Consider the following 54836-nt stretch of genomic DNA (forward strand, 5'->3'; position numbering starts at 1 on the left):
TCCGGCTGAAGGGAACGGTCTTGAAAACCGTCAGGCGTGTAAAAGCGTGCGTGGGTTCGAATCCCACATCCTCCTTTTATATTAACGCGGGATGGAGCAGCTCGGTAGCTCGTCGGGCTCATAACCCGAAGGTCGTAGGTTCAAATCCTGCTCCCGCAATATTGGCTCGGTAGCTCAGTTGGTAGAGCAATGGATTGAAGCTCCATGTGTCGGCGGTTCGATTCCGTCTCGCGCCATATTTTATTTATAACTTGGAAGGGTAGCGAAGAGGCTAAACGCGGCGGACTGTAAATCCGCTCCTTCGGGTTCGGGGGTTCGAATCCCTCCCCTTCCATTGCTTTAGTTACGGGCATAGTTTAAAGGTAGAACTAAGGTCTCCAAAACCTTCAGTGTGGGTTCAATTCCTACTGCCCGTGTTAATAAAATTATGGCGGGTGTGGTGAAGTGGTTAACACACCAGATTGTGGCTCTGGCATGCGTGGGTTCGATCCCCATCACTCGCCTATTTTATATTATTGGGGTATAGCCAAGCGGTAAGGCAAGGGACTTTGACTCCCTCATGCGTTGGTTCGAATCCAGCTACCCCAGTTACTATTTGCCGGCGTGGCGGAATTGGCAGACGCGCTGGACTCAAAATCCAGTGTCCGCAAGGACGTGCCGGTTCGACCCCGGCCGCCGGTATAGTAATAAAGACAAGGTTTTCGAGCCTTGTCTTTTCTTTTATCTGATTACCTGTATTTGCTTGAGTTACTAAAAATTACTAATCTTTTATGGCTCTTTTCTACCATTTGTCAAGTCTATCAAGGCTTTAAGTAAAAAAAGAGATAAGACAGTAGCTATTCTGAGGTTAGTGTCTTATTTTTAACACTTTTTGATCCATAAAAGGGCATGCTAAAAAACACCTCATCTGGTATTTTTTGAAACAAGGTGTTACAATAATACGGCATAGATAGCTTTATTGATTTTGGGTCAAAGAGTAATCGTAAAGTTTGTTATGCGTAATGAGGTAATACATTGTTCGAATGAGACGATGTATAGAGGCAATCGCATGTGGCTTAGTTGAAGCTATTGTCGATTGTCTTTTTCGTTTCTCATAAAAATCCGCGATATGGCAGGGATTGACCGTAAGATATCATACTCTGGCAAAGGCTGAGCTAGAGCTACCATGTCGTTTAAGACAACTTGTCTGCGTTCAGAAAGACGAAGCAATTCTTGAGCATAGTAACGAACCTCTTCAAGCATTGGAGAGGTTTTCTTGACCGCACAAAAAGATTGTTTAGCGAGTTTTATAAGTTTATCAGTCAGGTAAGCAATACGCTTTTCAGAGATTCGTTTGGAGGTAGATTGACGGATAATCTCACGCAAGTCACTTTGAGATGGGTTTAATACAAATTCTTTACATGGAAAAGCCATCACTAAGTTCCAATATTGCTCTCCAGTTGGTGTGGATAAGAGATTTTCCAATTCAGGAAAGGTGACTTGAAGGACCTTGTGCAGACGGTTTTTAGCTCGAACAAGATCTTCAGTCATATTTTGATAGAAACGGCTTAAATCACGCAGGTGTTGATAAACTTCTTCCTGCACGTAAGTTGGTTTACGATTGTGCACAAGCTGAGATTTAGCCAACTTTTCAGCGTCAATTTTATCTGTTTTACGAACTCGCAGACTGTCCAATTGCTTCTTAGCTTCCAGTGGATTTAGCCGTGTATAAGCGTAACCACATTCCTCAAGAAAGGCCTGAAGACGTCGAGAATAGACTCCTGTGGCCTCAAATATAATCTCAGGGTTATGAACAGTTTTCAAGTCCCCCAACAGGCGATTGAATCCAATGTCATCATTGAGTATGGTGTAGCCATGAACCTTTTCGCCGTTGACTAAAATTGCCACCTCAGAACTTGTTTTACGTACATCAATTCCAAATACTGTACACATGACATTACCTCTTTTGTCTTGAATAATTCCATGTTTTAGTGATTTTATTTTCAATACGCGACGTTTAGCGTCCCACATACTTTGATCAAACTCCACCTAAAACAAGGTGTCTTGCCAGTTTGTCAAGCGACGTCTAGCGCCATAGAGCCCTACGACTTTACAAGACACCACTACTTTAACATAAAGAAAAAGTAGTGAGTACTCTCTCCCGTCGGAGATTTCTTCACTACTAATCTTAGTATGTTTGTCAACTGTAGTGGGTTGAAGAAAAGCTAAGATCGAGAAAGGACGAATTTCGTCCTTTCTTTTTTGATGTTTAGAGCGATGAAAATCCGTTTTTTGAAGTTTTCAAAGTTCCAAAAACCAAAGGCATTTCGTTTGATGAGTTTGATGAGGTTGTTGGTAGCTTCTAGTTTCGCGTTTGAGTAGGGCAGTTCCAGTGCGCTCATGATATTGTCCTTATCTTTCAAAAAGGTCTAAAAAACAGTTGTTAGAAAGATAGGATTTACACTAGAATAAGACAAAAGAAATGAATTAGCCTGTTTCTCTTGGAAATGAAACAGTAATAGTTGATAGAGTTCATAGTGCTCTCTAAGTTCTTGAGAGTATGCAAGGGCCTTTCCTAGAATTTCTTTGTTGGTCAGATACATGCGAATAGTTGGATGACACAATCGTTTATCGCTGAGTTTTCGATTATCCCTCTTGAGCGAATGAGTTTCCAGTAGCGTTTGAGTGCCTTGTACTTGTGAGTTTTTCAAACCAATTACTTTATAATTTGGATACGAAGATGGTTCATAGGCTGACTGAGATGTTGTACAATGTGAAAACGGTCCAGCATGATTTTAGCATTTGGGAGTGAAACAGTCTGGGAGACTGTTTCAGCCTGAGCCTAGAAATTCGAAAGCGAAGTTGTCTAGCTAAGTCATAGTAGGGGCTAAACATGTCCATGGTAATGACTTTCACCCCATTTCTAACCTGTTTTGAATAGCGTAGAAAGTGATTGCGAATCGTTTCTTGAGTTCACCCGCCTAAGATAGCTCTGCTTTTTCTGGAATCGAAATCCTGTGCAATGAAGCTCATCTTGTCTTTCTTGAAGCTGTATTCCTCCCAGCTCAGGTGTTCTGGAAGGTAGTTAGGACCTGTCTTGAATTTGAATTCTTTCAATTTACGAATGACTGTCGAAGTAGAGACAGCCAAGCTTCCAGCGATGGCTATCATAGAGGCTTCCACAATTGGTTTTGGGTGATTTTTGTTTGACGATAGTTGAGATTTGGTGATTTTTTTGACTAAGGAAGTCTCTGCGGCAGCCATTTTCCCACAGACTTTACAACGGAAATGACGTTTTCTCAATCGAATGAGTGTCTTATAGCCTGCACACTCTAGATAGAGGATTTTAGATTCTTTTTGGAAGTCATATTTGGTCATTTGCCCTAGGCAATGTGGACACTTAGGGGCAGGATAATCTAGCTTAGCGATAATTTCTTTATGTGTTCTAGCATCGAGAATATTCAAGATGGTAATGTTTGGGTCTTTGATATCGAGTAGGTTTGTGATAAAATTTAATTGTTCCATATGATTCTTTCTAATGATGGTTTGGTCGCTTTTCATTATAGATCTTATGGGACTTTTTTTCTACAGCTCCATAATTCCTACAGTGCTTTTGCCCACTACAGAAATTATAGAGCCTTATTTTTGAGTGCCATTCTAATCTTTTTTGCTTAGATTTTTGGTATAATATTACTTATTCACAATTTATTTTGATTATGAAAGAGTTTGGTGATTAATGTCTCGGTCTGTTGAATTACTAAAGAAACGTTACTTAAAGAATATAAAAGAGAACCCAAATTTATTTATTGGGATTGAGTTAGAATATCCTATTGTAAATTTAGAGGGTAAGGCTACAGATGGTGAAGTTGTTAAGGATCTCTTTCGGTATTTACCATCAGTACTGGGCTTTACTATCGAAAAAGTGGATGATTTTGGGAATCCAATTCAGTTGCTTGATCCAGTCAGCCAAGATACGATCTTGTTTGAGGTTGCTTATACGACAATTGAGTTTGCATTCGGAAAGGCCGAATCTATCCAAGAGGTAGAAGAACGCTTTGATTTCTATATGGCTACGATTCAGAATAAGTTGGGTGAAGCTAATCATGCTATTGTTGGCTACGGCATTCATCCCAACTGGGATAAAAATGAGAATTGTCCAGTGGCTTATCCCCGCTATCAGATGTTGATGGACTACTTGAATTTGAGTAGAAATGTTACTAAATCAGATTTACATCATTTTCCTGAGTATGGAGCCTTTATCTGTGGGAGTCAGGTTCAGCTGGATGTTTCAAGGTCCAACTATCTGCGTGTTATCAACGCTTTTACTCAGATTGAAGCTGTCAAAGCTTATTTGTTTGCAAATTCTGAGTTTTCAGGGGCAGATTGGGATACCAAAGTTTCAAGAGATATTTTTTGGGAAGAATCCATGCATGGTATCTATCCAGAGAATGTAGGTGTCAATGCTAGACTCTTTAAAGATGAGGATGATTTTTTTGACTATCTAAATCATTCTGCAATTTTTACTGCGGAACGTGATGGACAGACCTATTATTTTTATCCGATTCGAGCAAAAGATTACTTAGGAACCCCTGAAATTCATGCCTTTGCTCTTGATGGGGGGGAGATTCTTCTTTATCCTCAGGAGAAGGATTTTGAAACTCATCGTAGTTACCAGTACCAAGACTTAACGACTCGAGGAACTATTGAATTTCGTAGTGTGTGTACGCAACCCTTGAATCGGACCTTTGCTGCGACGGCTTTTCACTTAGGTTTGTTGGTGAATTTAGATCAATTAGAAACTTATTTGCAAAAGGCTCTATTTTTTATCACATTTGGTCGTGATTACAAGTCATTGAGACGGCAATTTTCTAGGAAAAAACTCACATATGAGGAAGAAGCTGCGATTTCTGAGTTTTCAAAAGACTTATTCATCCTGGCAGAGGAGGGACTGGAGAAAAGAGATAAGCAAGAAATGGTTTATTTACAGCCTTTGAGAGACAAATTGGGGTTATAATTTTTGTTATAAAGCGAGAATTTTCTGAAAAATCATGATATAATAGAAGAGACTATAGATAAAGGATAGAGATTCATGACATTAGTTTATCAATCAACGCGTGATGCCAATAATACAGTAACTGCCAGCCAAGCTATTTTGCAAGGTTTGGCGACGGATGGTGGTCTGTTTACACCACTTACTTATCCAAAGGTGGATTTGAACTTTGACACATTAAAAGATGCTTCTTACCAAGAAGTGGCTAAGTTAGTTTTATCTGCATTTTTAGATGACTTTGCGGCTGAGGAGTTGGACTACTGTATCAACAATGCCTACGATAGCAAGTTTGATACTCCAGCGATTGCGCCTTTGGTGAAACTGGATGGGCAATACAACTTGGAATTGTTCCATGGTTCAACGATTGCCTTTAAGGATATGGCCTTGTCTATCTTGCCATACTTTATGACGACAGCTGCTAAAAAGCATGGTTTGGAGAACAAAATCGTCATTTTGACAGCGACATCTGGTGATACTGGGAAAGCGGCTATGGCAGGGTTTGCCGATGTACCTGGTACTGAGATTATCGTCTTTTATCCAAAGGATGGTGTTAGCAAGGTACAAGAGTTGCAAATGACTACTCAGACTGGCGACAATACTCATGTTATCGCTATTGATGGAAACTTTGATGATGCGCAAACTAACGTCAAACATATGTTTAACGATGTAGCTCTTCGTGAAAAGTTGGCTGCCAATAAACTGCAATTTTCATCAGCTAACTCTATGAACATTGGTCGTTTGGTACCACAGATTGTCTACTATGTTTATGCTTATGCTCAGTTGGTCAAGTCTGGTGAGATTGTAGCTGGTGATAAGGTCAACTTCACAGTACCAACAGGAAACTTTGGAAATATCTTGGCTGCCTTTTATGCTAAACAAATTGGTCTGCCAGTTGGCAAATTGATCTGTGCTTCAAATGACAATAATGTTTTAACTGACTTCTTTAAAACTCGTGTTTACGACAAGAAACGTGAGTTTAAAGTAACAACTAGTCCATCTATGGATATCTTAGTATCTTCAAACTTGGAGCGTTTGATTTTCCATCTTTTGGGGAATGATGCGGTTAAGACAGCTGAACTCATGAATGCCTTGAGTACACAAGGACAATATGAATTGACAGACTTTGATGCAGAGATTCTGGATCTCTTTGCAGCTGAATATGCAACTGAGGAAGAAACTGCGACAGAAATTAAACGTGTTTATCAAACAGATGCCTACATCGAGGATCCACACACGGCGGTTGCCTCAGCTGTTTATAGAAAATACCAAGCGGCTACTGGCGATGCGACTAAGACAGTGATTGCTTCAACAGCTAGTCCATACAAGTTCCCAGTGGTTGCCGTAGAAGCGGTAACAGGAAAAGCAGGCTTAACTGACTTTGAAGCTTTGGCTCAATTACATGAAATCTCAGGAGTGGCAGTGCCACCAGCAGTGGATGGCCTTGAAACGGCTCCAGTTCGTCATAAAACAACAGTGCCGGCTGCTGACATGCAAGCAGCGGTTGAGGCTTATCTAGGACTTTAGGACAGAGGGAGTAAACTCGGTTGGGAAACCAACTGAGTTTCTTTTCATCAGGAGGAAGGATTGTTTAAGAAAAATAAAGATATTCTTAATATTGCCTTGCCAGCTATGGGTGAAAACTTTTTACAGATGCTCATGGGGATGGTGGACAGTTACTTGGTCGCTCACTTGGGCTTAATCGCTATTTCGGGTGTTTCAGTGGCTGGCAATATTATCACGATTTACCAGGCGATTTTCATCGCTTTGGGAGCTGCTATTTCCAGCGTTATTTCAAAAAGTTTGGGGCAGAAGGATCAGTCTAAGCTAGCCTATCATGTGACTGAGGCGTTGAAGATTACTTTACTATTAAGTTTCCTTTTAGGAGCTTTGTCTATCTTCGCTGGACAAGAGATGATAGGACTTTTGGGGACTGAACAGGATGTGGCCGAAAGTGGAGGACTCTATCTATCTTTGGTGGGTGGATCAATTGTTCTCTTGGGATTAATGACCAGTTTAGGAGCCTTGATTCGTGCAACGCATAATCCTCGTCTCCCCCTCTATGTTAGTCTTTTATCCAATGCCTTGAATATTCTCTTTTCCAGTCTAGCTATTTTTATCCTTGATATGGGCATAGCGGGTGTTGCTTGGGGGACTATCTTGTCTCGCTTAGTCGGTCTTGTGATTTTGTGGTCACAATTAAAACTTCCTTATACGAAACCGACTTTTGGACTGGATAAAGACCTACTGACCTTGGCTTTGCCAGCAGCTGGAGAGCGGCTTATGATGAGGGCTGGAGATGTAGTGATCATTGCTTTGGTCGTTTCTTTTGGGACGGAGGCAGTAGCGGGAAATGCAATCGGGGAGGTTTTGACCCAGTTTAACTATATGCCTGCCTTTGGCGTCGCTACGGCAACGGTCATGCTGGTGGCTCGAGCAGTTGGAGAGGATAATTGGAAAAGAGTAGATAATTTGAGTAAACAAACCTTTTGGCTTTCTCTGCTCCTCATGTTGCCCTTGACACTTAGTATCTATGCCTTAGGGATACCACTGACTCATCTATATACGACCGATCCTGTAGCGGTTGAAGCTAGCGTTTTGGTGGCACTGTTCTCACTACTAGGGACTCCCATGGCGACAGGGACAGTTATTTATACGGCGGTTTGGCAGGGATTGGGAAATGCTCGCCTTCCCTTTTATGCGACAAGTATAGGGATGTGGTGTATCCGTATTGGGACAGCTTATCTGATGGGCATTGTTCTTGGTTGGGGCTTGCCTGGTATTTGGGCAGGGACTCTTTTGGATAATGGTTTCCGTTGGTTATTTCTACGTTACCGTTACCAACGTTATATGATGTTGAAAGGATAGGAAATGCAAAAAACAGCTTTTATTTGGGATTTAGACGGGACTTTATTGGATTCTTACGAAGCGATTTTATCAGGGATTGAGGAGACCTTTGCTCAGTTTTCTATTCCTTATGATAAGGAGAAAGTGAGAGAGTTTATCCTCAAGTATTCTGTGCAGGATTTGCTTGTGCAGGTGTCAGAAGAGAGAAAACTGGATGTGGAAGTGCTCAATCAGGTGCGTGCCCAGAGTCTGGCTGAGAAGAATGCCCAGGTAGTCTTGATGCCATGTGCGCGTGAGGTGTTGAATTGGGTAGACCAAGTAGGGATTCGGAACTTTGTTTACACTCATAAAGGGGACAATGCTTTTACTATTCTAAAGGATCTGGGATTGGAATCCTATTTTACAGAGATTTTAACCAGTCAGAGTGGTTTTGCGCGCAAGCCCAGTCCAGAAGCGACTAACTATCTGCTAGACAAGTATCAGCTGGATCCTGAGAGCACCTATTATATAGGAGACCGGACTTTGGATGTGAAATTTGCCCAGAATAGTGGTATTCAAAGCATCAACTTTTTAGAATCTTCTTTTGAAGGCAATCACAGAATTCAAGAGTTAGCAGATATTCCTCATATTTTTGAGAGTAAGTAACGAGAAGATTGTGTCAGTTGTGTGACAGAGACCTAACAAACTGTTTCAAGTAATCGGGTTTGTTACAAGGAATAGACAGTTCTATTAAATAGGCCCGAGAGGGCTTTTTTTCTGCTTTTTTTGTGTTATGATAGACGGGTACTCATTTGAAAGGAATATGAAAGAATGAAGAAAAGAATTATTTTAGCCTCAACAGTAGCCTTGTCATTTGCCCCAGTATTGGCAACCCAAGCAGAAGAAGTCCTTTGGACTGCACGTAGTGTTGAGCAAATCCAAAACGATTTGACTAAAACGGACAACAAAACAAGCTATACAGTACAGTATGGTGATACTTTGAGCACCATTGCAGAAGCCTTGGGTGTAGATGTCACAGTTCTTGCAAATTTGAACAAAATCACCAATATGGACTTGATTTTCCCAGATACTGTCCTCACTACAACTGTCAATGAAGCAGAAGAAGTAACGGAAGTTGAGATCCAAACTCCTCAAGCAGATGCTAGTGAAGAAGTGACGACTGCGACAGCTGATTTGACAACCAACCAAGTAACCGTCGATGAACAAACAGTTCAAGTAGAAGACCTTTCTCAACCAATTGAGGAAGCTCCAACTGCAACAGAGACTGAAAAACCAGCAGAAGTAGCGCCAAGTTCAGAAGTTTCTGAGACAGCGACAGTTGCTGAAGAGACACCATCTACAGAAACACCTGTAGCTGAAGAAACAGCTGAAACGACTCCAGAGGAAGCACCAGTAGCTGAAACAACTGAAACCACTAGTCCGGTTGAAGAAGAAGCTCCTCAAGCAGCGACTCCAGCTACGGAGGAAACGGTAGCAACAACTCCAGCTGCAACACCAGAAACTGAAACGCCTGCTGATACAACGGAAACAAGTGCAGCAGAAGAAACAACAAATTCTGATACTACAACTTTGACTTATCAAGCAGAGCAAAGTCAAACTCCTTCAAGAACGTATGCTGCTCCAGCGGCTCCTGATTATGCAGGGCTTGCTGTAGCTAAATCTGAGAATGCTGGTCTTCAACCACAGACGGCAGCCTTTAAAGAAGAAGTAGCGAATTTGTTTGGCATTACATCCTTTAGTGGCTACCGTCCTGGTGACAGTGGGGATCATGGTAAAGGTTTGGCCATCGACTTTATGGTTCCAGTGAGTTCAGCACTCGGAGATCAAATTGCAGAATATGCAGTCAAAAATATGGCTAGCCGTGGTATCAACTACATCATCTGGAAACAACGTTTCTACGCTCCATACGATAGTAAATATGGACCTGCCTACACTTGGAATCAAATGCCAGACCGTGGTAGTGTGACCGAAAATCACTATAACCACGTTCACGTATCTATGAATTAAGAATAATAAGAAGCTATACATTTAAAAGTGTAGCTTCTTTTTGTGTAAAATAGTATTGATAAGTGAAATAAAATCTAAAACATGTTAAAATGTAAGCGAATACAAAACTATACTAACTCTTTTAAGCATAGAGAGAAAGGATGAAGTGAATGACAAATCGATTAAAAACTCCATTTGAGAAAACAAGAGATGATTTTGAAGAGGAATTTTGTGGTGAAATTGTCGAATTCTTGATTTTTACCCTCCAAAATGTAACTGGGGCCGCTTCTTTAAAAGATGGTTGTAAAATGCCGTCCGTTCATTTTAAAGCTAGTGTCAATGTTGCAACCCAGGAATTCTCTGAACGTGAGGGACGTTTGGAATGGGTATTGACTCCTGAGGAATTTGAAGAAAAGAGATGGGGCTTTAGTTTTGAACCCTACAAAATTCATCATATCAAATGTCAAAAACGCCCCTTCATGGAGTTAGAGCCATATATGTCAGAAGTAGCTAATAACTGCTACCACTTGCTGGAATACCTAGATGACCAATCCTCAGACTCTAGGTTAGAGACCTTGATTGAAACCTATCAAAAACCGGTCATCATTCAAGACGATATTGGCGAATTCACCTTAAACAGAGCCTATTCTTGGTTTGAAGGATTTATCACTTACGAGGGTGGTAAGATTCATGCTATCTTTGCTGCGAGTGCAGATGAAAGTCTCCCTCCAAGTTCTTTTGATGATCTAAAGAAATTTATGGGAACTTTCCAAGTTCAAGATACTCGGATTAAAGACTATATTGTCAAAGAACTGTGGGAAACAGCTCAAGATTGGATAGATTCAGATGAAAATGATGTGGAGTTAACAGAAGAGTATTTTACCAACTCTCTTTCCTTGAGTGAACTATCGATCAACGAAGACGGGGAATTGACCCTCTACTATGATGATAGCGAGGAAATTTTTGCAGGCCATGTCATCGAAGTTGTCATTGATAAAGAGGGAGAAATCCTTCGAGCAGATTTGGTAGGTTAGTGCTGGATTTTATCTAGAATATAGAAATAATAGCCTTTTGGGATTGAAACCAAGAGGCTATTTTTCGTGAGTAAGCAAAATGGTTGCGTTTTTAATCTTTCTGTAATATACTTGATAGGTCAATAGTTGATAAATCAAGTGTACGCAAGGAGGTAGAAATGAAAAAAATTAACGACTTACTGTACCAGCTTCATTTAACAGATCAGATGATCACTCAACTCTTTGAAAAACAATTGGGAATTAGTTTGACCCGCTATCAAATCTTGCAGTTTTTACTGCAGCAGTCACCCTGCAACCAGATTGCCGTTCAGGAGAAGTTGCAAATCGACCAGGCGGCCTTGACACGGCACTTTAAAATTTTGGAAAAGGAAGGTTTGGTTAATCGGCGTCGGAATCCTGAAAACCAGAGGGAGGTTTTGGTGGAAGTGACAGACTTTGCGAGAGAACAACTAGTAATCAATCCGCCTCAACAACATATAAACGTAAAGAGTCAGATGGAGAGTGTACTTACAAAAGGAGAGCGAGAAGAGTTCAGTCGCTTGTTAGAAAAGTTGATATCTGGCTTAGAAGAGATAAAAATTTAAGGAGAAGAATATGTCTATTTTTACAATTATTTTAGCAACTATCGTTGCTTTGGAGCATTTTTACATTTTTTATTTGGAAAGTGTGGCTACGCAATCAGATACTACTAGTCGCGTATTTAATGTGGATAAAGAAGAACTGGCTCGTCCTTCAGTGAGTTCATTATTTAAAAATCAAGGGATTTATAATGCCTTGATAGGTGTCTTTCTCTTGTACGGGATTTATTTCTCACAAAGTTTGGAAATTGTGACCATCTTTGTTTTATTTGTGCTTGGTGCAGCGACCTACGGTTCTCTGACAGCAGACAAGAAGATTATTCTGAAGCAAGGTGGGCCTGCTATTTTGACTCTGCTGAGTATGTTACTTTTGAAATAAGAAAACCAGCGTCCTGAACGACGCTGGTTTTTGTATGCTCTTATCCATTTCGACGTTTACGGGCTAGTAGGGCTCTGTAAAAGAAGATGTGATTGTTTTGGATATAGGGAAGGATTGAAAAGCTAGCAATTCCAAAAGTGAGCCAGTTGAGGAAGTACCAAGGGAGTAGTTGTAGGTCGAGGACAAAGCGTTGAAACTTGTAACCCTTCATCAAGAAACGGCTGGTTTTCAGGATTTGACGGGGTTTAACCTGTCCTAAATCCAGAGTGTCGCAGAGGAGGAATTCTACCTGCGAGTAAGCATAATGTTGCGGGATATAGAGGATATTGCCCACAATCATCAAGATGAGACTCGCGAAAAAGTAGAGTCCAAAGGTCATAAGGAACTGCTCCGTTTCAACGGATGAGAGGTCTAATTTTGGAAATTCAGGATGTAGGGCAACAAATCTCCTAGCCAAGAGATTGCTATAAAAGAGAAAATAAACGCCTACTAAGTTTGGAATGCTCCATAAAAAGAGGTAGAAACGTTTGAGGAGCAGGGTTAGGAAGGTTTGCGAGAAGCGCTCTTCAGCAAAGAGGGCTAGACTTGATTTTACTGAGAGTTCTGTATCAGGATCCTTGAGGAGTCGGAGTGTCGCAAAGGCAGCACCTGCTAGAAAAATCGTGCTCACAAAAGAAACCACTAGCGGGAAGAGATAGGCTTGGAGCACTTGTGCCAGCATGCTGAAAAAGGATTGCTCTAAAACACTTTCTTGGAGACGAGCCAAGGGGTTGAGAAAGCCTGATAAGATGACCAGTATGCTAGGTAAGAGATAGACGAGAAAGAGGCGGGGGTTTTCAGCCTGAAACTGCCTAGTCTGCAGACGAATGGTTTTTAAATCAATTTTTGGGTATTTCATTCTTTCATTATACCATAAATAGTACACAGCTTGCTAATCCTTTGAAACCAGTGGACTTCTAGCGTGTTAAGTAAAAGTGAATACGAGATTGAATACGACTTTACTTTTAGCTGGAGCGGATGAAATCCATGAACTGGTCAACGACTTCAACACGTTGATTATCATTGATGTGGGTATACATATCAAGGGTGATTTGAACATTATTGTGACCGAGTCTATCTGAAATGATTTTTGCTGTAACACCAGCTTCAAATAGAAGAGAAGCATGTGTATGCCTAAATCCGTGAGGCGAAATTTTTTTAAGATCTTTGTGTTTACAAAAGAATCTGCTAAGTTTCACTTTCATAGTCGCAGCCAAAAGCCATCCACCTATGTCATTCGTAAAAATATAATTCAAATCATGTTTGTAAGGCACACCAGTTTGGAAATATTCTTTTATTTGCTGTCGTTTCCAGAGTTTCAAAACATTCAGAGTTTCATCATCTAAGGTGATAACTCTCTTGCTTCTTTTGGTTTTAGGGTCCTGAACAGTTTGTTTTTTGCCAATCACGACAGCCGTGCGAGAAATGCTTAACCGTTTATTTTCAAAGTCAACATCTGACCACATGAGGCCGATAGCCTCTCCAGTTCTCAATCCAGAAAAAGCGAGCAAGTGGAAAAAAGTGTAGTCGACTGGCTTACAATTTGCTTTGTAAACTTTAAGGAACTCAGTTAGTTCCTGTTTTGTATAGTAGTTTTCTTTGCCCTTTAAGGGTTTATTTTTAGGCTTGATAATCTTGTCTAAGGGATTTGACTTAATGATGTCAAGAGAAGCGGCATACTTGAAAATACGGCTGATGACAGAGTAGTAATTAGCATATAGGATATAGCGATTACTTAACTTGATAGCAACCTTCTGACAATAAGCGACACTGATTTGCTGAATCTTCATATCTGTAAAATATGAGTCAATCATAACATTAAGTTTTTTCTTAACGTTCTGATATGTTGTTGGTTTTACAGTGCTTTTATAGCTATCAAGCCATAACTCAGCGACTTCAGCAAAAGTAGGGTTCTGGAAATCTTCATTGTTTGAAAAACCATTCTCTTCAACGTCTAAGAGAAGGTCACGTTCGGCAGCCTTTGCCTCTTTTATAGTTTTAAAACCACGTCTTGTTGTGCGTTTTTCTTTTCCAGTTGCAGGGTCTATGCCCAGGTATGTTTGAAAGAGGTATCTAGTCTCTCCTTTTTTTGTAATGTATTTTTTTATCATAAAAAGTCCTTTCTTTTCGATTGCTTGCCCGCATAGTTGAAAAGGTGTAGAATTTATGATAAACTATAGTTGTATTTTTTTATCATCTTTTCCATTGCTTGCTATATGGAAGGTTGAAGCCTCACACTCAAAGTTTGGCGATGGCGAGTGTGGGGATTTTTTTATTCATTTAATTTTTCAATAGCTTTCAGGGCCTGCTCTTCAGTAAACTGAGCATTTTTATCTGTCAAACTTTTAAGTATTTCTTGGTCAGTCTTACCTTCACTTCTTTCTTCTTTTGCAATATCGAGCGCTTCATTAACCCAAACATCACCAACATTCTCAACAGCATATTGAGCAGCTTTCTTCGAATATTTGTGACTCGCACTTTCTGTTAAATACCAAAGAAGTGTTTTTTCAGAAAATGACGCTTTACTTTCGACAAGTTCTTGAGCTGTTTTAAGTGCATTTGTTTTTTCTTCGTCAATTTTGCTGGAAGATTGTTTTGTAAGACTATTCGATACACCAATTGTTAAGATAATGATCAATATCCAAAACCAGACTTTTTTATAAAAAGGCTTTGAATTAGAACTTTTTTCCTTTTTCATAACATCTCCTTAAACTATATTTGCTAAATTATAATATTCCTCTTTTACCATGATTTCATTTGTCATGGTTTTTAGATTGTAGTAAGACATGAATTTTAAGTAATCAAACTCTGTAGGGACGTCAAGGCTCTTCAGCGCGTCTTTATAGAGTCTTTTGTTATTCGGATTTTTTTGATAAGTGTTGTTGAATAATTAAGGCTACATTGGCTTTTTCTTCTTCGGTCATAGGAGGTTCGTTTGGATCGTCTACTGAAAACTCGATAGCATGCCAATCGTCATTGACTCTAATCCACTCTCTACGTCTATGACATTGACAATCTAGGTTGTGTTTAATCACTTCCATTGGTCTGCTTTCACTACTCATATTATCCCTCTCTATACAAATCCACGACTTCACCGATAATTCGGAAGTCTGTCTCTGGTGTGATTGGCATATCCTTGTACGCTGGATTTAAGCTATGTAGGTATGCTTGTTCTTTGTCAATGACAAGCTGCTTGATATAAGCATCGCCGTTGTAGTTGAATACTCCGATAACACCGTTATTTAAGTCCACGCTAGTCTGAATGAATACCAGGTCGCCGTCGTGATAGTCAGGTTCCATAGAGTCCCCTTTGATTGGAATGACGAAGTCGGCATCGATATCTACTGGCAACTCAATCCGCTCTACTCGTACATCGTTCAAATACTGGCCTGTACCTGCAGAAGCTGGGTGGTCGTAGTAGTCGTAACCGTAGAGCTGAATAACTTCCGATACTTCGTTTCCCTTCGTTTCTTCTTCGTTTTGTTCTTCCAGTTGCCTCTCGGCATAGGTCAGGACTTTGGCTTTCCTTGGCTGGTGTAACTGGTCGTAGATGGTTTGGATGGGGGAAGTGGTAGGGGATTGAAGAGTCTCGTTTTGAGAAGGGAAAAAATCATCTATTGAGACACCGAAAATATCACAAAGCTCAAAGAGCATGTCTTGATTGGCTTTCCTATCTCCTTTTTCATATCTACTAATAGTTTGTTTAGTAGTATTCAATCTTTTTGCAAGTTCATCTTGAGTAAAACCGGCTGATTTTCGAAAAGTTTTAATTTGGTTTCCGATGTATTTTTTCAAATCCATATTCCGTACCTCAATTTTAGTAATTCTATAAGTAGATTATATAAAAAAGTCACCGAAAACGCAACTTTTTTTACTTTTTAATTAAAATACTGTTGACAGGTCACCGAAATGGTGATATACTTAAATCAAGCTTAAGGAAATAACAAAAAAACAAACCGGAGGGAAACACAATGAATAAAGGACTTACAACACAAGAACAAATTGCACTAGCGAAAGAAATCTTACAAGTTAAGAACCGCAGAGAACGCTCACTTAAATTAGGAGAAATCCTAGATCGTGAAAAACTATCGTCAGATGATATGTACGCATTGTACAACACACTACTAACGGCCATCAGAGTTTACGGAGACGTTATAGGATTTGACGACAAAGATTTTCAGGAAATGGCTCTTACAATCTTAGTTCTTGAAAAGGTTGAAGAGACTAAACAAGCTAGGGTAGCGTAGAGAGGTGCGATTCCCCTCCTAGCTGTTGCTCACGGAGCGAAAAAGAAATAATAGAAAGGAGAGAGGGAGATGGTTGAAGAAATTCTTGAACGTATTGCCAAAAGCCTTGAGTCTATAGATGCAGAACTCAAGGCAAGAAATAGTGAGCGCAAGGAACTTTTAGAAGCTTCTGGAAATATCCAAAAACTATGTGAAGCTATACTTGATGATCCTCTTGGCATTCAACGTTATAAAGAAAAAGCACTAGCTGATAGAGTTAAACAAAAGGAATAACAGATTTAATTTTTGCTGCAAAGTCTAAGACATTTTCTATCCGTTCTTTAAGAGTTGGTTCTCTGAACTGATTTTCAAGTTCAGCGATTGCTTCGGTTGTTAAAGACAGGGTGTAGAACGTGTTATCAGCTTTGGTGCCAATGATGTATCCATATTTGTCTAATTCAAAACATGTATCTAAAATATCTTCTTCAGACCATTCAGACATAATGTTATCTTTCAGATATTTTATGTTTTGGAAGTTTCTTGCTTGCTTTTTAGAAACTTCATCCTTGCGTCTTGTTAGATATTCTGCGTACATGGATGTTAGTAGAAACTTTGCATCGTTAGTTAGAAAATCCATTAAAATCACCTCCTTTCTAGCTTTATTATAGCAGAATTGCGAGGAACAAATAGAAAAATAAGGAGGTAGGAACGTGCAAATTTATTTGTATCAACTAAGAAAAGAAAAAGGCATTACACAGAAAGAATTAGCTCAAAAGCTTGGAATTTCTGAGACGGCATATCGTCAGAAAGAGAAGGGACAGAGCGCTTTTACTCAGGATGAAATGTTTTTCTTGCGTAGCTTTTTTGATAAACCTTTGCAAGATATTTTTTTACCAAGAAAGTCACCAAAACGGTAACTGTATAACTAAAAACAAAAAAGCACCTGACGGAAATCAGGTACTTACTTAAACAATTTAAACCATTATATCACAAAAATGCTTGCCCGCATAGTTGAGAGGATGTAGAAAATGGAAGGAATAACGTTACAATTACGATTGGACGGCGGAAGTGCTGAATTGTTCACGAATCAATTATTGGCCTATGCTGAAAAGCAGGTCAAGGAGCAGTTAGAGAATGATCGTATGCCAATCAATCAACAGGCTTTGATGAAGAAGTTTGGCTTTACTCATGGCTATATTAAGAAGTTAGAACGTAAAGGATTAAGATTTCGTAAACAAGGGAAAGATATTATGTACGATGTCAATGATGTTTATGAGATTTTAGAGTTAGAAAAACAAGTACGAAAATTAAGAGCGTAAGGAGAACAAAATGACAGAACCAACTTTATCAAGCCAACTGCTTGGCTTGGCGGCTATCTTTATCGGAATCTTTATCTTGATGCTACTGACTGCTAAAAATGAAAAATCGGATGAACAAAATGTAGTAGTCATCATTGAAAAAACAGAAGATTTCGGAGAAGTTGCCCGAAGAAACTTGAAAAATAGCGACAGGAGATTCACCTATGACACTCAGCCGCCTGTAGGACTCACTTCATCGATTGAGGACGTACCACAAGTTTTTAGAGAATGCATCGAAGATTATGACAGACTGGCTCGTGATTATCATGAAGAAGCGAGTCATAATGATTCGCTAAGAATACAAAATGCGAATCTTTTAGAGGAAAATGGACGATTGCTCTACAAGGAAATGACCATGGATTTTCGTCAGAATCCTAGAAAATGGAGGGCGAAGACATGACTGTTAGTCGTGATATGAGCGAGATGGAAATACGTGTGTTAAACATGATTATGAATTGTGCTACTTTCGATTTGCCCATTCAAGCGAGTGAAATCCGCTTAGAGACTGGACTTTCGAAGCGAAAGCTTGAAGAGGTTATTGAAAGTTTGCGTGTCAATTTTGGCCACCCTATCGTAGCTAAGAAGATGAAGCCGAACGGCTATTACTTGCCACGAAGCGAGGAGGAGCGACAAGCTGGGCTTGCGCCTTATCGTCGTCAAATCCTAACTGAGCAAAAGAATCTTGCTGCAGTGATGAATGTGGATTTAGAAAAATATTGGGGGAATAGCGCATGAGTGAAGATTTTAGAATACTACCTCATGATCTAGTCGCAGAGCAGTCGGTTCTGGGTGCAGTATTTATTTCACCTGACACCATCATTTCGCTGGCAGATGAATTAACTCCAGACGATTTTTACAAACCTGCAAACAAGATTGTATTTAAGACCATGTTGTCATTACTTGAAAAAAGTGAGCCAATCGATGCTACGACAATGGTTTCTGCTCTTACCAATCAAGGTGACATCTCAAATATCGGTGGTATAAACTACGTTGTCGAGTTGGTAAATTCAACACCAACTTCAAAAAATGTGGAGCACTACGCTAAACTCGTAAAAGAAAAAGCAACGCTCCGGAAAGTAATTGCTGACTTGTCAGAGTCTCTTTCTAGCGCATATCAAGGAGACGTATCGATTGGTGACATCATTGCTAAAACTGAAAAATCTCTACTGGATATCAGTAATCAAAATGCAGGGACAGGATTTCGTAATGTGGCTGATATCCTTGATACACATATGCAGATGGTCGAGACTCGCTCGCAGACAGATGGATTCGTGACCGGTCTGTCTACTGGCTTTGTCGGATTAGATAAGATTACAACAGGCCTTCATGAAGGGAATCTTATCATCCTTGCTGCTCGTCCTGCTATGGGCAAGACGGCGCTAGCATTGAACATTGCAAAGCATGTGGCTACGATGGAAAGAAAACCTGCTGTTATTTTCTCGCTTGAAATGGGAGCAGAGGAATTGATTGAGCGCATGGTGGCATCTGAGGGTATGATTCCAGGTTATCATTTGAAGACTGGGAATCTTAGTACAGATGAGTGGAAAAGACTTGTGCATGCTCAAAGCAATCTCTATGATGTGCCTATTTTCGTGGATGATACTGCGGGTATTCGGATTTCAGATATACGGTCAAAGGCTCGAAAACTTTCTCAAGAAATGGGCGGTCTAGGCATTATCATCATTGACTACTTGCAGTTGATTACTGGTTCAAAGAGGGAGAATCGTCAGCAGATTGTTTCTGAAATTTCAAGAGAATTGAAGATACTAGCAAAGGATTTGAGGGTTCCTGTCATAGCCTTATCGCAGTTGAGTCGGTCGGTTGAACAGAGACAGGACAAGCGCCCAATGCTATCAGATTTGCGAGAATCTGGTTCGATTGAGCAAGATGCAGACATTGTAGCTTTCTTGTATCGTGATGCCTACTACCAGAAGGAACATGCAGACAGTCAAGAAGCGAATAACGTGACCGAGCTGATCCTAGAAAAGAATAGACATGGGAGTCTAGGGACAGTGAAGTTGTATTTTCACAAAGAATACACAAAATTTTCAAATGTGGAGGGGTAAATGGCAAATTGGTTTGTGAGAATCAATCACAGAAAAGAAAACAAAGATAGTTACTACTCTCAGCAAGTAGAACGAAGGCTCTACTTTGATTTAGAAACTAAGAAGGATGTTTTGACAAAAATCAAAGAAGATTATCCAGAATATTTTTCAGAAAAGATACCTCAAAGAACTTCGAAAGAAGAATTCTTTTTTGTCAATGTTTATGAATTGAGTGAAAACTGGGAAAGTTTTTGGACCGGAAAAATTCCGTGTAAATTTTGTGGAGAAAATCCTGTCAATAGAATTGACATAAAGAACAATAATTATAGTGGTTATTATTTTTGTTGTTTAGAACATGAAGAACAATTTTATGCAAATAGGCTTGCTGAAGATGTCAGAACATATAGAAGTAGCAATGTAGTTGGTTTCATCTATAAAATCACTCATAAACAGACGGGTAAGGTTTATATTGGAAAAACTGTTAATCATCCTATTTTTCGTTGGTTCCAACATTTTAAAGCACAATCAGGAAGTTACTTTCATGAAGTGATGAAAAAAAGCGATATCACAGACTGGACCTATGAGGTTATCGACAAGTTAAAAGATGGCACAGAAAATGAACTACTTGCGTTAGAAAGTAAATACATAGCTGATTTTAAAGCAACAAATCCTGAATATGGATATAACACTAAAAATTAGAAGAAAGGAGTAGTGCGATGATTAAAAAAAGCGAAGTCACTGGCTTCTTATCGTTTTTCAAATTTCCAAAGCCATTCATCTATGATGAAAAATATAAGTCATTGAGCAATAACGCTAAAATGCTCTATATGCTTCTGTTTGATAGGTTAGAACTATCTTTAAAAAATGGATGGCATGATAAAGAGGGGAACGTTTTCCAGTATTACACAAACGAACAGTTGATGATTGACTTAAATTGCAATAGCAACAATACGATTATCAAAATCAAAAAGGAGTTGAAAGATGCTGGTCTAATGACGGAAGTCAGACAAGGGATGAACTTACCAAACCGTATTTATCTTGATGCTCTTAACGGAAGTGTAGAAAGTGCATTTCAGGAAGTGCAAAAAGTGCACCTTGGAAGTGCAAAAAATGCATTTCAGGAAGTGCAAAAAGTGCACACAATCAAGACTGAGAATACTAATACTGAAAATAACAATAATAAATTGTTGATTTGTAAAGAAGTTATTTCTTATCTCAATTTGAAAGCTAAGAAGAATTTTAAGGTTGACACTGCTAGTCATCAAAAATTTATCAAGGCAAGGCTAAAAGAGGGTTATGTCCTTGAAGATTTTAAGAAGGTTGTGGACATCATGGTCGCTAAGTGGAAAGGTACAGAGTATGAACAGTATATTCAACCACAAACACTTTTTGGTAATAAGATGGACAATTATCTGAACCAACCTATGCCACGAACAGTTCACTCTTTTCAATCAGCAGTTGATGAAAGGCTAGGGTTTTAGATGAAACAGTTTAAACAATTTAGAACTAGAACGGTTCTTGATGATGTCTGTGAAATCCATGGATGCCATCTTTGGTCTGTCAAAATCCCTGTTAAGGGTAAGGTTGAGGAAATCAGTCAATGCCCTGAGTGTGAGAAAGAGAATATCCGACGCTTTGAAAAGCAGTTGAATATGGAATCAGAGGTTAAAAGCAAGCTATCGGACACTTATGAGGTCTTTGCTCGTGACAGTATCGTTTCAAGTAAGCTTGCCAGCAAGTCACTACATGACTATGAGATTCAGGTTGATATTGATGAAAAGGCTATGAACTTTGTGAAGAGATTGGAGCGTTGCTATGCCAAAGGTGAAACTGGCAATGCTATCATCACTGGCCCTTCTGGTGTTGGTAAGAGTCATCTGACTTATGGATTTGCTCGGTTTCTCAATGAGCAGTTTAAATCTTATGATGAACCGAAAAGCGTGCTATTTGTGTCAGTTGTGACTTTGTTTGACAAGATTCGTGAAAGCTTTGAGTTTGACAATGGCTTTTCAGAAGCGAAGATGGTCAAGCTACTGTCTGAGGTTGATTTTCTCTTCCTGGATGACCTCGGGAAAGAGAGTCGCAAGGCTGACACGAGGCGAAATGAATGGGCGCATCAGATATTATTCAAAATTCTGGATAATCGAACCAATACGATTATCAACACGAATCTGTCTAGTGAAGAAATTAAAGAGCTTTACTCGGACGATTTCGGGAATGGTGCTTTATCAAGTCGCATCTTTGAAGGAGCAACTGGAAAGTGCTTTGTGTATCCGTCTGGGATGAAGGACAGGAGGTATTGATGGAAGATATACGAATACTAGATGCGTGCTGTGGGTCTAGAATGTTTTGGTTCGATAAAAAGGAACCACATACGACATACATGGATAGACGTGAAGAAGAATTTGAAATTCACAAAAAGAAAATCAATGTCAAGCCAGATATTGTTGCAGATTTTCGAGACATGCCATTTGATGATGAAACATTTAACCTTGTTGTATTTGATCCGCCACACCTTCTCTGGGCTGGTCAGAAATCATTCATGCGTGCTCAATACGGACAACTAGATTTGCTGACTTGGAGGTTAGATTTACAACAAGGTTTTGAAGAATGTTTTAGAGTCTTGAAAACAGGTGGAACACTTATTTTTAAGTGGTCTGATGCTCAAGTAAATGTTAAAGAAATTTTGGAATTGGTTCCGCATCAACCACTTTTTGGGCAACAGCGTGGAACAACTCACTGGATGGCTTTTATGAAATTTTAGGAGGTATTGATGTTAAATCTCTACTTCGTCTACAATGGGCACTGTCAATTCTTCCTTGGGACGTTTAATAACGTTGATGATCTCATTGAGCGTATGGAAGACCATCAATGGGCATTCTCGGCTACCACTCACCCAAGATTTCAGAAGCACATCGGAAAGCGGACGACAAGATTCGACTACGGTGCTAAGGATTGTTACTATCTAGCAACTTTTTCAGGAGGAAAATAAAATGATTGAACTTATTAAAGAATTTGGAATGGCTATTTTATGGATGTTTTTAGGATATTTAATCGGGGAACGTGCAGGAAGAAAGGAAAAGGAAGATGATCAATAATGTAGTATTAATTGGGCGCTTGACTCGTGACCCTGAGTTGCGATACACGCCGTCAAATGTTGCTGTTGCGACTTTCAACCTTGCAGTCAATCGGAATTTTAAAGGCGCAAACGGAGAGCGAGAGGCTGACTTCATTAATTGTATTATGTGGCGTAAGCAAGCTGAAAATTTCTCAAATTGGGTTAAAAAGGGTGCTCTTGTTGGAATAACAGGTCGCATCCAGACTCGTAGTTATGATAATCAGCAAGGACAACGTGTCTATGTGACGGAAGTTGTGGCTGAAAGTTTTCAAACGCTTGAAAAGAAGGATAATACTGCGAATCAGTCAAGCATGGAAAATCAGATGCCACCTAGCTACGGACAAGGTGAGCCAATGGATATTTCAGATGATGATTTGCCGTTTTAGTGTGAGGTAAGAAATATGGTTGGAGTAACCTATCAGGAAATTCATCTCTTTGTTGCATTTTTGAAAGAGCGGTATGGGCAAGGTCGTCCAGACTATATTGAAGCTCTGAACGACTTAGACGGTCTGGTGGAAGTCTCCTACAGAGAATCTATTGAAAGATTTTTAGAAGATGAAGTACGATAAACAGGCAGTGATTGAAGGACTGAAACGCACAATCGAGCAAAACGAAGAGAAGATAATCGAGTATTCGAAGCCGTGCGATGCACGCAAGAGACGGATTAGAGCGCTTGAGCGCGATTTGTTAAAGAAAAAGAATAAAGAGCTAGAAGAAAAAATAAAGGAGTTGGAAGATGATGGAAGAGTTAAAGCAAAAAGTTAATGCAGTATACAACTGGACGGTAGAAGACGGGAAGCCGAAACCTCCCAAGCAAAATTTACCACAAGCAGTGAAAGACCGGGCGGACTATTTTTGGGAAATGGCAGAAGATGGTATGACATTGATAGGAGTGATGGAATGTATCTTCGCCGATGAAAAACCTACAGACTATGATTTGGGAGCTACTAAGGGTTGGTTGCCAAAATCTAAGGAGTTTGATGATTGGGTTGGCTATTCGCCAGGAATGTCTCAGGTAGTTATTGCAGTTTATTTGATTTATGGAGGAAACTAAGATGAATAAGCAGGAATTGATTGAGAAGTATAAAGAGTTGGAGGCTGGTTCATTTGATATTGCAGCAATTGTAGTTTGTCAGCTAGTTTTAAAAGACTTCGAACAACTAGACGAGCTCGAAAAAGTCCAAATTCCGCAGTTTGTGGCGGAAATTATCGAGTATTACAAGGGAAAGAACGCTACGTTATATGATGCGCTTAGAGAAAAAAACTTCAACAAACAATACAATGAGTGGTTGATGAATGAACAGGATGCTTACAACAAAGTTGCTCGAGCATGGCTTGATGGCTACGAGGTTGAGGAAGAAAAGCGGTATCTTGTGAAGATAAAAGCAGTAGATCAGTATCTTGTGAGAGTGAAAGACGAGGATTTCTTGGGATTTTTACAAAGTAGATTAAGGTCTAACTTCACCCGCAAAGAACTCGAAGAAGCTGGGTTCGGCTGGGTATTTGATTGTGAGGGGATTGAGATTGAGGAGGTGGAGTGATGATTATCAAGAATTATAAATATGATTTTTCGAGTGGCAGAATATGCTACACAATTGATGTAGATGGCTATGAACAAGCCATGAAACACACAAAGACAGAGCACGGAAGTGTGCAAAGAAATGATATTGATGATTTCTTAAGTACGGTTGAGGAATACGACTTTCAAGAAGCTGAGATGATTGAAGCATTCGTTGACTTTCAAAATGATTTACTCTTATATGGAATTGGTTTTGAATTGAGAAATGAGGTCACAGAATGAAACGAAAAAGCATATCTAAAACCACTAGACAAAAAGTTTTAGATAAATACGGCGGTCACTGTGCTTACTGTGGCAAGGAATTAGATTTAAAGACTTTGAGAGTGGATCATTTGCATCCTCATTATCGAGGCGGAGAAGATAGTTTTGAAAACTATATGCCTGCTTGTTATCAATGCAATTTCTATAAATCTACTTTTCTGTTAGAAGAATTCAGAGAGCAGATGTCTACCTTGCACGAGAGAATCAGTAAGCCGTTTATAGCAAGACTTGGTTTAGATTATGGAATTATTGAAATCAAGCCTTTTAATGGTAAATTTTATTTTGAGGAGGAGACATGAAACGCTTTATCGCAATCTGGATTTTAGTATCTGCTGGATTGAACATCTGGCAATGTGTCCACATTAAAAAATTAGAAGAAAAGCGCCCTATTGTAATCTACAAAGCAGATAATCAAGGCGCAGAAATCAAAGGCAGAGTCGTCCACAAGGAGAAGATTGGCGACATGTTCACTATCACAGTGCAAAATTACGGAATATTCGTAGTTACTCAAACAAACTATGAATCTCTTAAAGTTGGAGATGAGGTAAGACTGTAATGGTGCAGGCTACATTCATAAAAGCTAATACTAGAAAGTGGAGAGCAAGATGAAGCTGAGATTGAAAGAACTTAGAGAGGACCTATGTATCTCTGTCAAAGATATGGCCAGAGATACAGGTGTCTCCCAAAACACAATTCATTTGTATGAGCGTGGTGGATATCCATCTATTAAGCAGATTGAAATGATTGCTAAAACCTATGATGTAAACCCTGCGTGGCTTGTTGGGTGGATAGATGATGAAATGATGCCTGGAGTCCAGGTCGTTGAAAAAGTGGTCTATAAAGAGAGCCCAACGGCAAGATTGCCAGATTATTTCAACAACAATAACGATGGTAAGCTTATCAAGTGGAAGCAGTCACGAAGATTTCGAGGAGGTAAGGTTTGAGCAAAAAGAACTTAACAAAATCACGGAGAGATTATCTTGAGTTTGAACTTGATGATAAATACTTGAAGATTGATAAACTTATTGGTCAGCGTAGACATGAATTAGAACGATTGTACGAAGTGAAACACCTAACTGTTCCTGGTATTGATGATACAGGATCAAGTGGAAGTGGATCATTCGTTAACAGGTCTGAGAATCTAGCAATTGCATACGCAAGCGATCCGATGGTTTTAAGACTGGAAAACTTTCAAACAGCAATTTCAAAGCTACTTGACGCACTTGAACCTGATGATAAAAAAATCTTTCATTTGAGATGGGGAGAACACACTAGATACGATTGGATTCAAGTTTGGCATATCATGGAGAATGGTGACACTGGGTATCTATACAGACATAGTAAGCAGATTTACAGAAGACGCGAAGTGATTCTAGATACACTTGCAAAATTATTGTTCATGTAACTTGTCAAAAAAAAGTATAGCATTGACAAAAAGAATATGATAGATTGATACTATCCAAAGCACTGAGAAAATCTTAGTGCTTTATTTTTTTGTGAAAGGAGCAAAACTATGAATATTGTTGAACCGTTACGAGATAAAGATGATATTCAAGCTATGAAGGACTATCTATCATCTTGGAATGAAAAGTATTACATGCTATTTCTTTTGGGAATCAACACAGGTTTTCGTGTTGGAGATATTCTCAAACTAAAAGTTAAAGATGTTCAAGGTTGGCACATTAAAGTTAGGGAACAGAAAACAGGGAAATACAAGAGCATCAAAATGACAAGGCCACTCAAGAATGAATTGAGGGAATTTGTCAAAGATAAAGAACTACATGAATATCTATTTCAGAGTCGTGTTGGAAAGAATAAGGCACTCAGCTATAAGACGGTATACTGGTTTCTTAAAAGAGCTGCTGAAGACTTAGGCATTGATAATGTCGGCACTCACACGATGCGAAAAACATTTGGCTATCATTACTACAAGAAGTACAAGAACGTTGCAGACTTGATGTCATTATTCAATCATTCAAGTCCAGCAGTCACACTAATTTATATTTGTGTAAGGCAAGATGAACTTGATACTAAGATGAGTAATTTTAGCCTCTAATATTTTTTTGATTTTTTCAACTATCCATAACGAGGAAGTTTCTAGTTTATATTTTGAATAGGGCCCGAAGCATTGTCCGTATTAGTTTTTGAGTGTGAAACAAAATTGGATAAAATATAAGATATAACTAATTCAACAGGGATATTTTACATAAATTCAAAACTCAAAAATAAATCTTGTCAAAAAAAGATATAGAATTGACAAAATGAATCTGATATATTTGTATCATGTGAAAATCCAGAAGTTGAAGGAGTGGTGTAGGCGATGGCTTATTTTAAAAATCCTAAACACTCAGACTGGTTCAGAGCTTGGCAGATTAGGTTCTATAACTCCAAGCCATGGAGAACTTTAAGAAATAAAGTCAGACACCATAAAAGAATGCGATGCGATATGTGTGGACGTTTAATTCATAGCAAGAGCATTGTTGACCATATTATAGAGATTGATGAAACTAATTATCAAGATGAGTCTATTACTCTCAACGAAGATAATCTGCAATTACTTTGTCTCGAGTGTCATAATACAAAAACATTTCAAAGTAAAATAAATTTAAATTTAGAAAATCGAAATATTAATTTATTTTGATTTTTTTATTTTTTTGATTTTTGATTTTTGATTTTTATCAGATCCCCCCTATTTAAAATTTTCACACACCCAAAATAATAACGGTGTCAATCCTCTTATATACCTCTCCCCCAAAAATGACGAAAATTGATACAAGAAAGGAGCATGATTTTGAAAATCAATGAAGTTTTAGAAAAGCTAGGAATAAGTCGTGCTACCCTCACCAGGTATCGAAAAAAGCTAGGCATATTTGAAGAAACTCGGTCGAATATCACAAAAAGTCAGTTCAAAGAGTTAGAAAAGCTGGCAAATCAACGCCAAAAGTATACAAGAGAAGAACGTGTTGAACTATCTCGTAAGACTTTCAAGTTGATTCCAAAAGAAAAAATGCTTGAAATCAATGACAATGATTCAGTAGGTTTGAAAAATTTAAAAACTCAATACAATCATAATCAAAAAGTGATTGAAAACTTCCAGCTGGAAATCAATAAAGTCATCAATGACGGTGAGCTACCTGATAAGTATTTACTTGATGGAATGGAAAAGTATCAAAAGCTAAACATGCAGATTATGTCAACGATTGAAAAGCAAAGTCCACAGGGTGATAGCCTCAAAGAAATGATTCAGGAGAAGTTGGCTCGATATGGTTGAGATGAGATATTTTGATAAATATGCTCAACTGGTCTACTCAGGGAAGATTCGTGTTTGTGAACTTACGATGAAGTCTATTAAACGAGTAGAGAGGTACAAGGAGCAATACATCTTTAAACAAGAAGAAGCTGACAAACGGATTGAGTTCATTGAGGAAGAGTGCAGCAACACTAAAGGTCTTGCTGGAAAGTTACGCTTGGCTTTGCCTCAGAAGGTCTGGCTAGAAACAACGTGGGGTTTTTATCATACAGTTGAAGTTACAAAAACAGATCCTGATACACTTGAAGAATATAAAGATTTTGAAGAAAGGCGTCTCATTCATGAGGTGCCTATTATTGTACCTCGTGGTACAGGAAAAACCACCCTTGGTTCTGCCATTGGTGAGGTTGGTCAGATTATTGACGGTGAGTGGGGTGCTGATATTCAGCTTCTAGCTTACAGTCGTGAACAAGCTGGCTATCTGTTTAATGCTTCTAGAGCTATGCTGTCGAATGAAGAGAGCTTGCTACACTATATGCGTGAGGCTGACATACTACGGTCAACTAAACAAGGTATCTTGTACGAGACAACTAATAGTCTTATGTCAATCAAGACTTCCGACTATGAAAGTCTTGATGGTACTAATGCTCACTACAATATTTTTGATGAAGTGCACACTTATGATGATGACTTCATCAAGGTTGTGAATGATGGTTCGAGTCGTAAGCGAAAAAATTGGATAACCTGGTACATCTCCACCAATGGGACGAAACGAGACAAGCTTTTTGATAAGTATTACAACATCTGGGTAGATATTCTTGATGAAAAGATTGTCAATGATTCGGTCATGCCTTGGATTTATCAGCTGGATGATGTTTCTGAAATTCACAATCCAGATATGTGGCAGAAAGCTATGCCTTTACTCGGTATAACGACTGAGAAGGAGACGATTGCCAAGGATATTAAAATGAGCAAGAATGATCCAGCACAACAGGCTGAGCTGATGGCTAAAACATTTAATCTCCCTGTTAATAACTATCTTGCTTACTTCAGTAATGAAGAGTGTAAGGGTTGGTCAGATAAGTTTGATAAGAGTTTGTTTGTTGGAAATGAGGAACGGAGTGCTCGCTGTGTGCTTGGTGTTGACTTGTCGGATGTCAATGATATTTGTTCGGTCTCATTTATGGTCGTGCGTGGCGAAGAGCGTCAGTATTTGAACAAGAAATTCATGCCACGTCATACGATTGAAGGACTTCCGAAAGAACTGAGGGACAAATACGCTGAGTGGGAGCTTAGTGGACAGCTTCATGTTCATGAGTTGGACTACAATGACCAAGCTTATATCTTTGAAGAGTTAAGGCAGTTTATGAGTGAGAATAGAATCTTACCAGTTGCAGTTGGATATGACCGCTGGAATGCAAAAGAGCTTATCCGCTTAATTAATGACTACTACGGAGATATATGTCACGACATTCCACAAACGGTCAAGAGCTTATCCAATCCTTTAAAAGTGTATAAAGAAAAAGCTAAGATGGGGAAAATCATCTTTGACGATCCTGTGGCAACTTGGAACCACGCAAATGTTCGTGTCAAGATAGATGCGAATAACAATGTATTTCCAAATAAAGAAAAAGCAAAAGAAAAGATTGACGTATTTGCTAGTCAGCTAGATGCTTTTATTTGCTACGAAAATTTCAAGGAAGACTTGAGTTATTACTTTGATTGAGGTGAAGAATGAACAAATATATAAATAATCTAAGAGAGGTTTTTGCTAGGATTTTCAGACCAAGTAATAGAAAATCCACAAGGACCTATTTACAAAGAAATTTGAATTATTGGAGAAGAAATTCGATTTACTTAGATAATATCTACAATAAGATTTCAACAGATACTGCACAAGTTCGATTTAAGCATGTGAGAATCACTCGAAATCCAACAGGAGTTGATAAGATGGAGTGGTTTGAAAATAGTGATCTTGCAAATGTTTTATCTTTCTCTCCAAATCCTCTTGAAATACCAGTTGTATTTTGGGCAAATGTAACAAGAGCTATGCTGAAAGATGGTGTTGCAGTCGTTGTTCCACGTTGGGAAAATGGTCGACTGATTGAAATTTGGCTTGCAAAGAAAACAATATCATGGACTGCAGAGAGAGTTGAAATCATGATTGATGATGTAGAGATTGAGCTACCTCTTAGCGATGTCTGGGTTTTTGAGAATCCTAAATTAAACGTGACAAGTCAACTAAATCAAATCACAGAATTAATTGATATCAACCTTGATGCGTTAACCGAGAAGTTAGGCAGAGGGAATTCAAAGTTGAGAGGATTCTTAAAACTACCAACTAAAGCAGCAGATGAACATTTGAAGAAACAAGCTAAGAGTCGAGTTGATAGCATGATGGAACTTGCTGAAAATGGTGGCATTGCCTATCTCGAGCAAGGTGAAGAGTTTATGGAATTAAACAAAGATTACTCAACCGCTTCTAAAGAAGAAATGGAGTTTCTGAAATCTCAACTTTATCATGCTCATGGGATTAATGAAAAATTGTTTACTTGTGACTACACAGAAGAACAATATAGAGCTTACTATTCTAGCGTCATGAAATTATATCAACGTGTATTCTCTGAAGAAATTAATAGAAAATATTTTACGAAGACGGCAAGGACACAAGGAAACAAGCTCTTGGTCTTCTTTGATATGGCTGACATGATTTCATTCAAGGATCTAGTAGAAGGTGGATTTAAATCTAAATACGCAGGTTTGATGAATTCAAATGAATTCCGTGAAACCTATCTAGGGCTTCCAGGATATGAAGGTGGAGAAGTATTCGAAACCAATCTAAATGCAGTCCGTATCGAGCCGAGCGAAAGTAATTAAAAATAGGGTGGGCGGTTGGCAGAAATTTTAAGAAAGGAGGTAGGCTATGGAAAAGTTAAAAACCTTTGTCGTCAAGTCAGTTGAGGAAGAGTCAGCTGACTTTCACTTTGAGGCTTATGCCTCCACCTATGGCAATACCGACAGAGATGGCGATGTGATGGCCAAGGGGTGTTTTGACAATACCCTGAAAACTAAGGCCGTCGTCCCTATGTGCTTAAATCACGACCGCAATCGTGTCATCGGTAAGCATGAGCTGTCGGTAGATGAAAAAGGTCTGCGAACACGGTCAACATTCAACCTAAGCGATCCAGAAGCTAAGAAAACCTATGACCTCATGAAGATGGGGGCATTGGATAGTCTGAGCATTGGATTTTTTATTAATGATTATGAGCCAGTTGACGCTAAGCAACCTTACGGTGGATGGATTTTTAAAGAAGTTGAAATCTTTGAAATATCTGTCGTGACCGTGCCAGCCAATCCTCAAGCAACCGTTGATAATATTAAGGGATTTGATATGTCTGTGGTTGACAAGCGAATCGCTCAGGCGAACATGAAGCAAGATATCATGAGTAAACTTGCAACAATTTAAAAAAGGAGCAAAAAATGAAAACACTAGTCGAGTTGATGGAAGAACGACAAAAACATGCAGATGAGTTATCTGAGGTCAAATTAAAAAAAGCTTCAATCAAAGAGAAATTGAAGTCAGCAACTATTGGAGAAGAAGAACTTGCACAGTTGAAATCGGATGCAGAAGAATTGGTATCCAAAGCAGAGGAACTCAAGAACACAATTTCTAAGTTAGATGTTGAGATTGAAGAAAAAGAAGACAATCTCAATAAAGCTGCTAAATCTATCAAGGAAGTACAGAAAGGCAAGACACAAATGGAATACTTAAAAACAAAAGAAGCTGCACTTGATTTCGCTCGAATCCTTATGGATAACGAAGGAAGCTCAAACAGTGCCCGCAAAGCGTGGGAAGCAAATCTGGTTGAAAAAGGTGTAACTGATGTTAACAAAATCTTACCTGAACCAGTATTGATTGCAATCCAAAATGCATTTAATGATTACGACGGTATCCTGAACCATGTAACCAAAGATCCTCGTTATGCAGTACGTGTTTCACTTCAAACGCAACAAGCAAAAGCTAAAGGCCATCAGAATGGCAAAACAAAGAAAGATGAATCTTTTGTATTTATCGATTATACAATCAACTCTGCAGCTGTCTACATCAAGTACAGTTTTGAGTATGCTGACTTGAAGAAGGATACAACAGGTGCTTACTTCAACTATGTGATGAATGAATTAGCACAAGGATTCATCCGTGCAGTTGAACGTGCTGTTGTTATCGGCGATGGTAAAAATAGTGATGATGATGACAAAATTACTGAAATTAAATCTATCGCAGAAGAAACACTTGCTCAACTATTTGATACACAAGAAATCAGTGTTGACGGGGAATTTGACAGTATTGTTTTAGAAAACCTCGTCAAAGGGATTGATAAACTTGCTGCAAATACAACTCCAATTTTGGTAACTTCAAAAACCATTGCTCGTAAACTTAAAATGGTTAAGGATGGCGAAAAACGCTACATTGATCCACAACCATTCGCACCAATTTCACAAACAGGAAATGTCATTGCTGGTTACCAAGTATATGTCTATGACTGGATGGAAGATGCGACTAACCCAATTATCGCATTTGCTGACAAGGCTTATAAGATGATTGGTGATGATGTCTCTGCTGATCGCTTTGAAGATTATGATGTAACGATGAATCGCCGTCATATCGAACTTGCTAGCGTGCTTGGTGGCCGACTTGGTCAGTACAAATCAGCTGTGAAATTCACGAAAGGTTGATTTTAAATAGAAAGGGGAGTCTAAAATGACAATCCTTAACCAAATTAAAGAAATGGTTGAAGTTGATGTCGAAGAAGAGATCTTCGACACTCAACTTTTAAGCTACATAAATAGTGGGATTTCATATCTAACGAGAAACAACATTCCTATCACTCGCATTGATAAAGAAAGCGAATTGACAGAATGGAATGAGATTGAAGAGGATGATAAAGAAACAATTTTAGATTGGTTACATTTGAGATGTGTTCAGAGATTTGATAAATCCTTGATGAAAGGAAACTCAACAACAATGAGCTGGATTGATGAAGAATTGACAAATATTCTCTATCAATTAAAAGCTATTTACGGAGTTAAATCATGAAATCATCTAGAGTATCAATCATCCTTTGTTACGATGAGCGTACAGAGGTCGAAAAAGGTGTTTTTGAAAAACAAGTTGTAGAAAAGAAAGTCAAAGCTGAAAAAGAGAAGATCTACCAACGTAGACTTGATAAAGCTTTGGCAGATGGTCAAGTTTTGACAGCAAGATTTCGGATACGTTCTAACTATGTGACAGATTCCTTAGACTACGTGAAGTACAAAGGGAATGAGTACAAGGTAAATGTTGGAACTGAATCTGATGATGGCCACTACACGATAATTGAATTAGGAGAATTGAAATAATGGCTAAGAAGTTCTTCACCAGGCAAGAAATTCAAGAAATCCTAGAAAAAAACACTTTAAAATCAAAAGTGTTCTATATGGAACGTGAGGAAAATTCCTCTCCTGACAACGTTATTCTTTACTATCGTTTAACTCCGGGTAGTAGTATTACTGCTGATGACACAGTACACATGAGAAAAGTGACTATTCAAATCAGTCACTATCACAAGAAGAAACTAGACAGCATTGAGGAATTGATGTTGTCTAATTTTATGTGTGAACCTAGTCAGTTGAATCTAAAACAGCCTGATACAGATTACTTACTTACAACCTACAGAATCGAGGTATTCACAAGTGGGAAGTGGTAGCGTTAATGTGAAAACATTAAAAATCGATATACAGAATCAAGTTTTAGAAATCATAGAAAAAGCAGGAAAAAACACCGCTGGAGATATTAGAGACGGAAGTCCTAGAAGAAACGGAGTATATGAAAAAGGATGGACTCACGAGACCATTGAAGATATCGCTGTAGTATATAACAACGGGAAAGAGAAGTCGCTTGCTCACTTGTTAGAAAATGGCCACGCAACAAAAAATGGTGGATTTGTAGCACCTCAAGAACACATCAGACCAGCTTATCTCAAAAATAAAGAAATCTTTCTCAATAATATGAAATCAATAAAAATCAGACCAAATTAAGGAAGGAGTCACAATGACTTATAAATATGACACACGAGAGGTTACTCATGGTAATGCCATGGGATTCTTTGCTAAGATTTCAAAAACAGAATCTGGCGCACTCGATCTAAAAACACCATACCCATTTACAGGAATGCGAAAAACATCTTTTGAAACTTCACAAGAATCAAAAGCATACTACGCAGATAACGTGGAGCACGTCCGTCTTCAAGGTAAGAAATCAACTGAGGGATCAATTACGACTTATCAAATTCCTAAACAATTCATGATTGACCATTTGGGGAAAAAGCTGACAACTTCAACTCCTCCAGCGCTCATTGATACTGGTGTGAATGCGAATTTCATTTGGGGATATGCTGAAACGGTTACAGATGAGTTTGGTTCTGAGGTTGAAGAGTTCCACATCTGGACCAATGTGAAAGCATCAGCTCCAAAAGGCAGCGCTACAACAGATGAAAGCTCTGCTACACCAAAAGAAATCGAAATTCCATGTACTGCGTCACCTAACAATTTCATTCTAGATTCAGATAAAAAACCTGTTTCAGAAATTGTATGGCGTGATACAGACAAGGGTGTTGTCCGTGCTAAATTTGATAAATTGTTCGCTTCAAGTACCCCAACGAAATTGATTGATTTTATCAATGAAGCTTTAGGAACAACAGCCATCGTGCCAGGAGGATAACATGATTAAAAAAGAGCTATCATTTATTACCTTTGATAGCTACGGGGAAGAAGTAGAGCGTACCGAAACGGTGCGCTTTCTTTATTCTCTGCCTGCTATCAAAATGTATGAACAACGGACTGGAAGAAACTTTTTTGACGACAATCAAAAAGCAATTAGCGTGTATACGCAACTTGCTTCTAAAACTGGAATCAAAACTGAATTATCAGACCTTTCTGATGATGAGAAGATTCAGCTATTACCGCTGTTAATGGACCCTGATTTTATGAATTTCTTGACAGATGTGATTCCTTGCCTATACGGAGAAGTCGAAAACGGACGATTAGTCCAGAATGACATGACTGCAGAAACAGCTTCGCTTGCTCCGTGGTTTGGCGATTTGCTAGACATCACCTTCTTCTCTGACTTGTTCTATGAATTTAATCGTAGCCGAGCGAAAGTACCTCAAGATAGAAAAAAGCCTCAACAGAAGTCATAACTTCTGAAAAAATTTATAAGGTTGTTTTTGAAAATCGGATGGATGTTTTTTGGGCAGAAAGTCAACATTTTAATTATTTGATGGGGACATTACATCAAATGAGTGTAAATGAAAATGAGAAGAAAACATTATCAAATGCAGAATTACTAAATGTAATGTCTGACTAAAAATGAAAGGAGGTAATCAATGGCAGAGACATTTGAAGGGCTGTATGTAAAATTTGGAGCTAATACAGTTGAATTTGAAAAATCTGTAAAAGGAATCAACAGTGCTCTTGCAAGTTTGAAAAAGGATTTCACAAATATCAATAAACAATTGAAAATGGATCCAGACAACGTCGAGCTATTAACTAGAAAATTAACAAACTTACAAGAACAAGCCCGTGTTGGTGCTCTCAAAATACTTGAGCTCAAAAAACAACAAAAAGCCCTTGGAGAATCAGAAGTTGGTTCAGCACAGTGGAACAAACTACAGATTGAGATTGCCAAAGTAGAATCTCAAATGAAAGTTGTTGATAGAGCTATGGAATCAACAAAGAAAAGAATAGAGGATGTCGGAAATCCAAAGTCTATTTTAAATCTCAATAAAGAAATCAACAATGTCGCAAAGGAACTTGACATCGTCAACCAGAAGCTAGAATTAGATCCTAAAAATGTAGAGTTGTCCGAACAAAAAATGAAGTTATTAAGTAAACAATCTTCATTAGCCAAGGACAAGGTCCAGGAGTTAAAACGGAAACAAGCGGAATTAGGAAAGGAAAAAATCGGCACAGAAGAATGGCGACAACTTCAAAATGAAATTGGGCAAGCAGAAGTTGAAGTTTTAAAGATAGATAAAGCAATGGGGAATCTAGGGGATTCGAGCCGCTCAGCAACAGGAAACATTAAGGAAGCTACAGGATACCTAAAAGCTGATGTAATGATGAACGTTGCTGAAAAGGCAGGACAACTAGGTCAAAAAATGGTTGATGCTGGGAAAAAAACAGTAGATGCATGGTCTGAGATTGACGAAGCAATGGATACTGTTACAACGAAAACTGGACTGACTGGGGAGGCCTTGTTAGGACTACAGGAAATTGCAAAAGGAATTGCCACATCGTTACCAGCGACTACATTTCAAGAATCTGCTGATGCAGTTGGTGAGCTCAATACACAATTTGGGCTTACTGGTGATACTTTGAAAGTTGCAGCAGAGTATTTATTGAAGTATTCAAAAATAACTGGAGAAGATATTTCAAATTCTGCAATAAATGCCAAGAAAGCAATCGATGCCTACGGACTATCCAATGAGGATTTAGCAAGAGTATTGGACTCAGTTGCCAAAGTCGGTCAGGACACAGGTCAATCTTATGATTCAATTTTCCAAAAAGCCATAGATGGAGCTCCACAGATTAAGATGCTGGGATTATCTTTTGAAGAGGGAGCAACATTAATTGGTAGATTTGAAAAAAGCGGGATTGACTCTTCTGCTGCTTTATCTTCTCTTTCAAAAGCCGCAGTAAACTATGCCAAAGACGGGAAGTCCTTGACGGATGGATTGAACGAGACTGTCAATGCAATACAGAATTCAACTAGTGAAACAAAAGCTTTGAGTATTGCTTCGGAAGTTTTTGGGAGCAAGGCTGCACCACGTATGGTAGATGCTATACAACGTGGAGCCTTTAGTTTTAGTGATTTAGCTGAAGCAGCTAAATCCTCATCAGGGACTGTCTCAACAACATTTGATGAGACGATAGATCCGATTGATAAACTAACAACCTATTCCAATAAAGCGAAAGAAGGGCTTGCTGAGATAGGTGGTAAATTACTTGAGACTGTTATACCAGCTTTAGAACCTTTGATGGGGATGCTTGAATCTGCGGTCAATTGGTTTACCAGCTTAAATGAAACTGATCAGCAGACTATCGTGATTCTTGGTCTCGTTACAACTGCTGTAATGCTACTGCTTGGTGCAATAGCACCGCTAGTCATTGCTATAGGGGCAATAGGTGCGCCTGTTGGAATTGTCGTAGCGGCAATAGTTGCTGCTATTGCCGTTATTACACTCATCATTCAGGCCATCATGAACTGGGGGGCTATATCCGAATGGCTTCAGTCGACGTGGGATGCTTGCGCCGCTTGGCTTTCTGAATTGTGGACTAATATTGTCACGACTGCTACTACAGTGTGGTCAAATTTCACTGCTTGGCTTTCTGAAATTTGGTCTTCAGTAGTCTCAACTGGACAGTCTTTGTGGTCTAGCTTTACTAGCGCCTTGTCCAATATTTTCTCAAGTTTGATTTCAGGGGCTCAGTCTCTGTGGTCAAGTTTTACTTCTACCCTTTCCAATTTATGGTCTGGCCTGGTCTCAACCGGGTCAAATTTGTTTAATAATTTGGGTAGCACGATTTCAGGAATTTTTAATGGTATTTTATCCACTGCTAGCAGTATTTGGAACTCTATCCAATCAACTATTTCAAATGCTATTGATGGTGCTAAAAATGCAGTATCTAACGCTATTCAAGCTATTAAGAATCTATTTAATTTTAACATCAGTTGGCCACACATTCCATTACCTCACTTTTATGTAAGTGGTTCAGCCAATCCATTAGACTGGTTAAGTCAGGGCGTTCCAAGCATCGGTATTGAGTGGTATGCGAAGGGTGGTATCATGACCAAGCCAACTTTATTTGGAATGAATGGAAATAGAGCAATGGTTGGTGGAGAAGCTGGTGCGGAAGCAATCCTTCCACTCAATAAGTCAACACTTGGTGCGATTGGACAAAGTATTGCTAATACGATGAATACATCGAATAGCATCAATGTAAACTTCTCAGGGGTGACCATCCGAGAAGAAGCGGATTTGAATAGACTAGCTGATGCAGTTGGAACACGTATTGCTGAAGAACTACAAAGAAAAACTAATTTGAGAGGAGGTTTCGCATGACAAAAATCAATGAGTTAACCATTGATGGAGTGAAAACATCATCATTTAAATGTGAGATTCTGGTTGAAACACGACCACAAATCATCGTATCCTCCTCAAAAACTAGTCTTCTAGAACATGATGGGATAAGTGGTGCAATTGTTCAATCAAATAGGCATCGTGGGGTGATTGAAAAAAGCTATCATATCAGCTTAATTAACCCAACAGATGAAGAGTTATACCGCTTTTCTTCTCTGCTAAATCGTGAAAAATTTTGGTTGGAGAATGAACAAGAGCCAAGTGTGAAATTTTGGTGCTATAAAGTGGATGATTTCAAAATTATCAAAGATGATTTTGGTGCATGGACGTTGGATGTAAAATTCACTTGCCACCCCACAAAATACTTTAAAGGCACCGATACACAGAGATTGACCAGAAGTGGGACTTTAACCGTGCAAGGTTCTGCTCTTGCTTTTCCTAAAATCACAATCGTTGGCCAGAGCGCTTCTGAGACTTCGTTTACAATCGCTGGTCAGGTTATTAGGCTTGAAAAGCTCTCAGAATCGCTTGTGATGGTCAACAATCCTGACAATCCTAGCTTTAAAACAACAACAGGGAAGCCAGTGAAATGGTCAGGGGATTTTATCACAGTTGATCCAGCGAAACTTAGGAATGTTGGGGTTGTTTTGGGCCCAGGTATTCAATCGATTGAAATCGAAACGGTTTGGGGGTGGGCATAATTGCTTTATCTACTTAATAAAGATGTAAGAACCGTTCGATGGAACGGGGAGCCACTTCATGAAGCGACTTCGGCGATTGTGAAAGAAACCATGAATGGCGATTTCACCTTAACTGTGAAATATCCTATTTCCGACTCAGGTATCTATCAGCTCATCCAAGAAGATATGCTGATAAAGGCTCCGACTCCTGTTTTAGGGGCGCAGCTATTTCGCATCAAGAAACCTGTTGAGAACAATGACCATCTGGAAATCACAGCCTATCACATTTCAGATGATGTGATGCAACGATCTATCACGCCAATGAGTGTGACTAGTCAGGGCTGTGGCATGGCTCTTTCTCGCATGGTTCAAAACACCAAAACGGCTCTTGGGGGCTTCTCATTTAACAGTGATATCCAGGATCGTAGGACCTTCAACACGACTGAAACAGAAACTCTGTACTCTGTATTGCTGGACGGTAAGCACAGCATTGTTGGTACATGGGAAGGCGAGCTGGTTCGTGATAATTTCGCTCTGACAGTGAAGAAGAGTCGCGGTGAGAATCGTGGTGTTGTTATTACAACGCATAAGAATCTGAAGGATTACCAACGAACCAAAAACAGTCAGAATGTTGTCACAAGAATCCATGCTAAATCGACGTTTAAGCCTGAAGGCGCTGAAAAAGAAACGACTATCAGAGTGACTGTAGATAGTCCTCTTATTAACTCTTATCCTTACATCAATGAAAAAGAGTATGAGAACAACAATGCAAAATCTGTTGAAGAGTTGCATAAGTGGGCACAGGCTAAGTTCTCAAATGAGGGCATTGACAAGGTCTCTGACGCTATCAAGATTGAAGCTTATGAACTTCATGGCCAAGTGGTTCATATGGGTGATACAGTCAACCTTAAGAGCTGGAAGCACACTGTCGATGTACTCAAGAAAGCTATTGCTTATGAGTTCGATGCTCTTAAAGAAGAGTACATCTCTCTTACTTTCGATGACAAGGCAGGAGTTGGTGGCTCTAGAGCTTCTGGTGGCTTATCTAGCGTAGCGAATGCCATCCTTGGTGTGACAGATTTTGCACAAGAAATAGCCCTTGAAAAGGCTCTTCAAAATGCTGACTTAGACTTTGATCATAAGGCTGGATTGCTTAGACAGGAAATTTCTGACGGTATTGAACTTGCAAGAGCAAGAGCTGAAGAAGTCAAGAGAGAACTGTCTGACACTATTGACCAGCGCTTTAGCAGTTTTAACAACGGCCCATTACAAGAAGCCAAGCGCAGGGCTGAAGAAGCCTTGCGAAATGCAGGGGCTAGTAGCTTACTCGCTCAGGAAGCGAAGCGGATTGGGTTGGATTCGATTGCTAGACTTGAAGCATTTAAGTCGCAGGCTACGAGCGCACAGACGGCTCTTTCTGGTGATTTGGACGTTCTGAAGCGAACAGTCACAAGCGAGGTCAACCAAGCGTCTGAGTATCGCAGAACGACCAAAGAGGCCCTTAGTCGTATGACTGGTCAGATGGACGGCTTTGCGACGAAATCAGAGGTCAAGCAAGGCATTGATGGACTTACTCAGACCTTCGCTAAGATGAAGGTCGGGGGGCGGAACTATGCTGAAGACTACGACTTTTCACGAGGTCTCTGGATATACTCTCAAGGAGATAGTAGTCCTGTTGACTGGAAAATCATCAACGGCGAATACAACGTCAAAGGCACGACTAACACTTGGAAGCAGATGCAAATCCATTCGAAAGAAGGGAGTCGAGCTTCAGGCAAGAATTCGACAGCTCTTCTCGATTTAGAAATTGGCGAAACCTACACACTCTCATTCCAAGCAATATGCTACTCTGGTTCTCCAAACGTCTGGGTATCATTAAGAGCTAATCGAACAGCACCTGGCAATCCTGAAATTATGAGTGGTAATTTCACTCTCACGTCTAGCTGGCAGACTTATCAAGTCACTATCCCAGCATTGACCAAGCCTGATAATTTTGACTTCTGGCGAATTATTCTGGGCTATAGCGAGATTGGCCATGTAGCCTTTCGCAAGGTTGAATTGACCAGAAGTTCGACTCGTATAGATGCAGGTCCTGCTCCTGAAGATGGCAAGACAGACCTTGTCGTTGCCAAGTCTGAATTTCAGAAAACGGCTGACGGACTATCTGCTAAATTGGCGACGGTTGAGAACTATGTCGGACAAGATGGTCAGCGACAAGAAGCATTGAGAAGATACACTCGAGAAGAGAGCGCTAAGCAAGCGACTTCTATCCGTGAGCTAGTCACAAGGGACTACGTTGGTAAATCGGCTTATCAGGAGGATGTAAGAGGCATTGAGCGTAGGCTTGAAGCTATTACCAACCCACAAAATGGCTCGATTGCCACTCAGATTGCCAAATACAAAACAGCAGTAGACGGACGATTCGCAGACATCACCTCAATGATTTCTGGCAAGGCTAATCAGACAGACTTCCAGAGAGTCAGAGAGACTAGTCAGCTTTATGAGCGTATTCTGGGGAATACTAACAATAGTATCGCAGACAATGTTGCTCGCATGGCTATGACTAGTCAGTTATTTCAGGTTGAGGTGGCAAAATCGTCAGCAAGCGGACGAAATCTTTTCTTAAATTCGCTATTCAAACGTGATTTAAGAGATAAATATTCAACGTACAAGCTGTTTGATGATGCTTCGCAGACCAAAGGACAGTTAGCTGTAAGTATTGATTCTGACAATCAATTTAGAGGAGTGAACACATTGAAGATTGTGTCAACCTTCAATGGCAAAACTGATAATCAAAAAATCACTTTCTCACTTGGTGGTAATTCACGCACTGGCCGAGTTGATGAACTGAAAAATAAATCAGCAAGATTTAGCTTTTGGGCAAAATCTACTGTCAATAATACGAATTTTCAAGCTAGAGCAGGATATAGAGGTGCTGTTAAAAGTGTCTCATTGACTACTGATTGGCAATTTTACGATGTTGAGTTCATAAGAAATGAAAATACAAATGCTACAAGCGAGTTAATCTTACATGTTTTTTCAAACGCAACCGTTTGGATTGCATTTCCAAAAGTTGAAATTGGAACAGTGTCAACTCCATTTTCAGAAGCTCCTGAAGACACAGACGAGGCTATTCGGTCTGTTCAAACTCAGCTTGCTGGGTCGTGGGCAGTTCAAAATCTGACTAGTGCTGGTGCTTTGGTTTCAGGTCTCAATCTTGGGGCAAATGGTCATAATCGACTTGACGGGAAATTGACCCACATAACTGGCGAGACTCTGATTGACAAGGCAGTCATCAAGTCGGCTATGGTTGATAAGCTGAAAACGGCAAATTTTGAAGCTGGTTCAGTGACTACAGTCGTTTTAGATGCAGAAGCAGTCACGGCTGAAAAATTGAAAGTTGACCAGGCATTTTTCAATAAGCTTGTCGCAAATGAAGCTTATTTGAATCAGCTATTTGCTAAGCAAGCATTTATCAACCGAGTTCAGAGCGTTGCGATTGATGCAAGTCAGGTTCGCTCAGGTATTTTAAGCGGTGATAGGATTTATGGTGGGACTATCCGAGGTACAAATATTTACGGTGGAACATTAACAGGCCACACTAAAATCCAACTAGGTTCTTACGGTTCGTTTGATACAGTGAATGGTGGTTTACAGATTAACGTACCACGAGACTATAATGCCAAAGATGGGTTGGGTGTCCAGTTCATTGGATCCTATGGCCGTGGAGAAAATGTCCCTTACGGGCTCTTTATTTACAAAGACTCGGATTTTACTACTGGAAACACTGCAAGTGATAGCGATGATTTTCTATTGACGGTCGAAGGCTACATTAAAGCGAAGGGAATTGGTTGGCTCAAGACAGGGAAAGGAAGTGTTAACGGTAAAACAACGGGTACTATTGGACTATGGAACTCTGACAATGTATCTTTGAGCTTTGGTGGTTCAGGGAATGACATCTACTATAGTTACAATAGTACAGCATATAGCCTGTGGTCAGTTGTCAATCAACACTTCTCAGATAGACGTCTGAAGGAAAATATTGTTGAATGTAAGCACAAAGCTCTTGATTATATCCAGCAATTCCATTTCAAGGAATACGATTGGAAGAAGCAAGAGGATAGACCACAACAAGCACATACGAAGATTGGATTGATCGCTCAAGAGGTTCAAGAGGTAGACCCTACACTCGTCTACGAGAACGGCGACACGCTGAACCTGGATAATCTCAGATTGACCAACATCGCACTTAAAGCAATTCAGGAGCTTGCTCTTGAAAATCAAAAACTTACACACAGATTGGAGAACTTAGAAAATGAATACAGAACAGCTTAACCGCGCACTTCGGATGACAATCAACGACTTATCCGATACATCAAACGGTACAATGGTTGCAAATAATCTCTTGAGCATTCAGCTGGAAGAACAATTGGCTGAAAATCAAAGACTGCAAGCACGAGTGGATGAGCTGGAAGCTCTGCTTGATGAACAAACTAAACCAGCAGAAGGAGAATAGATATGGCAATTAATGGATATAACCTATCAACAAAACCGTACTTAAGAATTTCTGGCTCAAACGTTGAGACCGTTGTAGAAATTCAATTATCAGAAGGTAGTCGCTACAGCACTAATTCACGTTCATTTCCTGGGGATCGTACAAATGAAGCAGAAGACGTCTTGATTCAAGCGGTACTGGATGTTCTCAAGTCTGAATTGGACCCAAGCTCTGCGATTGTGCAAGCGCAGAATAAACTTGAACAAGCTGAGCAACAGATTGCGCAAAACAAGACCGAGCAGGACAGACTTGCTCAAGTCATCAAGCAGACTGAAGAAAATGCAAAGGTGAACCAGAAGGTCATTCATGTTCTTGTGTTGAACTCTGTCATGAGCAAGAACATCGAATACGGAACAACTTACAAGGAGTTGATTGAGTTGATTCCTTTGGCCGAGGTCGGAAAGAACTACTTGCCACACGATCTAATCACGATTGAAGACCCTGAGCACGTAGAGGTCAATGGCGAAGGAAAACGCATCTTGGTCCAGCTTAATAAGGAGTTTACCTACAACGGCGAGCCTGTCAGCGCATTTGTGACAAATGGCTCCCTGGAGCAAAACGGAACGGGTGTCGCTTGGAAATTTGAAGGGAAGGAATAGTAGAAATATATGAAAATCGAATTGTTTAACTTTTTTAGAAACCTGATTCAAACAGAAGATGGTTTGGTATTGTATGCGCTAGGCTTAATTGTGATTCTAGAAATCGTAGATTTTGCATCAGGAACGTTCGCAGCGATTGCAAATCCAGAAATTGAATACAAGAGTAAGATTGGTATTAACGGTCTGATTCGAAAGATTCTAGGTGTCCTCTTGTTGATGGTATTGATTCCGATGTCTGTCTTGCTACCTGAGAAGACAGGGTTTGCATTTCTATACTCGATTTACCTGGGATATTTGCTTTTCACATTCCAGTCACTCATCGAAAATTACCGTAAGTTAAAAGGTAACGTGACCATCTTCCAACCTATCATTAAGGCATTTGAGCGCTTATCTGGCGACAAAAACGACAAAAACGAAGGAGAACAATAATGGATATTGATACAAGTAGACTAAGAACTGATTTGCCACAAGTTGGAGAGCAACCTTACCGTCAAATTCATGCTCACTCGACTGGAAATTCACGATCCACTGCTCAAAATGAAGCAGATTATCACATGCGTAGACCAGCTGATTCTGGTTTCTTCTCACACGTCGTTGGTAACGGCCGTGTGATGCAAACCTGGTACACTGATCGTGGAGCATGGGATGTTGGTGGTGGCTGGAACGTTGAAGGCTACGGACAAGTAGAATTGATTGAGAGCCATGCAACCAAAGAAGAATTCATGCGCGATTACAAGCTCTATGTTGAGCTTTTGCGCAGCCTTGCTGATGAAGCAGGAATTCCTAAAACTCTTGACTCTGATAGCCTTGCAGGAATCAAGACACATCAGTATTGCACATACAACCAGCCACGAAATATGAGCGACCACGTTGACCCTTATCCTTATTTGGACAAGTGGGGCATCAGCCGTGAGCAGTTTAAAAAGGATATCGAAGGTGGCCTATCTGAAGCTGGCTGGAAACGCAACGGCACAGGATGGTGGTGGGAAGAGTCAGATGGTTCTTATCCTACGAACTCATGGAAGCAAATCAACAACGAATGGTTCTACTTTGATGATCGTGGTTATTGCTTAATCAATCGTTGGTTCAACGATGGGAAGGATTGGTTCTACCTTGATAAACGTGGCGCAATGGTCACAGGATGGATGTTCCTCAACCATCGATGGTATTTCTTCAAATCAGACGGTCGCATGGCCACTGGATGGGTTAAATATCGAGAAACCTGGTACTTTATGGAAGAAAAAGACGGGTACATGTTATCTAAACAGTTCATTAAGTCAGGCGATGGCTGGTACTATTTGAAGGCGAACGGTGAACTACACACGGATCCTGAATTCAAAACCGAACCAGATGGTCTTATCACAGTAGTTGATAAACCGAAAGAAGAAAAATAAAAACAGAAAGGACTTTCAAATTAGATTACACCAACCGCAGGCTCAGGCTTGCGGTTTTTTTGTTTGCAATAATAAAAGCAGTGACCGAAATCACTGCTTATCAGCTGTAGCAAATTTATAAAGTTTTTCTGCCGTTAGAAGTGCCATTTTGTCCATGCTCGTTTTTCCTTTTCTGAGGTCAGAAACGGTAGTCCATGGCACACCAGCACCTTGTGAAATAGCAGATGTAGAAATAGAACTGTTAAGTAATTCTTGAATAACTTTTCTCATATTATTTGTCCTTTTTATTTTTTAGATAGATATATACATTGATCACAATTATAAAAATAGCTATTGCACTAACCATTGCTTTTCCTCTTTTCATTTGATAAAATAGAGGTGTGAGGGGCTTTCGCCCCCACCTCTTAGCGTTTACCTTTTTCTTTTGCGGGATTCGGGTTTACGCTTTTTGTTTTGCCTTGCGACTGTTATTGCAGTCACCAGACTTGCTATAGCAGTTACCGTTTCAGGGATATTATCTATCGCCTTTTCAAGTAACCTAAGCCAATCTTCTTTGTTCATTTTCCTCACCTCCTTTCCTTATCTTGATTATATTATATCACGGTACACCGAGAAAGTCAAGCGTTTTGATGAAGTTTTTTTAAATTTTTTCAAAAAAAAATAGACCTTGTCCAGAGGTCGGGGAGTTGGAGGGGACACCCTCCAATGTAAACTATTAGAACTAAATTGCAGCCTTCTCAACTATACGGGCAAAGGTGAGTATGAAAATGAATACGAAGATGAATACGATTTAAAAAAATGACGAAAAATAACGGAAATGATTTTAAATAAAAATAAGCAAAAACTAAACTATTGATAAGCAACAGAAAGCATTAGTAAACATTTGTCACTTATACCATAGTTCGTGACAGTTCCTGGTTTTTTTGATAAAATCATACAGTATGCCTTTGGGCACAAAGTATGAACTGGGACTGTCTTTCCCAGCTTCGGAGGTAGAAAATGTCAGATTCACCAATCAAATACCGTTTGATTAAGAAAGAAAAACACACGGGAGCTCGTCTGGGAGAAATCATCACCCCGCACGGTACCTTTCCAACGCCTATGTTTATGCCGGTTGGGACCCAAGCTACTGTAAAAACCCAGTCGCCAGAGGAATTGAAGGAGATGGGATCAGGGATTATCCTGTCTAATACTTATCATCTCTGGCTTCGTCCTGGAGATGAACTCATCGCACGCGCAGGTGGTCTCCACAAGTTCATGAATTGGGACCAGCCGATTTTGACAGATAGTGGTGGTTTCCAGGTTTATTCCCTAGCAGATAGCCGAAATATCACAGAAGAAGGCGTAACCTTTAAAAACCATCTCAATGGTTCCAAGATGTTCCTATCGCCAGAAAAAGCCATCTCTATTCAGAATAATCTAGGCTCAGATATCATGATGTCCTTTGACGAATGTCCTCAGTTTTACCAACCCTATGATTATGTTAAGAAATCCATCGAGCGTACCAGTCGTTGGGCTGAGCGTGGTTTGAAGGCTCATCGTCGCCCACATGATCAAGGTTTGTTTGGGATTGTACAGGGAGCGGGATTTGAAGACCTTCGTCGTCAGTCGGCTCACGACCTTGTCAGCATGGACTTTCCAGGTTACTCTATCGGTGGTTTGGCAGTAGGAGAAACGCATGAGGAAATGAATGCAGTCTTGGACTTCACAACTCAACTGCTACCTGAAAACAAACCTCGCTATTTGATGGGTGTCGGAGCGCCAGATAGCTTGATAGATGGGGTGATTCGTGGTGTGGATATGTTTGACTGTGTCTTGCCGACTCGTATCGCTCGTAACGGAACTTGTATGACCAGTCAAGGTCGTTTGGTTGTCAAAAATGCCCAATTCGCTGAAGACTTTACGCCACTGGATCCTGAGTGTGATTGCTACACATGTAAGAACTACACACGCGCTTATCTTCGTCACCTGCTCAAGGCTGATGAAACCTTTGGTATCCGCTTGACTAGCTACCACAATCTCTACTTCTTACTCAATCTGATGAAGCAAGTGCGTCAAGCCATCATGGATGACAATCTCTTGGAATTCCGTGAGTATTTTGTAGAAAAATATGGCTACAACAAGTCAGGACGCAATTTCTAAAGTGTAAAAACAGAATACTGAAATCCTAAGTTTTCTCTTAGGATTTTTCTTCTTTTTTTGATAAAATAAGGTGTATTATGGAATAAAATTAGATGTTTTTACGATCTAATTGAGTGGGGAATAAACTCGTATGCGTATTAAATGGTTTTCCTTGATTAGGATTACAGGTTTACTTTTGGTGCTCTTGTACCACTTCTTTCAAACAATCTTTCCTGGAGGCTTCTTTGGGGTAGATGTCTTTTTCACTTTTTCAGGATTTTTGATTACTGCCCTCCTTTTAGAAGAATTTGGGAAAAAACGCCAGATTGATTTACTAGGCTTTTTTAAGAGACGGTTTTACCGCATCGTACCACCTGTGGTTCTGATGGTTTTGGTGACCATGCCCTTTACCCTCCTAGTTCGCCAAGACTATGTTGCTGGAATTGGTGGCCAGATTGCTGGAGTTCTCGGTTTTATGACCAACTTCTATGAGATGTTAACAGGGGGAAGTTACGAATCCCAGTTCATTCCGCATCTCTTTGTTCATAATTGGAGTCTAGCTGTTGAGGTTCACTACTATATTCTCTGGGGATTGGCGGTTTGGTTCTTATCGAAACGTTCAAAATCTAGTAGTCAATTGAGAGGGATGGTCTTTCTTCTTTCTGTGGGAGCTTTCATCATTAGCTTTTTCTCCATGTTTATTGGTAGTCTAATGGCTAGTTCCCATTCATCTGTCTACTTTTCAAGTTTAACCCATGTCTATCCCTTCTTTTTAGGAAGCATTTTAGCGACGGTTGTGGGTGTTCGTCAGACGAGCGATTTAGTTAAGCAGTTTGACCGGACGTGGGATCTTCGTCAGAATTTACTGGTGTTTGCTGCAGGTCTTTTGGTATTAGTGCTCTTGACTTTCTTTGTCAAGTTCACCTACCTGTTTGCTTATCTATTCGGTTTCTTACTGGCAAGTTTAGCGGCCGTGACCATGATTTTTGCTGCGCGTGTCTTGCATGAGAAAACGCCTGAGATACGAGAACCTCATATAATCACATTTTTAGCGGATACCAGCTACGCGGTTTATCTCTTCCACTGGCCTTTTTATATTATCTTTTCGCAGTTGATGAGCAATCTGCCCGCTGTTATTTTAACCGTTATCTTTTCCTATTTATTCGCTATCCTATCCTTCTATATTATTGAGCCATTGATTGCTGGTAAGACCAATGCTTTAGTTAGAAAAATCACTAAACTACATCATATCAAACCCATTAGTGCTAGTATTGTGGGCACCCTTTCCTTACTTACCTTGATTATCATAGCTATGGCTCCTCAAGTTGGAGCTTTTGAGACAGACTTGATGATCAATGGTTTCAAGCAAGCTCAGACCAATATAGGACAAACAAAGACTCTTGCTGAACAAGCTGAAGTCAGTCGCCTAGGAATTTCTGAGGGAACGAGTCTGATTGGGGATTCAGTGACTTTACGTGCCAATACAGCCTTAAAAGAGGCGCTTCCTGATGCAAATATCAATGCTCAGGTCAGTCGGACGACCAAGCAAGCCAATGACATCATGCTCAATAATAGTCAGAACAAGGCACTTTTAAAAACAGTTGTCATTGCAACGGGAGTCAACAATCCTGAAGGTTATAAGAATGATTTGGACAGCATCGTTAACAATCTACCGAAAGGACATCATCTGATATTGGTGACACCTTATGAGGGAGACAAGAGCAAGGACACTTATACATCAGTGGAACAGTATGCGGCTTATGCACGGGAATTAGCTGAAAAGAATCCTTATGTGAGCATCGCTGACTGGAATAAGGTTGCTAAGGAACACCCTGAAATCTGGGCTGGAACCGACCAAGTCCACTTTGGGAATGATAGCAACATGATTGAAGAAGGTGCTAAACTTTACACAGAAACGATTGCTGCTGCTGTTAAGGCTGCTCAAGAACTGCCTGTAAAATCAAAATAAGATTAAAGAGTTGGAGAAATCCAGCTCTTTTAAAATATCTCTAGAAAATAGGTCTATACCATTTACAAATGAAAAAGAAAGGTTTATAATGTAATTGACATAATAAATTCTAGAATCAATCTATCAAGGAGGTTATCATTATGCCTAATTATATTAAAGCGGATCAGTTTTTCTACCCACACGGAGTTCGTCGTGGCGGTTACTTGGAACTTGTGGATGGCAAGTTTGGCAAACATGTAGAACAGATTCCTGAAGGAGCTGAGGTGATTGACTATACAGGTTATAGCATTGCCCCAGGACTTGTGGATACCCACATTCATGGATTTGGCGGTGTGGATGTCATGGACAATAACATCGAAGGAACCCTTCATACCATGAGTGAAGGTCTACTTAGCACGGGTGTTACCAGCTTCTTGCCAACGACGTTGACTTCCTCTTACGATCAGTTGCTTGCGGTAACTGAAAATATCGGTGCTCGTTACCAGGAAGCAAGTGGAGCCAAGATTCGTGGGATCTATTTTGAAGGGCCTTATTTCACAGAGAAATACAAGGGAGCTCAAAACCCTGCTTACATGAAAGATCCTCGTATGGATGAGTTTCGTGCTTGGCAAAAAGCAGCAAATGGCTTGCTTAATAAAATTGCCCTTGCGCCAGAACGCGAAGGTGTAGAAGACTTTGTTCGTACGATTACAGGCGAAGGAGTGACTGTTGCTCTTGGACACTCCAATGCGACTTTTGATGAAGCTAAAAAAGCAGTCGATGCTGGAGCAAGTGTTTGGGTACATGCTTACAATGGAATGCGTGGGTTGACTCACCGTGAGCTCGGTATGGTGGGAGCCATGTATGAATTGCCACATACTTATGCAGAATTGATTTGTGACGGTCACCACGTGGATCCAAAGGCTTGTGACATTTTGCTCAAACAAAAAGGAACTGAAAATATTGCCCTTATCACAGACTGTATGACAGCTGGTGGCTTGGAAGACGGTGACTACATGTTGGGAGAATTCCCAGTAGTTGTTGCCAATGGAACTGCACGCCTCAAATCTACAGGCAATTTGGCAGGTTCTATCCTCAAACTCAAAGATGGTTTGAAGAATGTGGTCGAATGGGGCATTGCGACTCCGCATGAAGCAGTCATGATGGCCAGCCTCAACCCAGCAAAATCTGTTCACATCGATGATGTGTGCGGTCAAATCCGTGAAGGTTACGATGCCGACTTTATCGTCCTAGATAAAGATTTGGAATTGATAGCAACCTACCTAGATGGTGTGAAACGTTATCAAGCATAATAAAAAGCAGAGGCTGTGATGACTCAGCCTTTGCTTTTCTATTTAGAGGTATCTTCAGAAAGCTAGAGAATTGTTTTATAATGAAGCAAAATCCTTTCATTGTTCTAGAAAATTAGTTATAATATACGGTACAAAGGAAGTAGTGAAAATGTATCGTGTTATAGAAATGTATGGGGATTTTGAACCGTGGTGGTTTATAGAAGGCTGGGAAGAAGATGTCATCATGAGTCAATCTTTTGACAAGTATTATGATGCCCTAAAATATTATAAATCATGCTGGTTTGAGTTGGAAAAGAAGAATCCTCTTTATAAGAGTCGGAGTGATTTGATGACTATCTTTTGGGATCCTGCTGATCAACGCTGGTGTGATGAGTGTGATGAGTATTTGCAGCAGTACCATTCTTTGGCACTTTTACAGGATGAGCAAGTCATCCCCGATGAAAAGCTACGTCCAGGCTACGAAAAACAAACAGGTCAAGAAAAACACCGTTCTTGCCGTATGAAATGGAGATAAAAAGTAACTTTTTAAGTTGCTTTTTTTATTTTTTTGCGAATAGTTAGATAAGGAGGGCGGTATGGTACAAGAAATTGCACAGAAAATTATTGCTACTGCGAAAGAAAAGAAGGCTCAGGATATCTATTTTATCCCCAAGGAAAAGTCCTACGAACTTCACATGCGGATTGGAGACGAACGGTGTCTCGTTGACTCCTATGAGTTTGATGCTTTAGCTGCTGTGATTAGTCATTTTAAGTTTGTGGCGGGTATGAATGTAGGAGAGAAGAGGCGTAGTCAGCTAGGGTCTTGCGACTATCAGCATGGGAAAAATGTGTCTTCTCTGCGTTTGTCCACCGTGGGAGATTATCGGGGGCATGAGAGTTTGGTCATTCGTTTGTTACACGATGAGGAACAGGAACTGCATTTCTGGTTTCAGGATATGAACGAACTGGGCGAGCAGTACAGGCAACGGGGCCTCTATCTATTTGCAGGTCCAGTCGGCAGTGGTAAGACAACACTGATGCACGAATTAGCCAAATCTCTCTTTAAGGGGCAGCAGGTCATGTCCATTGAAGATCCTGTCGAAATCAAGCAGGAAGACATGCTCCAGTTGCAGTTGAATGAGGCGATTGGCTTGACCTATGAAAATCTGATCAAACTATCTCTTCGGCATCGTCCTGACCTCTTGATTATCGGAGAAATTCGTGACAGCGAGACAGCGCGTGCAGTGGTCAGAGCTAGTTTGACAGGTGCGACGGTCTTTTCAACCATTCATGCCAAGAGTATCCGAGGTGTTTATGAACGTCTTCTGGAGTTGGGGGTGACGGAGGAGGAACTAACTGTTGTTCTGCAAGGAGTCTGCTACCAGAGATTAATTGGGGGAGGAGGAATCGTTGACTTTGCAAACAAAGACTATCAAGAACACCAGCCAACTAGCTGGAATGAGCAGATTGACCAGCTTCTTAAAGATGGACATATCACAAGTCTTCAGGCTGAAACGGAAAAAATTAGCTACAGCTAAGCAGAAGAAAATCATCACCCTGTTTAACAATCTCTTTTCCAGTGGCTTTCATTTGGTGGAAATTATTTCTTTCTTGGGAAGAAGTGCCCTGCTAGAAAAGGACTATGTGGCCCAGATGCACCAAGGCTTGGCTCAGGGGAAATCATTCTCAGAAATGATGAACAGCTTGGGCTTTTCAAGTGCTATTGTGACCCAGTTATCTCTAGCTGAAGTGCATGGAAATCTTCACCTGAGTTTGGGAAAGATAGAAGAATATCTGGACAATCTGGCCAAGGTCAAGAAAAAGTTAATCGAAGTGGCGACTTATCCTCTGATTTTGCTGGGATTTCTCCTGCTAATCATGCTGGGATTGAGAAACTATCTACTCCCCCAACTGGACAGTAGCAATATCGCCACTCAAATCATTGGCAATCTGCCACAAATTTTTCTGGGACTAGTGTTGGCTTGCTCTCTGTCTCTACTTTTAGCTCTCACTTTCTACAAAAGAAGTTCTAAGATGCGGGTCTTCTCTATGTTAGCGCGGATTCCCTTTCTTGGAATCTTTGTCCAGACTTATCTGACAGCTTATTATGCGCGTGAATGGGGCAATATGGTTTCACAGGGAATGGAGCTGACGCAGATTTTTCAGATCATGCAGGAACAAGGTTCTCAGCTCTTTAAAGAAATCGGTCAAGATCTAGCTCAAGCCCTGCAAAATGGCCGTGAATTTTCTCAAACCATAGCGACCTATCCTTTCTTTAAGAAGGAGTTGAGTCTCATCATCGAGTATGGGGAAGTCAAGTCCAAGCTGGGGAGTGAGTTGGAAATCTATGCTGAAAAAACTTGGGAAGCTTTTTTTACCCGAGTTAATCGTACCATGAATCTGGTACAGCCACTGGTTTTTATCTTTGTGGCCCTGATTATCGTTTTACTTTATGCGGCAATGCTTATGCCCATGTATCAAAATATGGAGGTAAATTTTTAAAATGAAAAAATTCATGACAAAACTAAAAAAAGCTAAGGTTAAAGCTTTCACTTTGGTAGAAATGCTAGTCGTCCTTTTAATCATCAGCGTTCTTCTCTTGCTCTTTGTGCCCAATTTGACCAAGCAAAAGGATGCCGTAGATGACAAAGGAAAAGCTGCTGTTGTCAAGGTCGTGGAAAGCCAGGCAGAACTTTATCGTTTGGATAAAAATGATGATGCCAGCCTCAGCAAATTACAAGCGGACGGTCGTATCACTGCTGAGCAAGCCAAAGCTTATAAAGACTACCATGCAAAACAAAAAACAAGCCAAATCGTTGCAGATTAAGGCCTTTACTATGCTGGAAAGTCTCTTGGTTTTGGGACTTGTGAGTATCCTTGCTTTGGGCTTGTCCGGCTCAGTTCAGTCCAGTTTTGCAGCGGTGGAAGAGCAGATTTTCTTTATGGAGTTTGAAGAACTCTATAGGGAAACGCAAAAACGCAGTGTTGCTAGTCAGCAAAAAACCAGTCTGAACTTAGATGGACAGACGATCAGCAATGGCAATCAAAACTTGACCGTTCCAAAAGGAATTCAGGCACCATCAGGACAAAGCATTATATTTGACCGAGCTGGGGGCAATTCGTCCCTGGCTAAGGTTGAATTTCAGACTAGCAAAGGAGCGATTCGCTACCAATTATATCTAGGAAATGGAAAAATTAAACGCATTAAGGAAACTAAAAATTAAGGCAGTAATCTTACTAGAAGCAGTAGTAGCTTTGGCTGTGTTTGCCAGTATTGCGACCCTTCTTTTGGGACAAATTCAGAAAAATAGGCAGGAAGAGGCAGAAATCTTGAAAAAGGAAGAAGTCTTGCGTGTAGCTAAGATGGCTCTGCAGACAGGTCAAAATCAGGTAAACATAAACGGAGTGGAGATTCAGGTGTTTGCTAGTGAAAAAGGATTGGAGGTCTACCATGGTTCAGAGAAGTTGCTCGACCTTAAAGAGCAGTAAGGTAAGAGCGTTCACTCTTTTAGAATCTCTGATTGCCCTTATCGTCATTAGCGGAGGCTTGCTCCTCTTTCAGGCTATGAGTCAGCTCCTCATTTCAGAGGTTCGTTACCAGCAGCAAAGCGAGCAAAAGGAGTGGCTCTTGTTTGTGGATCAACTGGAGGCAGAGTTAGAGCGTTCGCAGTTTGAAAAGGTGGAAGGCAATCGCCTCTACATGAAACAGGATGGTAAGGATATCTCTATAGGGAAGTCTAAATCGGATGATTTTCGAAAAACGGATACCAGCGGACGGGGCTATCAGCCGATGGTTTATGGACTCAAATCAGCTCAAATTACAGAGGAAAACCAATTGGTTCGCTTTCGTTTCCAATTTCAAAAGGGCTTAGAAAGGGAGTTCATCTATCGTGTGGAAAAAACAAAAAGTTAAGGCAGGCGTTCTTTTATATGCAGTCACCATGGCAGCTATCTTTAGTCTGTTGTTGCAGTTTTATTTGAATCGGCAAGTAGCTCATCACAAAGACTTTGCCCTAAACAAAGAAAAGTTGATCGCTTTTGCCATGGCCAAGCGAAGTAAAGATAAGGTTGAACAAGAAAGTGGGGAACGAGTCTTCAACTTAGGAAAAGTCACGTATCACAATACGAAAACAGGTTTTGCAACAAGTGTTCGAATGAATAAGAGCAACTATGAATTTCTCTTTCCTCCGATGAAAACCCAAGAAAAGAAAACAGTTAAAAAGGAAGAGGTAGCGACTGATTCAAGCAATCAAGCAGGGAAGAAAAAATCAGAAGAAAAGCTTGAAAAGAAAGCCGATTCCTAGGCAATTCAACTACTTTGTGTTACACTAAAAGCATGAAAC

70 protein-coding genes, 7 tRNA genes and 3 pseudogenes (1 of these 80 running past the window's edge) are annotated in these 54836 nt (G+C 40.0%); 69 read left to right on the forward strand and 11 right to left on the reverse strand.

The genetic code is table 11. From position 1 onward, the window contains the following. Positions 1-85: 85 nt before the first annotated feature. From M1F74_RS08735 to M1F74_RS08765, 7 genes are all read left to right on the forward strand, one after another. Positions 86-159, forward strand: a tRNA-Met gene (locus M1F74_RS08735). Positions 160-163: 4 nt separating this feature from the next. Then, positions 164-236, forward strand: a tRNA-Phe gene (locus tag M1F74_RS08740). A 17-nt stretch (positions 237-253) separates the two neighbouring features. After that, positions 254-334: transfer RNA gene (locus M1F74_RS08745), tRNA-Tyr, on the forward strand. An 11-nt stretch (positions 335-345) separates the two neighbouring features. Continuing rightward, positions 346-416: transfer RNA gene (locus M1F74_RS08750), tRNA-Trp, on the forward strand. 14 nt (positions 417-430) lie between these two features. Further along, a tRNA-His gene (locus M1F74_RS08755) sits at positions 431-503 on the forward strand. Between the two features lie 13 nt (positions 504-516). Beyond that, a tRNA-Gln gene (locus tag M1F74_RS08760) sits at positions 517-588 on the forward strand. A gap of 9 nt (positions 589-597) precedes the next feature. Continuing rightward, positions 598-681 (forward strand) — tRNA-Leu (locus M1F74_RS08765). Positions 682-955: 274 nt separating this feature from the next. Here M1F74_RS08765 and M1F74_RS08770 read toward each other — a convergent pair. After that, positions 956-1932 (reverse strand): annotated as a pseudogene (locus M1F74_RS08770) (IS110 family transposase). A gap of 272 nt (positions 1933-2204) precedes the next feature. Next, positions 2205-3504: pseudogene (locus tag M1F74_RS08775) on the reverse strand (transposase). 211 nt (positions 3505-3715) lie between these two features. Here M1F74_RS08775 and M1F74_RS08780 point away from each other — a divergent pair. The 8 genes from M1F74_RS08780 (at position 3716) to M1F74_RS08815 (ending at position 11850) form a co-directional block, all read left to right on the forward strand. Beyond that, the gene (locus tag M1F74_RS08780) at positions 3716-4993 is read left to right on the forward strand and encodes a gamma-glutamylcysteine synthetase (RefSeq protein WP_247946868.1); all 1278 of its coding nucleotides are present in this window, start codon (positions 3716-3718) and stop codon (positions 4991-4993) included. A gap of 75 nt (positions 4994-5068) precedes the next feature. Beyond that, positions 5069-6553 (forward strand): threonine synthase, encoded by a 1485-nt coding sequence (thrC, locus tag M1F74_RS08785; protein WP_247946869.1) that lies wholly within the window; start codon positions 5069-5071, stop codon positions 6551-6553. 60 nt (positions 6554-6613) lie between these two features. Beyond that, positions 6614-7894, forward strand: a complete 1281-nt coding sequence (locus M1F74_RS08790) for an MATE family efflux transporter (RefSeq protein WP_247946870.1) — start codon at positions 6614-6616, stop codon at positions 7892-7894. A gap of 3 nt (positions 7895-7897) precedes the next feature. Further along, a complete protein-coding gene (locus M1F74_RS08795) occupies positions 7898-8518 on the forward strand; it encodes an HAD family hydrolase (protein ID WP_247946871.1) in 621 nt (206 codons plus the stop codon). A gap of 165 nt (positions 8519-8683) precedes the next feature. Beyond that, a complete protein-coding gene (locus M1F74_RS08800; RefSeq protein ID WP_247946872.1) occupies positions 8684-9880 on the forward strand; it encodes a LysM peptidoglycan-binding domain-containing protein in 1197 nt (398 codons plus the stop codon). A 149-nt stretch (positions 9881-10029) separates the two neighbouring features. Continuing rightward, positions 10030-10893, forward strand: a complete 864-nt coding sequence (locus M1F74_RS08805) for a DUF2262 domain-containing protein (RefSeq protein ID WP_000184914.1) — start codon at positions 10030-10032, stop codon at positions 10891-10893. Between the two features lie 158 nt (positions 10894-11051). Next, positions 11052-11477: a MarR family winged helix-turn-helix transcriptional regulator gene (locus M1F74_RS08810; protein ID WP_247946873.1), complete on the forward strand. Its 426-nt coding sequence runs from the start codon at positions 11052-11054 to the stop codon at positions 11475-11477. 10 nt (positions 11478-11487) lie between these two features. Then, complete coding sequence (locus M1F74_RS08815; RefSeq protein WP_247946874.1) at positions 11488-11850, forward strand: DUF1304 domain-containing protein; 363 nt, start codon at positions 11488-11490, stop codon at positions 11848-11850. A 40-nt stretch (positions 11851-11890) separates the two neighbouring features. On the opposite strand, the gene M1F74_RS08820 is transcribed toward M1F74_RS08815, so the two are convergent. The 6 genes and pseudogenes from M1F74_RS08820 to M1F74_RS08845 all read right to left on the reverse strand — a co-directional run bounded on the left by M1F74_RS08820 (position 11891) and on the right by M1F74_RS08845 (position 15690). After that, on the reverse strand, positions 11891-12748 hold the full coding sequence (locus M1F74_RS08820) for a DUF975 family protein (protein ID WP_247946875.1): 858 nt from the start codon (positions 12746-12748) through the stop codon (positions 11891-11893). A 106-nt stretch (positions 12749-12854) separates the two neighbouring features. Then, on the reverse strand, positions 12855-14000 hold the full coding sequence (locus M1F74_RS08825) for a site-specific integrase (RefSeq protein WP_247946876.1): 1146 nt from the start codon (positions 13998-14000) through the stop codon (positions 12855-12857). 161 nt (positions 14001-14161) lie between these two features. Beyond that, positions 14162-14587: an Ltp family lipoprotein gene (locus M1F74_RS08830; protein WP_247946877.1), complete on the reverse strand. Its 426-nt coding sequence runs from the start codon at positions 14585-14587 to the stop codon at positions 14162-14164. A gap of 9 nt (positions 14588-14596) precedes the next feature. Continuing rightward, positions 14597-14737 (reverse strand): annotated as a pseudogene (locus M1F74_RS08835) (ImmA/IrrE family metallo-endopeptidase); the annotation flags it as partial. A 7-nt stretch (positions 14738-14744) separates the two neighbouring features. Continuing rightward, positions 14745-14951 carry a hypothetical protein gene (locus tag M1F74_RS08840; protein WP_247946878.1) on the reverse strand — a complete coding sequence of 69 codons (207 nt, stop codon included), beginning with the start codon at positions 14949-14951 and terminating at the stop codon, positions 14745-14747. A 1-nt stretch (position 14952) separates the two neighbouring features. Then, positions 14953-15690 (reverse strand): helix-turn-helix domain-containing protein, encoded by a 738-nt coding sequence (locus M1F74_RS08845; protein ID WP_247946879.1) that lies wholly within the window; start codon positions 15688-15690, stop codon positions 14953-14955. Positions 15691-15860: 170 nt separating this feature from the next. Between M1F74_RS08845 and M1F74_RS08850 the strand changes: the two genes are divergently transcribed. Together M1F74_RS08850 and M1F74_RS08855 are read left to right on the forward strand one after the other, a co-directional pair. After that, positions 15861-16136, forward strand: a complete 276-nt coding sequence (locus tag M1F74_RS08850) for a hypothetical protein (protein ID WP_247946880.1) — start codon at positions 15861-15863, stop codon at positions 16134-16136. Positions 16137-16205: 69 nt separating this feature from the next. Further along, positions 16206-16409: a hypothetical protein gene (locus tag M1F74_RS08855; protein WP_247946881.1), complete on the forward strand. Its 204-nt coding sequence runs from the start codon at positions 16206-16208 to the stop codon at positions 16407-16409. On the opposite strand, the gene M1F74_RS08860 is transcribed toward M1F74_RS08855, so the two are convergent. Further along, positions 16393-16752: a hypothetical protein gene (locus M1F74_RS08860; RefSeq protein WP_247946882.1), complete on the reverse strand. Its 360-nt coding sequence runs from the start codon at positions 16750-16752 to the stop codon at positions 16393-16395. The genes M1F74_RS08855 and M1F74_RS08860 overlap by 17 nt on opposite strands. 73 nt (positions 16753-16825) lie before the next feature. Here M1F74_RS08860 and M1F74_RS08865 point away from each other — a divergent pair, with 73 nt between their 5' ends. From M1F74_RS08865 to M1F74_RS09060, 40 genes are all read left to right on the forward strand, one after another. After that, positions 16826-17032, forward strand: coding sequence for a helix-turn-helix transcriptional regulator (locus tag M1F74_RS08865; protein ID WP_045763047.1), 207 nt, complete (start codon positions 16826-16828; stop codon positions 17030-17032). A 111-nt stretch (positions 17033-17143) separates the two neighbouring features. Continuing rightward, the gene (locus M1F74_RS08870) at positions 17144-17434 is read left to right on the forward strand and encodes a hypothetical protein (protein ID WP_247946883.1); all 291 of its coding nucleotides are present in this window, start codon (positions 17144-17146) and stop codon (positions 17432-17434) included. A gap of 10 nt (positions 17435-17444) precedes the next feature. After that, positions 17445-17873, forward strand: a complete 429-nt coding sequence (locus M1F74_RS08875; protein WP_247946884.1) for a hypothetical protein — start codon at positions 17445-17447, stop codon at positions 17871-17873. Continuing rightward, entirely contained in the window at positions 17870-18208 is a 339-nt protein-coding gene (locus M1F74_RS08880) for a hypothetical protein (protein ID WP_247946885.1), read from the forward strand. Before M1F74_RS08875 ends, M1F74_RS08880 begins: the two co-directional genes overlap by 4 nt. After that, complete coding sequence (gene dnaB / locus M1F74_RS08885) at positions 18205-19539, forward strand: replicative DNA helicase (RefSeq protein WP_247946886.1); 1335 nt, start codon at positions 18205-18207, stop codon at positions 19537-19539. The genes M1F74_RS08880 and dnaB overlap by 4 nt, the downstream gene beginning before the upstream one ends. After that, positions 19540-20217, forward strand: a complete 678-nt coding sequence (locus M1F74_RS08890; RefSeq protein ID WP_247946887.1) for a GIY-YIG nuclease family protein — start codon at positions 19540-19542, stop codon at positions 20215-20217. A gap of 17 nt (positions 20218-20234) precedes the next feature. Next, complete coding sequence (locus M1F74_RS08895) at positions 20235-20999, forward strand: conserved phage C-terminal domain-containing protein (protein ID WP_247946888.1); 765 nt, start codon at positions 20235-20237, stop codon at positions 20997-20999. Next, positions 21000-21821, forward strand: a complete 822-nt coding sequence (locus M1F74_RS08900) for an ATP-binding protein (RefSeq protein ID WP_247946889.1) — start codon at positions 21000-21002, stop codon at positions 21819-21821. It abuts the gene before it with no gap. After that, on the forward strand, positions 21821-22282 hold the full coding sequence (locus tag M1F74_RS08905) for a class I SAM-dependent methyltransferase (RefSeq protein ID WP_223139827.1): 462 nt from the start codon (positions 21821-21823) through the stop codon (positions 22280-22282). The genes M1F74_RS08900 and M1F74_RS08905 overlap by 1 nt, the downstream gene beginning before the upstream one ends. Positions 22283-22291: 9 nt before the next feature. After that, complete coding sequence (locus tag M1F74_RS08910) at positions 22292-22510, forward strand: hypothetical protein (RefSeq protein ID WP_247946890.1); 219 nt, start codon at positions 22292-22294, stop codon at positions 22508-22510. Positions 22511-22605: 95 nt separating this feature from the next. Then, entirely contained in the window at positions 22606-23022 is a 417-nt protein-coding gene (ssb, locus tag M1F74_RS08915; protein ID WP_247946891.1) for a single-stranded DNA-binding protein, read from the forward strand. A 15-nt stretch (positions 23023-23037) separates the two neighbouring features. After that, positions 23038-23205 (forward strand): hypothetical protein, encoded by a 168-nt coding sequence (locus tag M1F74_RS08920; protein ID WP_247946892.1) that lies wholly within the window; start codon positions 23038-23040, stop codon positions 23203-23205. Then, complete coding sequence (locus tag M1F74_RS08925) at positions 23192-23401, forward strand: hypothetical protein (protein ID WP_247946893.1); 210 nt, start codon at positions 23192-23194, stop codon at positions 23399-23401. Before M1F74_RS08920 ends, M1F74_RS08925 begins: the two co-directional genes overlap by 14 nt. Beyond that, positions 23373-23690 (forward strand): hypothetical protein, encoded by a 318-nt coding sequence (locus M1F74_RS08930; RefSeq protein WP_247946894.1) that lies wholly within the window; start codon positions 23373-23375, stop codon positions 23688-23690. Before M1F74_RS08925 ends, M1F74_RS08930 begins: the two co-directional genes overlap by 29 nt. A 1-nt stretch (position 23691) precedes the next feature. Next, positions 23692-24177: a DUF1642 domain-containing protein gene (locus tag M1F74_RS08935; RefSeq protein ID WP_247946895.1), complete on the forward strand. Its 486-nt coding sequence runs from the start codon at positions 23692-23694 to the stop codon at positions 24175-24177. Next, on the forward strand, positions 24177-24437 hold the full coding sequence (locus tag M1F74_RS08940; RefSeq protein ID WP_247946896.1) for a hypothetical protein: 261 nt from the start codon (positions 24177-24179) through the stop codon (positions 24435-24437). Before M1F74_RS08935 ends, M1F74_RS08940 begins: the two co-directional genes overlap by 1 nt. Further along, positions 24434-24775 (forward strand): HNH endonuclease, encoded by a 342-nt coding sequence (locus M1F74_RS08945; protein ID WP_247946897.1) that lies wholly within the window; start codon positions 24434-24436, stop codon positions 24773-24775. Before M1F74_RS08940 ends, M1F74_RS08945 begins: the two co-directional genes overlap by 4 nt. Continuing rightward, the gene (locus M1F74_RS08950; RefSeq protein ID WP_247946898.1) at positions 24772-25032 is read left to right on the forward strand and encodes a DUF1372 family protein; all 261 of its coding nucleotides are present in this window, start codon (positions 24772-24774) and stop codon (positions 25030-25032) included. The genes M1F74_RS08945 and M1F74_RS08950 overlap by 4 nt, the downstream gene beginning before the upstream one ends. 49 nt (positions 25033-25081) lie before the next feature. Further along, on the forward strand, positions 25082-25420 hold the full coding sequence (locus tag M1F74_RS08955) for a helix-turn-helix domain-containing protein (RefSeq protein WP_247946899.1): 339 nt from the start codon (positions 25082-25084) through the stop codon (positions 25418-25420). Next, the gene (locus tag M1F74_RS08960) at positions 25417-25881 is read left to right on the forward strand and encodes a hypothetical protein (RefSeq protein WP_247946900.1); all 465 of its coding nucleotides are present in this window, start codon (positions 25417-25419) and stop codon (positions 25879-25881) included. Before M1F74_RS08955 ends, M1F74_RS08960 begins: the two co-directional genes overlap by 4 nt. Before the next feature lie 108 nt (positions 25882-25989). Further along, on the forward strand, positions 25990-26532 hold the full coding sequence (locus M1F74_RS08965) for a site-specific integrase (RefSeq protein ID WP_001028147.1): 543 nt from the start codon (positions 25990-25992) through the stop codon (positions 26530-26532). Between the two features lie 390 nt (positions 26533-26922). Continuing rightward, positions 26923-27117 carry an HNH endonuclease gene (locus M1F74_RS08970; protein WP_247946934.1) on the forward strand — a complete coding sequence of 65 codons (195 nt, stop codon included), beginning with the start codon at positions 26923-26925 and terminating at the stop codon, positions 27115-27117. Positions 27118-27261: 144 nt separating this feature from the next. Further along, complete coding sequence (locus M1F74_RS08975) at positions 27262-27747, forward strand: hypothetical protein (protein WP_000601030.1); 486 nt, start codon at positions 27262-27264, stop codon at positions 27745-27747. Then, positions 27740-29452, forward strand: a complete 1713-nt coding sequence (locus M1F74_RS08980; RefSeq protein WP_247946901.1) for a terminase TerL endonuclease subunit — start codon at positions 27740-27742, stop codon at positions 29450-29452. Before M1F74_RS08975 ends, M1F74_RS08980 begins: the two co-directional genes overlap by 8 nt. A gap of 8 nt (positions 29453-29460) precedes the next feature. After that, a complete protein-coding gene (locus M1F74_RS08985) occupies positions 29461-30603 on the forward strand; it encodes a phage portal protein (protein WP_086835374.1) in 1143 nt (380 codons plus the stop codon). A gap of 46 nt (positions 30604-30649) precedes the next feature. Further along, complete coding sequence (locus M1F74_RS08990; RefSeq protein ID WP_050253681.1) at positions 30650-31192, forward strand: HK97 family phage prohead protease; 543 nt, start codon at positions 30650-30652, stop codon at positions 31190-31192. Positions 31193-31206: 14 nt separating this feature from the next. After that, on the forward strand, positions 31207-32460 hold the full coding sequence (locus M1F74_RS08995) for a phage major capsid protein (protein WP_247946902.1): 1254 nt from the start codon (positions 31207-31209) through the stop codon (positions 32458-32460). A 25-nt stretch (positions 32461-32485) separates the two neighbouring features. Then, a complete protein-coding gene (locus tag M1F74_RS09000) occupies positions 32486-32821 on the forward strand; it encodes a phage head-tail connector protein (protein WP_247946903.1) in 336 nt (111 codons plus the stop codon). Continuing rightward, entirely contained in the window at positions 32818-33123 is a 306-nt protein-coding gene (locus tag M1F74_RS09005) for a head-tail adaptor protein (RefSeq protein ID WP_247946904.1), read from the forward strand. The genes M1F74_RS09000 and M1F74_RS09005 overlap by 4 nt, the downstream gene beginning before the upstream one ends. Continuing rightward, complete coding sequence (locus M1F74_RS09010) at positions 33123-33470, forward strand: hypothetical protein (protein ID WP_247946905.1); 348 nt, start codon at positions 33123-33125, stop codon at positions 33468-33470. Before M1F74_RS09005 ends, M1F74_RS09010 begins: the two co-directional genes overlap by 1 nt. After that, positions 33457-33801 carry an HK97 gp10 family phage protein gene (locus M1F74_RS09015; RefSeq protein WP_348771771.1) on the forward strand — a complete coding sequence of 115 codons (345 nt, stop codon included), beginning with the start codon at positions 33457-33459 and terminating at the stop codon, positions 33799-33801. The genes M1F74_RS09010 and M1F74_RS09015 overlap by 14 nt, the downstream gene beginning before the upstream one ends. Before the next feature lie 13 nt (positions 33802-33814). Beyond that, positions 33815-34483 carry a phage tail protein gene (locus M1F74_RS09020; protein ID WP_247946907.1) on the forward strand — a complete coding sequence of 223 codons (669 nt, stop codon included), beginning with the start codon at positions 33815-33817 and terminating at the stop codon, positions 34481-34483. A gap of 1 nt (position 34484) precedes the next feature. Next, positions 34485-34961, forward strand: coding sequence for a hypothetical protein (locus tag M1F74_RS09025; RefSeq protein WP_247946908.1), 477 nt, complete (start codon positions 34485-34487; stop codon positions 34959-34961). Positions 34962-35147: 186 nt separating this feature from the next. Beyond that, positions 35148-37886, forward strand: coding sequence for a phage tail tape measure protein (locus M1F74_RS09030; RefSeq protein ID WP_247946909.1), 2739 nt, complete (start codon positions 35148-35150; stop codon positions 37884-37886). Next, on the forward strand, positions 37883-38605 hold the full coding sequence (locus tag M1F74_RS09035) for a phage tail protein (protein WP_247946910.1): 723 nt from the start codon (positions 37883-37885) through the stop codon (positions 38603-38605). Before M1F74_RS09030 ends, M1F74_RS09035 begins: the two co-directional genes overlap by 4 nt. Further along, positions 38606-42919: a phage tail spike protein gene (locus tag M1F74_RS09040; protein WP_247946911.1), complete on the forward strand. Its 4314-nt coding sequence runs from the start codon at positions 38606-38608 to the stop codon at positions 42917-42919. After that, positions 42900-43100, forward strand: coding sequence for a hypothetical protein (locus tag M1F74_RS09045; RefSeq protein WP_247946912.1), 201 nt, complete (start codon positions 42900-42902; stop codon positions 43098-43100). The genes M1F74_RS09040 and M1F74_RS09045 overlap by 20 nt, the downstream gene beginning before the upstream one ends. Positions 43101-43102: 2 nt before the next feature. Continuing rightward, positions 43103-43738 carry a hypothetical protein gene (locus tag M1F74_RS09050; protein WP_247946913.1) on the forward strand — a complete coding sequence of 212 codons (636 nt, stop codon included), beginning with the start codon at positions 43103-43105 and terminating at the stop codon, positions 43736-43738. 9 nt (positions 43739-43747) lie between these two features. Continuing rightward, positions 43748-44167 carry a phage holin family protein gene (locus M1F74_RS09055; RefSeq protein ID WP_045763079.1) on the forward strand — a complete coding sequence of 140 codons (420 nt, stop codon included), beginning with the start codon at positions 43748-43750 and terminating at the stop codon, positions 44165-44167. Continuing rightward, a complete protein-coding gene (locus tag M1F74_RS09060; RefSeq protein WP_247946914.1) occupies positions 44167-45132 on the forward strand; it encodes an N-acetylmuramoyl-L-alanine amidase family protein in 966 nt (321 codons plus the stop codon). Before M1F74_RS09055 ends, M1F74_RS09060 begins: the two co-directional genes overlap by 1 nt. A 90-nt stretch (positions 45133-45222) precedes the next feature. Here the strand turns inward: M1F74_RS09060 and M1F74_RS09065 are convergent, their stop codons facing one another. Beyond that, positions 45223-45402: a hypothetical protein gene (locus M1F74_RS09065; RefSeq protein WP_070480000.1), complete on the reverse strand. Its 180-nt coding sequence runs from the start codon at positions 45400-45402 to the stop codon at positions 45223-45225. A gap of 141 nt (positions 45403-45543) precedes the next feature. Beyond that, complete coding sequence (locus M1F74_RS09070; RefSeq protein WP_173390505.1) at positions 45544-45693, reverse strand: hypothetical protein; 150 nt, start codon at positions 45691-45693, stop codon at positions 45544-45546. A gap of 438 nt (positions 45694-46131) precedes the next feature. On the opposite strand from M1F74_RS09070, the gene tgt reads away from it, so the two are divergent. The 12 genes from tgt to M1F74_RS09130 form a co-directional block, all read left to right on the forward strand. After that, complete coding sequence (tgt, locus tag M1F74_RS09075; protein WP_001285237.1) at positions 46132-47274, forward strand: tRNA guanosine(34) transglycosylase Tgt; 1143 nt, start codon at positions 46132-46134, stop codon at positions 47272-47274. Positions 47275-47404: 130 nt separating this feature from the next. Next, positions 47405-49222, forward strand: a complete 1818-nt coding sequence (locus M1F74_RS09080) for an acyltransferase family protein (RefSeq protein WP_247946915.1) — start codon at positions 47405-47407, stop codon at positions 49220-49222. 140 nt (positions 49223-49362) lie between these two features. Next, complete coding sequence (gene nagA, locus M1F74_RS09085; RefSeq protein WP_247946916.1) at positions 49363-50514, forward strand: N-acetylglucosamine-6-phosphate deacetylase; 1152 nt, start codon at positions 49363-49365, stop codon at positions 50512-50514. 148 nt (positions 50515-50662) lie between these two features. After that, positions 50663-51028: a DUF1033 family protein gene (locus M1F74_RS09090; RefSeq protein ID WP_000286399.1), complete on the forward strand. Its 366-nt coding sequence runs from the start codon at positions 50663-50665 to the stop codon at positions 51026-51028. Between the two features lie 61 nt (positions 51029-51089). Further along, on the forward strand, positions 51090-52031 hold the full coding sequence (gene comGA, locus M1F74_RS09095) for a competence type IV pilus ATPase ComGA (protein WP_247946917.1): 942 nt from the start codon (positions 51090-51092) through the stop codon (positions 52029-52031). Then, positions 51979-52995: a competence type IV pilus assembly protein ComGB gene (gene comGB / locus M1F74_RS09100; RefSeq protein WP_247946935.1), complete on the forward strand. Its 1017-nt coding sequence runs from the start codon at positions 51979-51981 to the stop codon at positions 52993-52995. Before comGA ends, comGB begins: the two co-directional genes overlap by 53 nt. Before the next feature lies 1 nt (position 52996). Beyond that, the gene (gene comGC, locus M1F74_RS09105; protein WP_247946918.1) at positions 52997-53320 is read left to right on the forward strand and encodes a competence type IV pilus major pilin ComGC; all 324 of its coding nucleotides are present in this window, start codon (positions 52997-52999) and stop codon (positions 53318-53320) included. After that, entirely contained in the window at positions 53283-53717 is a 435-nt protein-coding gene (gene comGD / locus M1F74_RS09110) for a competence type IV pilus minor pilin ComGD (RefSeq protein ID WP_247946919.1), read from the forward strand. The genes comGC and comGD overlap by 38 nt, the downstream gene beginning before the upstream one ends. Then, the gene (gene comGE, locus M1F74_RS09115) at positions 53680-53982 is read left to right on the forward strand and encodes a competence type IV pilus minor pilin ComGE (RefSeq protein WP_247946920.1); all 303 of its coding nucleotides are present in this window, start codon (positions 53680-53682) and stop codon (positions 53980-53982) included. The genes comGD and comGE overlap by 38 nt, the downstream gene beginning before the upstream one ends. Then, the gene (comGF, locus tag M1F74_RS09120) at positions 53945-54406 is read left to right on the forward strand and encodes a competence type IV pilus minor pilin ComGF (protein WP_247946921.1); all 462 of its coding nucleotides are present in this window, start codon (positions 53945-53947) and stop codon (positions 54404-54406) included. The genes comGE and comGF overlap by 38 nt, the downstream gene beginning before the upstream one ends. Continuing rightward, complete coding sequence (gene comGG, locus M1F74_RS09125; RefSeq protein WP_247946922.1) at positions 54384-54797, forward strand: competence type IV pilus minor pilin ComGG; 414 nt, start codon at positions 54384-54386, stop codon at positions 54795-54797. The genes comGF and comGG overlap by 23 nt, the downstream gene beginning before the upstream one ends. 32 nt (positions 54798-54829) lie before the next feature. After that, positions 54830-54836: the beginning of a class I SAM-dependent methyltransferase gene (locus tag M1F74_RS09130; RefSeq protein ID WP_247946923.1), read on the forward strand. The gene runs 584 nt beyond the window's last position; 7 of the gene's 591 nt are visible here — the first part of the coding sequence; the start codon lies at positions 54830-54832; its stop codon lies off the right edge, out of view.

It is taken from the genome of Streptococcus oralis (genome assembly GCF_023109315.1).
Taxonomy (GTDB): domain Bacteria; phylum Bacillota; class Bacilli; order Lactobacillales; family Streptococcaceae; genus Streptococcus; species Streptococcus oralis_BS.

Bases quoted from the DNA above. Each gene is read 5' to 3' on its own strand.
- M1F74_RS08815 (WP_247946874.1), top strand. From the start codon at position 11,488: ATGTCTATTTTTACAATTATTTTAGCAACTATCGTTGCTTTGGAGCAT.
- M1F74_RS08895 (WP_247946888.1), top strand. From the start codon at position 20,235: ATGATTAAAAAAAGCGAAGTCACTGGCTTCTTATCGTTTTTCAAATTT.
- thrC (WP_247946869.1), top strand. From the start codon at position 5,069: ATGACATTAGTTTATCAATCAACGCGTGATGCCAATAATACAGTAACT.
- M1F74_RS08920 (WP_247946892.1), top strand. From the start codon at position 23,038: ATGGTTGGAGTAACCTATCAGGAAATTCATCTCTTTGTTGCATTTTTG.
- M1F74_RS09090 (WP_000286399.1), top strand. From the start codon at position 50,663: ATGTATCGTGTTATAGAAATGTATGGGGATTTTGAACCGTGGTGGTTT.
- dnaB (WP_247946886.1), top strand. From the start codon at position 18,205: ATGAGTGAAGATTTTAGAATACTACCTCATGATCTAGTCGCAGAGCAG.
- M1F74_RS08925 (WP_247946893.1), top strand. From the start codon at position 23,192: ATGAAGTACGATAAACAGGCAGTGATTGAAGGACTGAAACGCACAATC.
- M1F74_RS08950 (WP_247946898.1), top strand. From the start codon at position 24,772: ATGAAACGCTTTATCGCAATCTGGATTTTAGTATCTGCTGGATTGAAC.
- M1F74_RS08935 (WP_247946895.1), top strand. From the start codon at position 23,692: ATGAATAAGCAGGAATTGATTGAGAAGTATAAAGAGTTGGAGGCTGGT.
- M1F74_RS08855 (WP_247946881.1), top strand. From the start codon at position 16,206: ATGGTTGAAGAAATTCTTGAACGTATTGCCAAAAGCCTTGAGTCTATA.
- M1F74_RS08880 (WP_247946885.1), top strand. From the start codon at position 17,870: ATGACTGTTAGTCGTGATATGAGCGAGATGGAAATACGTGTGTTAAAC.
- M1F74_RS09020 (WP_247946907.1), top strand. From the start codon at position 33,815: ATGACTTATAAATATGACACACGAGAGGTTACTCATGGTAATGCCATG.
- M1F74_RS09035 (WP_247946910.1), top strand. From the start codon at position 37,883: ATGACAAAAATCAATGAGTTAACCATTGATGGAGTGAAAACATCATCA.
- M1F74_RS08795 (WP_247946871.1), top strand. From the start codon at position 7,898: ATGCAAAAAACAGCTTTTATTTGGGATTTAGACGGGACTTTATTGGAT.
- comGA (WP_247946917.1), top strand. From the start codon at position 51,090: ATGGTACAAGAAATTGCACAGAAAATTATTGCTACTGCGAAAGAAAAG.
- M1F74_RS09025 (WP_247946908.1), top strand. From the start codon at position 34,485: ATGATTAAAAAAGAGCTATCATTTATTACCTTTGATAGCTACGGGGAA.
- M1F74_RS08905 (WP_223139827.1), top strand. From the start codon at position 21,821: ATGGAAGATATACGAATACTAGATGCGTGCTGTGGGTCTAGAATGTTT.
- M1F74_RS08890 (WP_247946887.1), top strand. From the start codon at position 19,540: ATGGCAAATTGGTTTGTGAGAATCAATCACAGAAAAGAAAACAAAGAT.
- M1F74_RS08940 (WP_247946896.1), top strand. From the start codon at position 24,177: ATGATTATCAAGAATTATAAATATGATTTTTCGAGTGGCAGAATATGC.
- comGF (WP_247946921.1), top strand. From the start codon at position 53,945: ATGGTTCAGAGAAGTTGCTCGACCTTAAAGAGCAGTAAGGTAAGAGCG.
- comGB (WP_247946935.1), top strand. From the start codon at position 51,979: ATGGACATATCACAAGTCTTCAGGCTGAAACGGAAAAAATTAGCTACA.
- M1F74_RS08860 (WP_247946882.1), bottom strand. From the start codon at position 16,752: ATGGATTTTCTAACTAACGATGCAAAGTTTCTACTAACATCCATGTAC.
- M1F74_RS08995 (WP_247946902.1), top strand. From the start codon at position 31,207: ATGAAAACACTAGTCGAGTTGATGGAAGAACGACAAAAACATGCAGAT.
- M1F74_RS08975 (WP_000601030.1), top strand. From the start codon at position 27,262: ATGATTTTGAAAATCAATGAAGTTTTAGAAAAGCTAGGAATAAGTCGT.
- M1F74_RS08825 (WP_247946876.1), bottom strand. From the start codon at position 14,000: ATGATAAAAAAATACATTACAAAAAAAGGAGAGACTAGATACCTCTTT.
- M1F74_RS08780 (WP_247946868.1), top strand. From the start codon at position 3,716: ATGTCTCGGTCTGTTGAATTACTAAAGAAACGTTACTTAAAGAATATA.
- M1F74_RS08845 (WP_247946879.1), bottom strand. From the start codon at position 15,690: ATGGATTTGAAAAAATACATCGGAAACCAAATTAAAACTTTTCGAAAA.
- M1F74_RS08930 (WP_247946894.1), top strand. From the start codon at position 23,373: ATGATGGAAGAGTTAAAGCAAAAAGTTAATGCAGTATACAACTGGACG.
- M1F74_RS08840 (WP_247946878.1), bottom strand. From the start codon at position 14,951: ATGAGTAGTGAAAGCAGACCAATGGAAGTGATTAAACACAACCTAGAT.
- M1F74_RS09030 (WP_247946909.1), top strand. From the start codon at position 35,148: ATGGCAGAGACATTTGAAGGGCTGTATGTAAAATTTGGAGCTAATACA.
- tgt (WP_001285237.1), top strand. From the start codon at position 46,132: ATGTCAGATTCACCAATCAAATACCGTTTGATTAAGAAAGAAAAACAC.
- M1F74_RS08980 (WP_247946901.1), top strand. From the start codon at position 27,740: ATGGTTGAGATGAGATATTTTGATAAATATGCTCAACTGGTCTACTCA.
- M1F74_RS09055 (WP_045763079.1), top strand. From the start codon at position 43,748: ATGAAAATCGAATTGTTTAACTTTTTTAGAAACCTGATTCAAACAGAA.
- M1F74_RS08820 (WP_247946875.1), bottom strand. From the start codon at position 12,748: ATGAAATACCCAAAAATTGATTTAAAAACCATTCGTCTGCAGACTAGG.
- M1F74_RS08900 (WP_247946889.1), top strand. From the start codon at position 21,000: ATGAAACAGTTTAAACAATTTAGAACTAGAACGGTTCTTGATGATGTC.
- M1F74_RS08870 (WP_247946883.1), top strand. From the start codon at position 17,144: ATGGAAGGAATAACGTTACAATTACGATTGGACGGCGGAAGTGCTGAA.
- M1F74_RS08830 (WP_247946877.1), bottom strand. From the start codon at position 14,587: ATGAAAAAGGAAAAAAGTTCTAATTCAAAGCCTTTTTATAAAAAAGTC.
- M1F74_RS08970 (WP_247946934.1), top strand. From the start codon at position 26,923: ATGTGTGGACGTTTAATTCATAGCAAGAGCATTGTTGACCATATTATA.
- M1F74_RS09005 (WP_247946904.1), top strand. From the start codon at position 32,818: ATGAAATCATCTAGAGTATCAATCATCCTTTGTTACGATGAGCGTACA.
- M1F74_RS09045 (WP_247946912.1), top strand. From the start codon at position 42,900: ATGAATACAGAACAGCTTAACCGCGCACTTCGGATGACAATCAACGAC.
- M1F74_RS08875 (WP_247946884.1), top strand. From the start codon at position 17,445: ATGACAGAACCAACTTTATCAAGCCAACTGCTTGGCTTGGCGGCTATC.
- M1F74_RS08965 (WP_001028147.1), top strand. From the start codon at position 25,990: ATGAATATTGTTGAACCGTTACGAGATAAAGATGATATTCAAGCTATG.
- M1F74_RS08985 (WP_086835374.1), top strand. From the start codon at position 29,461: ATGAACAAATATATAAATAATCTAAGAGAGGTTTTTGCTAGGATTTTC.
- M1F74_RS08945 (WP_247946897.1), top strand. From the start codon at position 24,434: ATGAAACGAAAAAGCATATCTAAAACCACTAGACAAAAAGTTTTAGAT.
- M1F74_RS08955 (WP_247946899.1), top strand. From the start codon at position 25,082: ATGAAGCTGAGATTGAAAGAACTTAGAGAGGACCTATGTATCTCTGTC.
- ssb (WP_247946891.1), top strand. From the start codon at position 22,606: ATGATCAATAATGTAGTATTAATTGGGCGCTTGACTCGTGACCCTGAG.
- comGC (WP_247946918.1), top strand. From the start codon at position 52,997: ATGAAAAAATTCATGACAAAACTAAAAAAAGCTAAGGTTAAAGCTTTC.
- M1F74_RS08990 (WP_050253681.1), top strand. From the start codon at position 30,650: ATGGAAAAGTTAAAAACCTTTGTCGTCAAGTCAGTTGAGGAAGAGTCA.
- M1F74_RS09050 (WP_247946913.1), top strand. From the start codon at position 43,103: ATGGCAATTAATGGATATAACCTATCAACAAAACCGTACTTAAGAATT.
- M1F74_RS08850 (WP_247946880.1), top strand. From the start codon at position 15,861: ATGAATAAAGGACTTACAACACAAGAACAAATTGCACTAGCGAAAGAA.
- comGD (WP_247946919.1), top strand. From the start codon at position 53,283: ATGCAAAACAAAAAACAAGCCAAATCGTTGCAGATTAAGGCCTTTACT.
- comGE (WP_247946920.1), top strand. From the start codon at position 53,680: ATGGAAAAATTAAACGCATTAAGGAAACTAAAAATTAAGGCAGTAATC.
- M1F74_RS09065 (WP_070480000.1), bottom strand. From the start codon at position 45,402: ATGAGAAAAGTTATTCAAGAATTACTTAACAGTTCTATTTCTACATCT.
- M1F74_RS09000 (WP_247946903.1), top strand. From the start codon at position 32,486: ATGACAATCCTTAACCAAATTAAAGAAATGGTTGAAGTTGATGTCGAA.
- M1F74_RS09010 (WP_247946905.1), top strand. From the start codon at position 33,123: ATGGCTAAGAAGTTCTTCACCAGGCAAGAAATTCAAGAAATCCTAGAA.
- M1F74_RS09080 (WP_247946915.1), top strand. From the start codon at position 47,405: ATGCGTATTAAATGGTTTTCCTTGATTAGGATTACAGGTTTACTTTTG.
- M1F74_RS08810 (WP_247946873.1), top strand. From the start codon at position 11,052: ATGAAAAAAATTAACGACTTACTGTACCAGCTTCATTTAACAGATCAG.
- M1F74_RS09070 (WP_173390505.1), bottom strand. From the start codon at position 45,693: ATGAACAAAGAAGATTGGCTTAGGTTACTTGAAAAGGCGATAGATAAT.
- M1F74_RS08910 (WP_247946890.1), top strand. From the start codon at position 22,292: ATGTTAAATCTCTACTTCGTCTACAATGGGCACTGTCAATTCTTCCTT.
- M1F74_RS08805 (WP_000184914.1), top strand. From the start codon at position 10,030: ATGACAAATCGATTAAAAACTCCATTTGAGAAAACAAGAGATGATTTT.
- M1F74_RS08800 (WP_247946872.1), top strand. From the start codon at position 8,684: ATGAAGAAAAGAATTATTTTAGCCTCAACAGTAGCCTTGTCATTTGCC.
- M1F74_RS09060 (WP_247946914.1), top strand. From the start codon at position 44,167: ATGGATATTGATACAAGTAGACTAAGAACTGATTTGCCACAAGTTGGA.
- nagA (WP_247946916.1), top strand. From the start codon at position 49,363: ATGCCTAATTATATTAAAGCGGATCAGTTTTTCTACCCACACGGAGTT.